Source organism: Massilia sp. ZL223 (genome assembly GCF_018119395.1).
Taxonomy (GTDB): Bacteria; Pseudomonadota; Gammaproteobacteria; order Burkholderiales; family Burkholderiaceae_D; genus Telluria.
This window is the reverse complement of the sequence record NZ_JAGPWD010000030.1, coordinates 1-57,671: the sequence shown is the minus strand read 5'-3', so window position 1 is coordinate 57,671 and position 57,671 is coordinate 1. Positions and strand designations below refer to the sequence as shown.

Below are 57,671 nucleotides of genomic sequence, written 5' to 3'. Positions count from 1 at the left end.
CCAGACCGGCTGGCTGAAGGGCGCAAGCCTGTATGTCCAGGCGCAGAACTGGAACAACGCGCCGTTCCTGGAGTACACCGACAATCCGGACAAGCCGACCAACCGTGTGGATTACGGCCGTACCTACCACTTCGGCGTGAACTACAAGTTCTAAGCTAAACGCGGTACAGTAACAACCCCTGCCGGGCTTCAGCCTGCCAGGGGTTGTTTTTCTTGAATCCCGGGACATTCACATGCAACAGCAACCAATCAAGGACATCGTCATCGTCGGCGGCGGCACCGCCGGCTGGATGACCGCGGCGGCCCTTTCCACGGTCCTGAATGGCCGCTACAACATCCGCCTGGTCGAGTCGGACGAGATCGGCATCGTCGGCGTCGGCGAAGCGACCATTCCGATGATCCAGCGCTTCAACCGCGTGGTCGGGATCGACGAGAACGAATTCATGCGCGAGACGATGGGCAGCTTCAAGCTGGGCATCGAGTTCGTCAACTGGGGCAAGCTGGGCGACCGTTACATGCACGGCTTCGGGCGCCTGGGGCAGGACCTGGCGACGGTGCCTTTCGACCAGTACTGGCACAAGATGCGCCGCCTCGGCAAGGCCGCGCCGCTAGGGGAATACTCGATCACGCGCATGGCTGCCAACGCCAACCGCTTCATGCCGGCGCGCTTCGACGTGCCGAATTCGCCGCTGCGCGACATCACCTACGCCTACCACTTCGACGCCAGCCTGTACGCGAAGTACCTGCGCAAGCTGTCGGAAGCGCGCGGCGTGATCCGCATCGAAGGCAAGATCCGGCGCGCCACCGTGCGCGAGCCGGACGGCCACATCGACGCGGTGGAGCTGGAGAACGGCGCGCGGGTGGAAGGGGAGCTGTTCATCGACTGCTCGGGCTTCCGTGGCCTGCTGATCGAGCAGACCCTGGAGACCGGCTACGAGGACTGGACCCGCTGGCTGCCGGCCGACCGCGCGCTGGCCGTGCCGTGCGAATCGGCGCCGCAGATTACGCCCTACACGCGCTCGACCGCGCACACGGCCGGCTGGCAGTGGCGCATTCCGCTGCAGCACCGCACCGGCAATGGGCACGTGTACTGCAGCCGCTTCATCAGCGACGACGAGGCCGCGGCGACCCTGCTGGCCAACCTGGACGGCAAGGCGCTGGCCGACCCGCGCCTGATCAAGTTCCAGACCGGGATGCGCAAGCTCGCCTGGAACCGCAACGTGGTGGCGCTGGGCCTGGCCAGCGGTTTCCTGGAGCCGCTCGAATCGACCAGCATCCACCTGATCCAGTCGGGCATCCAGCGCCTGATCGACTTCTTCCCGGACCGCGGCTGGAGCGCCGTCGACCGCGACGAGTACAACCGCCAGTCGCGCTTCGACTACGAGCGCATCCGCGACTTCATCATCCTGCACTACCACCTGAACCAACGCACCGATGCGCCGTACTGGATCGAGTGCGCGAACATGGCCATCCCGGACACGCTGCGCCACAAGATGGACATGTACCGTTCGCATGGGCGCGTGGTGCGGGTCGATAACGAGCTGTTCTCGGAAGTGGGCTGGGTGCAGGTGTTCGAAGGGCAGAACATGCCGCTCGACCGCTATCATCCGCTGGTCGACACGCAATCGGAGGAGGATATCGCCGAGTATCTCGAGAGCGTGCGCGATGTGATCGCCAAGTGCGTGGGGGTAATGCCGACGCATGACGAGTACATCAGGAAGATGTGTGCGGCGAAGAAGATGTAAGCGGTTTATACGCTGATCCTTGAACGGCCGCCTGAGGGCGGCCGTTCTTTTTGCCTTCATGGTTTGCGTGCAAACTCGGCCGGAACCCGAGTTTCTCAGCGCACCGCGACCATTTCACTTAGTGTTGCCGCAGAGCATATCCCAAATATCCCGGCGTCCCACCCCCGGACCTAGTAAACTACCGCTTTAGCAAAAAGTTCAAGAAAGACCCCCATGTCCGACACCCCCCTCCCGACGTTTTCCGATCTCAACATCTCCGCGCCCGTCCTGAAAGCGCTGAAGGAGGTCGGCTACGAGACGCCGTCGCCGATCCAGGCCGCCACGATCCCGCTGCTGCTGGCCAATCGCGACGTGCTCGGGCAGGCCCAGACCGGCACCGGCAAGACCGCGGCCTTCGCGCTGCCTATCCTGTCGCGCATCGACATCAAGCAGGCCACGCCGCAGGCGCTGGTGCTGGCGCCCACGCGCGAGCTGGCGATCCAGGTCGCCGAAGCCTTCCAGAGCTATGCCGCCCACATCAAGGGCTTCCACGTGCTGCCGATCTACGGCGGCCAGAGCTATGGCCCGCAGCTGTCGGCACTGCGCCGCGGCGTGCACGTCGTCGTGGCCACCCCGGGCCGCGTGATCGACCACATCGAAAAAGGCTCGCTCGACCTCAGCCAGCTCAAGACCCTGGTGCTGGACGAGGCCGACGAGATGCTGCGCATGGGCTTCATCGACGACGTCGAGCACATCCTGCAGCAGACCCCGCCGGAGCGCCAGACCACGCTGTTCTCGGCCACCATGCCGCCGGCGATCAAGCGCATCGCCAAGACCTACCTGCGCGAGCCGGCGGAAGTGACCGTGGCCGCCAAGACCGGCACCGCCGAGAACATCACCCAGCGCTACTGGCTGGTGGCCGGCATGCACAAGCTCGACGCGCTGACCCGCATCCTGGAAGCCGAACCCTTCGACGGCATGATCATCTTCGCGCGCACCAAGCTGGGCACCGAGGAACTGGCTTCCAAGCTGCAGGCGCGCGGCTTCGCCGCCACCGCCATCAACGGCGACATGGCGCAGCAGCAGCGCGAGCGCACCATCGAGCAGCTCAAGAACGGCAAGATCGACATCCTGGTCGCCACCGACGTGGCCGCGCGCGGCCTCGACGTGGAGCGCATCAGCCACGTGATCAACTACGACGTGCCGTCCGACCCGGAAAGCTACACCCACCGCATCGGCCGCACCGGCCGCGCGGGCCGCAGCGGCGACGCGATCCTGTTCATCACCCCGCGCGAGCGCGGCCTGCTCAAGGCCATCGAGCGCGCCACCCGCCAGCCGGTGGCCCCGCTGGCCCTGCCGACCGTGAAGCAGGTGAACGAGGTGCGCATCGCCAGGTTCAAGGACCAGATCCGCACCACGCTGGCCGAAGGCGGCCTGGATGTGTTCCGTTCGCTGATCGAGGAAATCGAGCGCGAGGACAACGTGCCGGCGGTCGATGTCGCCGCCGCGCTGGCCAAGCTGGCGCGCGGCGACGAGCCGCTGCTGCTGGAAAAGCCGGACCGCGAAGCGCGTCCGCAGCAGGCCGAGCGCTTTGAGCGCACTGAGCGCACCGAGCGCGAGTGGGAAGAGCGTCCCGCGCGTCCCGCGCGCGAGCCGGGCTTCAAGAAGGAGCGCGTGGCGCGCGAGGCGGAGCCGGGCATGGCGACCTACCGCATCGAGGTGGGTTACGCGCATGGCGCGAAGCCGGGCAACATCGTCGGCGCGATCGCCAACGAGGCGGGCATTCCGTCCAAGCTGATCGGGCGCATCGAGATCTATGACGATTACTCGACCCTGGACCTGCCGGACGACATGACGCCGGAACTGGTGCAGCACCTGAAGGGCGTGTGGGTGGCGGGACGCCAGCTCCAGATCACCCGCGACGGCGAGGAAGCGCCGGCGCAGGCGCCGAAGAAGAGCTTTGCGAAGAAGGGTGTGGAGCGCCGCTTGTCCGAGAAGCCGGCGGGGAAGAAGCCTCACCGTAAAGGCAACAGCCAGCAGTAATCAACACTGTTAGCCCGTCGTTCCGGCCGCCGCCGGAACGACGTTTACGGGGTGCGGGCCGGAATGGGCGTTATTTGCTCTTCGCGACCTTGCTGCCCGCGACCTTCGTATCCCCCGGCGCAAACATCCACAGCAGCGCCTCGCGCAGTTCCCCCGCCCAGAACTTCTCGTTGTGCTCCGCCTCCGGCACGATCTTCAGCACCGTGTTCGCCGCCGGATGCCCGCTCTTGCGCACCACCTCGGCCATGCGCTGGACGTCGGTCACCATCTCCGGTCCTTCCCTCTCGCCCATCAGCATGAACACGCGCGCATCCTTCGGCACCGGATTCTTCGCCACGAAGTCGAAGGACGGCTGGGCGGTCCAGTATGCCGGCGAGAACACGCCCGCCTTGCTGAATACCTTCGGATACTGCACCAGCGCGTAGTGCGAGGCCAGCCCGCCCATCGAGCTGCCCATGATCGCCGTGTTCGCGCGGTCCGGCAGCGTGCGGTAGTTCTTGTCGATCAGCGGCTTGAGCGTCTTGACCACGAAGTCCGTGTACTCCTTGCCTTCCGCCGCGCCGAAACGCGGGTTGGTCCAGGCATTCAGCTCGGTCATGCGCTTGTCCTGGCCATTGTCGATGCCGACCACGATCAGTTCCAGCTTGCCTTCCTTCGCCAGCGCGTCCAGGGTCTCGTCCACCTTCCATTCGCCCGCGTAGGCGGTCGCGTCGTCGAACAGGTTCTGGCCGTCATGCATGTAGAGGACGGGATAGCGCTTGCTTGACGCCGCATAGCCCGGCGGCAGGTACATGCGGATCTGGCGCTTGCGGTTCAGGCCGGGCATCTCGAGCTGGTCGGCCAGCAGGCTGACGCCGGGCAGGGCGGTCGAGACCTTGGCCGGTTCGGGCTTGTCGGCGGCCAGGACGGCAGAGGAGGCGGCCAGGATGGCCAGGCTCAGCGGAACAGCAAGGGTACGGACGGATCGCATGCGTTGTCTCCTAGATGGGATTTCTTTTCTTGCTTAGTGTGTTGTTTAACTACACAGATGTGCATAATTACATCAGTGTGGTGTCAATTCTACTATGATGGCTCTTCGATTGACACCTAGAAATCACCATGTTATTTTGCTACAGATTCAATAGCCGGACTGTAGTTTGAGCACCGGCCCCACCATACACCGCACCACCTAGAGGAGAGCCCGCAAGCTTGCGGGCCAGATTGGGGACACACATGGACATGCAAACCAGCGTGCTCAAGCCGCGCCTGTCGTTCTGGCAGTTGTGGAACATGAGCTTCGGCTTCTTCGGCATCCAGTTCGGCTTCGCACTGCAGAACGCCAATACCAGCCGCATCTTCGCCACGCTCGGCGCCAACCCCGACGACCTCGCCCTGTTCTGGCTTGCCGCGCCGGTCACCGGCTTGCTGGTGCAGCCCATCATCGGCTACCTGAGCGACAACACCTGGCACCCGAAGTGGGGCCGCCGCCGTCCCTTCTTCTTCATCGGCGCCGTGCTGGCCGCGATCGCGCTGTTCCTGATGCCGAACTCCGCCACCCTGTGGATGGCCGTGGCCGTGCTGTGGCTGATGGACGCCGCCATCAACGTGTCGATGGAACCCTTCCGCGCCTTCGTCGGCGACAAGCTGGACGCCTCGCAGCAGACCGCGGGCTATGCGATGCAGACCTTCTTCATCGGCTGCGGCGCGGTGATCGCCTCGCTGCTGCCGACCATCTTCGAATCCATGGGCGTCTCGAACGCCGCCGTGGGCGGCATGATCCCGGACACCGTGCGCTACTCGTTCTACGCCGGCGGCGCGGTGTTCTTCCTGGCCGTCACCTGGACCGTGCTGACCGCCGACGAACTGCCGCCGGCCGACCTGGACAGCTTCCACAAAGAGCGCCAGCAGTCGCGCGGCCTCGGCCACGCGTTCACCGAAATCATCGGCGGCTTCGGCAAGATGCCGCGCACCATGGTGCAGCTGGCCTTCGTGCAGTTCTTCACCTGGATCGCGCTGTTCGCGATGTGGATCTACACCGGCAGCGCCATCGCCGACAACGTCTACGGCACCACCGACGCCCAGTCGACCGCCTACCAGGACGCCGGCAGCTGGGTCGGCATCATGTTCGCCGTCTACAGCGGCGTGTCGGCCCTGGCCGCCTTCATCCTGCCGGTGTTCGCCCGCGCCACCAGCCGCAAGACCGTGCACGCCGTCTGCCTGGCGGTCGGCGGCCTGAGCCTGGCCAGCGTCTTCCTGATCCACGACAAGCACGCGCTGATGATCCCGATGATCGGCGTCGGCCTGGCCTGGGCCTCGATCCTGACCATGCCCTATGCGATCCTGGCGGGCTCGCTGCCGGCCAAGCGCATGGGCTACTTCATGGGCTTGTTTAACTTCTTCGTCGTGATCCCGCAGATCGTCAGCGGCCTGCTGCTGGGCTTCGTCACCAAGCACTTCTTCGCCGGCCATACCGTCAAGACCCTGATGCTGGGCGGCGCCAGCATGCTGCTGGCGGCCGTGCTGACCCTGTTCGTGACCGACAAGGCCGCACCGGTCAAGAGCACCCCTTAAGCCTGCGCCATCCATTTTGCTCCTGTCGTATCGTAACGTTTTATCAACATCTTCATGTTGCAACGTATGATAGACAGGAGCACAGCATGACTATCCAGACCGTCGCGACCACGCCGTTTGCCGGGCAGCGCCCGGGCACGTCTGGCCTGCGCAAGAAGGTGACCGAGTTCCAGCAGCCCGGCTACCTCGAAAATTTCGTTGAAGCTATTTTCCTGACACTCGGCGAAGGCGCCGAGCGTAGCCTGGTGGTGGGCGGCGACGGCCGCTACTTCAACCGCCAGGCGGTCCAGACCATCCTGCGCATGGCGGCCGCCCACGGAATCGAGCGGGTGCTGGTCGGCCGCGGCGGCATCCTTTCCACGCCGGCCGTGAGCTGCGTGATCCGCAAGCACGCCGCCTTCGGCGGCATCGTGCTGTCCGCCAGCCACAATCCGGGCGGCCCGGACGGCGACTTCGGCATCAAGTACAACATCGAGAACGGCGGACCCGCGCCGGAAAAAATCACCGAAGCGATCTTCGCCAACACGCAAACCCTCACCGCCTACCGCATCAGCGACGCGCCGCCCGTCGACCTCGACGTACTCGGGACGACGCGCATCGAGAACATGGTGGTCGAGGTGATCGACCCGGTCGCCGACTACGCCGGGCTGATGGCGCGCCTGTTCGACTTCGACGCCATCCGCGCCCTGTTCGCGCGCGGCTTCAGCATGCGCTTCGACGCCATGCACGCGGTCTCGGGACCCTACGCCCACGCCATCCTCGAGGGCATGCTGGGTGCGCCCTCCGGCACCGTCATCAACGGCGTGCCGCGCGAGGACTTCGGCGGCGGCCACCCGGACCCGAACCCGGTCAACGCGGCCGAGCTGATCGCCCTGATGAACGGCCCCGGCGCGCCTGACTTCGGCGCCGCCTCGGACGGCGACGGCGACCGCAACATGATCGTCGGCCGCCGCCTGGCCGTGACGCCATCGGACAGCCTCGCCATCATCGCCGCCAACGCCACCGTGGCCCCCGGCTACAAGCACGGCATCAGCGGCATCGCGCGCTCCATGCCCACCTCCACCGCCGCCGACCGGGTGGCCGATGCGCTCGGCATTTCCTGCTTCGAGACGCCGACCGGCTGGAAGTACTTCGGCAACCTGATGGACGCCAACCTCGTCACCCTGTGCGGCGAGGAGAGCTACGGCACCGGCTCGCACCACATCCGCGAGAAGGACGGCCTGTGGGCCGTGCTGTTCTGGCTCAACCTGCTGGCCGCGAGCGGCAAGGGCGTGGAGCAGATCGTGCGCGAGCACTGGGCCCGTTTCGGCCGCAACTACTATTCGCGCCATGACTACGAAGCGGTCGACGCCGGCGCCGCCGACCAGATGATGCAGGCGCTGCGCGAGCAGCTGCCCGAGCTGGCCGGCCGCAGGCTCGACGGCCACCACGTGGCCGAGGCCGACGACTTCGTCTACAACGACCCGGTCGACGGCTCGGTCGCCACGCGCCAGGGCATCCGCATCATCATGAGCGACGGGTCGCGCATCGTGTTCCGCCTGTCCGGCACCGGCACCGAAGGCGCCACCATCCGTCTTTACCTGGAACGCTACGAACCCGATCCCGCGCGCCACGACCTCGACACCCAGGAAGCCTTGCGCCGCCTGGCCGAGATCGCGGACGACATTTCCGGCCTGCGCCGGCGCACCGGCCGGGAGAGCCCGACCGTGATCACCTGACCATCCACCCACCACACAGGAAACCCGCATGAAACTTCCCGTCCTTGCCGCCTCCCTGCTGCTGGCCTTCGGCGCCGCCCACGCGCCCATGGCCGCTGCCCAGACCGCGCCCGCGCCAGCCAATGCGCAGGCCAAGCCTTTCGTCTGGGAGAACGCGACCGTCTACTTCCTGCTGACGGACCGCTTCAACAACGGCAACCCGGCAAACGACGGCGCCTACGGCCGCAAGCAGGACGCGGCCAAGCTGCGCGGTTTCATGGGCGGCGACCTGGCCGGCGTCACGGCCAAGATCCGCGAGGGCTACTTCAAGAACCTGGGCGTGGACGCGATCTGGATCACGCCGCCGGTGGAGCAGATCCACGCCGGCACCGATGAAGGCACGGGCAAGAGCTACGGCTTCCACGGCTACTGGGCCAAGGACTTCACGGCGGTCGACGCTGCCCTCGGCACCGAGGACGACATGCGCACCCTGGTCGACACCGCCCACGCCAACGGCATCCGCGTGATCCTGGACGTGGTGATGAACCACACCGGCCCGGTCACGGCGCAGGACCCGGCCTGGCCGAAGTCCTGGGTGCGCACCGGCCCCAAGTGCACGTTCAAGGATGCGCGCACCACCCAGGACTGCACCCTGGTCGACAACCTGCCGGACTTCCTCACCCACAGCAACGCCGCCGTCGAGCTGCCGCCGATGCTGGCGGCGAAGTGGAAGAAGGAAGGGCGCTACGAGCGCGAAGTGAAGGAGCTCGACGCCTTCTTCAAGCGCACCGGCTATCCGCGTGCGCCGCGCTTCTACCTGGTCAAGTGGCACGCCGACTGGGTGCGCAAGTACGGCTTCGACGGCTTCCGCGCCGACACCGTCAAGCACACCGAAGCCGGCGTGTGGAAGGAGCTGAAGAAGGAAGCCAGCCTGGCCTATGAAGACTGGAAGAAGGCCAATCCTGCGAAAAAGCTCGGCGATACGCCGTTCTGGATGGTGTCCGAAGTCTACGGCTACGCGATCGGCCACGGCCACAAGTACGACCTGGGCGGCGGCGACTTCGTCGACTACCTGGCCAACGGCTTCGACAGCATGATCAACTTCGCCATGAAGTCGGACGCGGCCCAGGGCTACGAAAAGCTGTTCTCCAGCTACTCGAGCATCCTGCACGGCGACATGAAGGGCTATTCGGTGCTGAACTACATCAGCTCGCACGACGACGGCGGCCCCTTCGACGCCATGCGCGTGCGTCCTTTCGAGTCCGCCAACAAGCTGTTGCTGGCGCCGGGCGCGGCCCAGATCTACTACGGCGACGAGACCGCGCGCCTGCTCAAGATCGAGGGCGCGGTGGGCGACGCCACGCTGCGCTCGTTCATGAACTGGGACGAACTGGCGGCCAACGCCCAGCGCGGCACCACCCGGGTGGGCGAGGTGCACGAGCACTGGGCGCGCCTGGGCCGCTTCCGCGCGGCGCACCCGGCGGTGGGGGCGGGCGTGCACCAGATGATCCATCACAGCCCTTATACCTTCAAGCGTACCTGGAGCCAGGGTGGCCACAGCGACCGTGTGGTGGTGGCGCTCGAGCTGCCGGCCGACAAGGCGGTGGCGATTCCGGTGGGCGGCGTGTTCAACGACGGGCAAACCGTGCGCGACTGGTACTCGGGCAAGACCGCCGTGGTCAAGGACGGCAAGGTGCAGTTCGACAGCCGCAGCCCGGTGGCGCTGATCGCGCAGGACTGATCTGTCGTAAAACCGCCCCTGGTGGGGTAGGGGCGGGTGCGTGCGGGGCAGGTGGTGTGCGCAGAAACTTGGGTTCCGGCCTTCGCCGGAACGACGTTCTTAAGTCGCCGGTTGAGATTGTTTGCCTTAGTCCGCACCCCTTGCACGTCGTTCCGGCGAAGGCCGGAACCCAAGTTTGCGTGCACAGCCACGGCACTACCTAGCAACCCCACCGGTTTTTCTGTCCAACGATCAATGGTATCCTACCGCGATGACCGTCGATCCCACCCCCGAACTGAAACCCACCCGCGCGGCCTTCGCCGACGGCCCGCGCCTGCTGGCCGACATCGGCGCGACCCATGCGCGCTTTGGCCTGGAAACCGCACCCGGCGTGCTGAGCAAGGTCGCCGTGCTGCGCTGCGACGAGTATTCCGGCATCGTGCCGCTGCTGGACGCCTACCTGGCGCAGATCCAGGGCACCCGCATCCTGCACGCCGCGTTCGCGCTGGCCAACCCGATCAGCGGCGACACCATCCGCATGACCAACCGCGACTGGCAGTTCTCGACCGACGAGGTGCGCCGCACGCTCGGCCTGTCGACGCTGCTGATCGTGAACGACTTCACCGCGCTGGCGATGGCGCTGCCGGGCTTCCAGCCCAAGGACCTGCTGCAGGTCGGCGGCGGCGCGCCGCAGAGCCATGCGGTGGCCGGCCTGCTCGGCCCCGGCACTGGCCTGGGCGTGTCGGGCGTGATCCCGACCATGGACGGCTTCGTCACGCTCGGCTCGGAGGGCGGCCACGTCAACTTCGCCCCGGCCGACGAGCGCGAGTTCGCCATCCTGCAGTACGCCTGGCGCGAGTGGCAGCACGTCTCGAACGAACGCCTGATCTCCGGCCCCGGCATGGAGATCATCTACCGCGCCCTGGCCCAGCGCAACGGCGTCAATGCGCCGCCGCGCGACGCGGCCGCCATCGTGGCCGGCGCGCTTGAGGCGGAAGACCCGCTGTGCCTGGAAGTGCTGGAATGCTTCTGCGGCATGCTGGGCGGCGCGGCCGCCAACCTGGCGGTGACCCTGGGCGCCTTCGGCGGCATCTTCATCGGCGGCGGCATCGTCCCGCGCATCGCCGAATGGTTCGCCACGTCGCCCTTCCGCGCCCGTTTCGAGGCCAAGGGCCGCTTCACCGACTACCTGGCGCAGATCCCGACCTACGTGATCATGACGCCCAACCCGGCCCTGTACGGCGTGTCGACGATCCTGTCCGAGCACCTGCGCGGCCGCAGCGGCGCCAACACCCTGATGGACCGCGTGCAGCAGCTGCGCCACGAACTCTCGCCGGCCGAGCAGCGCGTCGCGGCGCTCGTCATCGAGCATCCGCGCAAGGTCCTGTCCGAACCGATCGCCGAGATCGCGCGCCTGGCCGACGTCAGCCAGCCGACCGTGATCCGCTTCTGCCGCTCGCTGGGCTTCCAGGGCCTGGCCGAGTTCAAGCTCAAGTTCGCCGGCAGCCTGACCGGCACCATCCCGGTGCGCCACAGCCAGGTGCGCATGAGCGACAGCACCCACGACCTGTCGGCCAAGGTGATCGACAACACCGTGTCGGCGATCCTGAAGTTCCGCGACCAGCTCGACGTGCACGCCATCGACCGCGCCATCGAGATCCTGCGCCGTGCGCGTCGGGTCGAGTTCTACGCGATGGGCAATTCGCGCGCGGTGGCGCTGGACGCCCAGCACAAGTTCTTCCGCTTCCGCATTCCGGCCGCGCTGTACGGCGACTCGCACCTGCTCAACCTGGCCGCCGGCCTGCTCGGGCCGGGCGACGTGGCGATCGCGATCTCCACCGCCGGCCAGCTGCCCGAGCTGCTGGAGGCGGTCGACACCGCGCGCGCCGCGGGCGCCGAGGTCATCGCCATCACCAGCAGCAAGTCGGCGCTGGCCAAGAAGGCCAACGTCTGCCTGGCGGTCGACCATACCGAGGACAGCACGACCTTCTTGTCGATGATCTCGCGCATCCTGCAGCTGCTGCTGGTCGACATCATGTCGGTCGGGATCTCGCTGGGCGCGCAAGGTGAGGGCAGCCAGGCCGACATCGAAGAGCGCAGGCTGCTGATCTCGCACCTCGACATCTGAGCGCGCACGGGAGCGTGCCGGTCATCGACGCGTCACATCCCGTCATTACATTTGCTGCACGATCAACTCGATGGAGTGCAACGTGCAGCAACGCTTCTTGCCGTCTTTTTCTCGCCTGATTCCTCTCCTGGCCACCGCCGCGGTCCTCGCCGCTTGCGGCGGCAGCGACAGTCCGGACCTGCAGAATCCCGGCGCCGCCTGGCCGCCCATGCCGACCGTGACCGGCCACCGCGGCGCCTCCGCGCTGCGTCCGGAGCACACGCTGGCGGCCTACCAGAAGGCCATCGAGGACGGCGCCGACGTGGTCGAGCCGGACCTCGTTTCCACTAAAGACGGCGTGCTGGTGGCGCGCCACGAGAACGAGATCTCGGGCACGACCAACGTGGCGACCCTGTCCCAGTTTGCTGCGCGCAAGACCACCAAGACCATCGACGGCGTCGCGGTGACCGGCTGGTTCACCGAAGACTTCACCCTGGCGGAACTGAAGACCCTGCGTGCCCGCGAGCGCATTCCGGCCAACCGTCCGGCCAACGTGAGCTACAACGACCAGTTCGAGATCCCGACCCTGCAGGAAGTGATCGACCTGGTGCGGCGCGAAGGCGAGGTGCGCGGCAAGGTGATCGGCATCTATCCCGAGACCAAGCACCCGACCTACTTCAAGTCGATCGGCCTGCCGATGGAGCGGCGGCTGGTCGACACCTTGCTGGCCAACGGCTATCGCGGCAAGCAGGCGGCGGTGTTCATCCAGTCCTTCGAGACGGCCAACCTCAAGGAACTGCGGACGATGACGGACATGCGGCTGGTGCAGCTGATCGATAGTCCGGCGAATGCGCCTTACGATTTCGTCGCGGCGAAGACCGGGCGTACCTATGCCGACCTGATCACGCCGGCCGGGCTGAAGGAGATCGCGGCCTACGCGGACGTGGTGTCGCCCTACAAGGAGATCATCATACCGCGCACGGCGGCGAACGAGCTGGGGACGCCGACGTCGTTTGTCGCCGACGCGCATGCGGCGGGGCTGAAGGTGCACACCTGGACGCTGAGGCCGGAGAATCCCTTCCTGCCGCTGAGCCTGCGGGCGGCGCCGGTAACGTCGCCGAGCCAGCGGGGTAATGCGGTTGCCGAGATCCTGGCGTATCTGAATGCGGGGATCGATGGGTTCTTTACCGATGATCCGGCGGTGGGAAGGGCGGCGGTGAACGCGTTCGTCAAAAAATAAAGTAAGTGGTTTGCACTGAAACTTGGATTCCGGCCAAGGCCGGAACCCAAGTTCAACCTCAGCGCAGATACGGAGCGACATTGGTCGCCACGCGCTCGATCTCTTCCTTCGTCAACGGCAGCGCCTTGAACGCAGCCCACGCTTCGCGCGGATGCATGTTGGTCGGCGTGACCGCATCCGACCCATACAGCACCTTGTCGACCCCCACCATCCGGATCCGCTGCACCATCTCGCGCGCGTGCTCCGGCGTGATATCGGGCGTGGCGATCGACGCCACGTCGAAGTAGAGCTGGCGCGTATTCGGATCGCGCCGCGCCGCCGCCTCGGCGAACACGCGCATCACCTCGTTCGCCGGCGGGTCTTCGTAGCCCGGACCGGCGCCGGCGAAGTGCGCCACCTGCACAGTGATGTCGGTCGCCAGCGGCATCAGCTGTTCGAGGAAGGCGCGGGCCTGGGCCTCGCCATACGAGCGCTTGAGCGAGATCGAGGCGCGCAGGTGGATGGCGATCGCCATGCGGTGGCGGTTGGCCGCGCGGAAGACCTCTTTCAGCCTGGCGATGTGTTCCGGCTTGTCGAGCTGCACATCAGAATTCCCGAAGTGCATCTTGATCCCGTGCCGCAGGTGCTTGTGCGCGGCGCAGCGTTCCAGCTCGGCCAGCGCGTAGTCCTTGAGCGGATTGAAACCGCAGAAGGCGCGCAGGCGGTCCGGGTACCTGGCCACCTGGGCGGCGGTCCAGTCGTTCTCCGCCTTGACCTTGCCGTACTCGTCCTCGATCACGCGCGAGGGCCGCCCGAACATGTAGGCCACCGACATGACCGCCGCGCGGCGGATGCCGGCCTTGTCCAGGTGGCCGACCAGGTCGTCGGCCGACAGCAGCTGCGGTCCGGTCGGGCCGGGCTTGATCAGGTCGATGATGGGCGGGCTGAACAGGTGCTGGTGATGGTCGGCGGACGGCTGGGCGGCGACGGCCAGCGGAAGGGCGAAGGCAAGGCCGGCTGCAAGGCGGCGGAACAGCGAAGGCATGGCGGGTCCTGGGCAAGATTGGATGATCCAGCCTAGCGCCGGATTGCCGGACTGTCCATTACAAATGGATACATACGGTGCCTGCCGGCAGCGCGGCGTCGCAGCGGTGCGTCACCGGCCGGGGGCTTCTGTTATGGTTTTGGCATCCAGACATCGATAGCGAAGGAGGCGGCATGGAACGATACCTGATCGTTTACCGAGGATCGACCGTCGACGAGGCGGAAGGCCCGCAACACGACCCCGCACGCTGGGACGCGTGGTTCAGCGCGCTCGGTTCCGCCCTGGTCGAGCGCGGCGGCCTGGCGCACAGCAGCGTCGAGGTGCCGAGCCGCCTGCGCGGCCCGAAGCTCAACAGCGCTTCGCTCTCGGGCTATTCGGTGATCATGGCGGCGGATTTCAACGACGCCGTGCGGCTGGCGGAGGAATGCCCGATCTTCGACGAGAAAGGCTCGGTCGAGATCGCGCGGCTGACGAGCCAGCAGTAATCAGACGAAAGGGGTGAGGGTGATGCGCAGCAGCTGGGAATATTCGCTGACCCCCATCGCCTTGGCCATGTAGCTGGCCGCCCCCAGCAGGGAGGCGCGCATGCGGTCGGCCTCGACCGGCACCTCGGTCATCACCACGGCCGGGACGTCCTGCAGGTGCGGGACCGAGCGGATGAACTTCAGCACTTCGAAGCCGTCGATCTTCGGCATGCGCACGTCGAGCAGGATCAGGCCGAAATCGCGGGATGTCGGCGCGCTCGAGGACGCGCCCAGCATTTCGATCGCTTGCTCCGCATCCGGGATGTGCACGACGGGATTCGTGATCCCGCATTGACCGAGAGCCAGGATGGTGAGGTCGGCATCGAGCTGGCTATCCTCGATTAATAGAATCGTATCGCACATCCGAACGATTGTATTCCGCACAACAGAAGCGGCGCGCACGATTGCGGATCGTTCGGCGCGCCGGCTGCTTTGCGCTTATTCGGCCACGAACACCACCGCCGTACGCGGCGGCACCGTGAAGCTGCCGCTGGCGCTGTCGAAGCGCGCCTGTTTCGCACGCTGGTCGGCCGCTCCCTGGGCCAGGTGGACCGGATGCAGCACCAGGCGCTTGCCGCGCAGGGTTTCGTCCGTCACGACATGCTCCACCTTGTCCACGTTCACCAGGTAGCTCAAGCCCGCGAAGCGCGCGCCCGGGTAGCCCTTGCCGTCCAGCCAGGCCGCCAGCACGGTCGCTTCCTGCTGCGGGCCGGTGTTGAAGAAGCGCAGGCGCTGGACGATGTCCTGGCTGGTACGCAGGCGGAACAGGGTCGAGCTGGCGCGGATGCGCAGCAGGTCGCGGAAGGCGTCGCGCGCGAAGGCGATGTCGGCGGGCGCCGGCTTGATCGCGGTATTCGCCAGGTAGGGCTTGAGCAGCGCCCAGTCCTTGCCGTTGTCGTCCTGCGGCGGCAGGCCGGTGCCGAAGTAGTTGTCCTGGTAGCTCCAGTCGATGCGGTTGAACCAGTCGCCCGAATTGAAGCTGTTGCGGTCCAGGGACTTGGAGCGCAGGGTGTCGATGCCCGCGTGATAGTAGGCCACGCCCTGGCTGAAGGCATTGATCGCCATGCCCAGCACCTGCACGCGCGCGCGCTCGGCGGCCGGCGTGTCCAGCGGGAGCTTGAGCACGTTGGCGTCGAACAGGGTCTGGTTGTCGTGGTTCTCGACGTAGTTCACCACTTCGCCCGGCTGGCTGGCGTAGCCGGCCGGCTGGTTGCCGTAGGCGATCTCCTGCAGCGGACGCACGCGGTCGTCGAAGCTGCGCAGCGGGTAGGGACGTACCGAACCGGCCAGGCCGACGCGGATCAGGTCCGCGGCGCGCAGCAGGTCGGCCTTCTGGTGCATGCCGCCCTGGGCGTTCGGATCGTAGACCAGGCCGTTGATGTAGCCCTGGCGGCTGACCATCGCTTCGCCCGAGTCGCCGGCCGAACCGCCGCGCACGGCGTCGCGCGCGCGGTCGCTGAAGGTGCCGATGCCGGAGCCGTTCAGCGACAGCTGCGAGGCCTGCACGAAGCGCGCGCCGTCCGCCACTTCGCCGAAGTTCCAGCCTTCGCCGATCAGCTGCACCTGGCGGCCCGCGGCCTTGTTCACGCGCTGCTGCAGGCGCTCCATCGCCGCACGCGGCTGGTGGCCCATCAGGTCGAAGCGGAAGGAGTCGATCTTGTAGTGGCGAGTCCAGAGCTCGGCCGAGTCGATCATGAGCTTGGCCATCATCGTGTTCTCGGTGGCCGTGTTGTCGCAGCAGGTCGAGCGCTCGATCGCGCCGAGCGCGTTGAGGCGGTGGTAGTAGCCGGGCACGATGCGGTCCAGCACCGACTTCTCGTTCTGGCCCGCGATGAAGGTGTGGTTGTAGACAACGTCGGTGCCGACGCGCAGGCCGGCCTTGTGCAGGTCCATCACCATCTGGCGGAACTCGAGCACGCGGCGCGCGCCGTCTGCCGGGTCGCTGGAATAGCTGCCTTCCGGGGCGTTGTAGTGGTAGGGATCGTAGCCCCAGTTGAAACAGTCAGTATCGGCGGTCTTGCGCACCAGGGCCTGCTGGCTTTCGCCGTCCGGCGCACCGGACGGCTGCGGCACCGCGCAGTTCTGCTCCGGCACGCTGCCCAGGTCGTAGACCGGCAGCAGGTGGATGTCGGTCAGTCCGGCCTTGGCCAGCGCCGCCAGGTGCTTCATGCCGTTCGAACCGGTCTCGCCGAAGGCCGTGTACTTGCCGCGCTTCGCTTCCGGCACGCTCGGGTCGTTGATCGAGAAGTCGCGCACGTGCAGCTCGTAGATGACCATGTCGGTCTGGGCCTTGACCGTGTTCGGGGCGCGCGTCTTGTCCCAGCCTTTCGGCTTGAGCTTGGGCGAATTCAGGTCGGCGATGTAGCTGCGCTTGGAGTCGGTGGTGAGGCTGACGGAATAAGGATCGGTGACGAGGTTGCGCACCACGCCCATGCCGTCGACCACGACGTCGACCGCGTATTTGTAGTAGCTGCCCGACAGGTCGCGCGCGACCCGGGCGCTCCAGGCGCCGGTGCGCGGGTCCAGCTTCATGTCCTGCACGGCGCTGGCGCGGCCGGTGGCGCTGTCGTAGGTGCAGACGGCGACCTGTTGCGCGGTCGGGGCCCACAGCTTGAAGGAGGTGGCCTTCGCCGTGGGCGTGGCGCCGAGGTCGCCGATCTTCCCGGCGGCGGCGTACAGGTCGTCGAGGGCGCCCGCCACCTGCAGGCGGGTAGCGGCGCGCACCGTGCCGTCCGGCGCTTCGTGCACCAGCACCAGCTGTTCGCGGTGCAGGGCGGGCAGCCTGGACAGGTCGGCGTCGCGCACGGTCAGCACGGGGCCGCTGGTCACGTATTTGAAGCGCTCGGCGGCGGCCCTGGATGCGGGGATGGCCGCCACCTCGAGCGCCACGAAACCGGCCGCACCCTCGACCTTGGCGCCCGGCTTCGCAAGGATGCCGGCGGTGGGCGAGTGGTAGAGGCGGTAGCTGCCGTTGAGCGGGCTGCCGGGCCAGCGGATCATGTGGCGGTCGAGCCAGACGGCGCGGGCTTCCAGGGTGGCGCCGGAGGCGTGCAGGACTTGCTGGAAGCCGGGATTGTCGCAGGCGTCGAGCGGGACGGCGGCGTAGGCTGGCGAAGCCAGGGCGAGCGCGCCCAGGAGAGTGTAGCGAAGTTGTTGGCTCATCGTGTAGGGTGGACGGGTTCCCCGTCCACGCGTTCAAGCGGCCCGGGTACTGCCGTCACAGGAAATGAAATTGGAGCTGGTTGGACGCGTGGACGGCAAAGCCGTCCACCCTACGGATTACGCGCCGGTCGGGCGATAGTTGTCGACCATCTTGTAGCGCGTCGCGTACCAGCCGAAGACGATCGCTGCCAGCAGCGCGAAGCCCGCGAAGAAGTACATCTGGAAGGCCATCACGCCCACGCCCGAAGTCTCGATGTGGGCGATCACGGCCTCGTTCTTGACGCCCGCGTTCACGATCAGCACCCACAGGTTGCCGACGGTGACGGCCAGGTACCACAGCGCCATGATCACGCCCTTCATCGAGGCCGGAGCCTGGCTGTACGCGAATTCCAGGCCGGTGGCCGAGACCAGCACCTCGCCCAGGGTCAGCAGGGCGTAGGGCAGGATCTGCCAGGCGATCGAGACCGGGTCGCCCGCATCGAGCTGCACCTGCAGGTTGCCGACCACGACCCAGGCCGCCGCCGACAGGGCGATGCCGGTCGTCATGCGGCGCAGCGGGGTCGGCTCCAGGCCGATGGCGCGCAGCAGCGGGAACAGGGCGAAGTTGTTGAAGGGGATGAGGATCATCACCAGCAGCGGATTCAGGGCCTGCATCTGGGCCGGGATGATGGTGAAGGTCGAGCCGAACAGGCTGACTTCGTTGCTCATGGCGTTGGCCTGCACGATCCAGGTCGAGGCCTTCTGGTCGAACAGCGACCAGAACGGGGTGACCAGGCCGAACACGATCAGGATGCGCAGCACGGCGCGCACGCCGTCCACCGCTTCGGCGGGATGCTGGGCGCGGGCGCGCTCCAGCTGCATCGAGGCGCCGATGCCCACGAACGCCAGCAGCAGCACCAGCGCGGTGCAGGCGGCGATCACGAAGCCCCACTTGGGCGTCATGGCGAGCGAGACCACGGCGGCGATGGCGCCGACGGCGGCCACGATCAAACCGGGGCGGCCCTGGCCGGGCGCCTGGGCCAGCAGGGCGGTGCGCACCACGCGCAGGAAGGAATGCGGATTGCTCGGCGCCGGCGGCACGTGCACGTACTTGCGCTTGCCGCTCCACAGGACCATGGTGGCGATGAACATCAGGATGCCCGGGATGCCGAAGGCCACCGAGGGACCGTAGTCGCGCAGGAAGATCGGCATCAGCAGCGAAGCGAAGAAGGAGCCGAAGTTGATGATCCAGTAGAAGGCGTCGAACACCACCTTGGCCTTGTCCTTGTTGGTCTTGTCGAACTGGTCGCCCACGAACGAGGCCACCAGCGGCTTGATGCCGCCCGAGCCGAAGGCGATCAGGAACAGGCCGAAGTAGAAACCGTTGACGCTGTCCTCGAACAGGGCCAGGCAGGCGTGGCCGGCGCAGTAGATCAGGCTGAACCAGAAGATGGTGTTGTACTTGCCGTAGTAGCGGTCGGCCAGCCAGCCGCCCAGCAGCGGGAAGAAGTACACGCCCATCATGAAGGTGTGGAAGACGTGCTTGGCCTCGCCGGCGCGCTCGGACTCGGCCACGAACAGCAGCAGGGTCGAGATCAGGAAGGGCGTCAGGATGTTGCGCATCCCGTAGAAGCTGAAGCGTTCGCAGCCCTCGTTGGCGATGATATAGGGGATCTGCCGCGGCATGCGCCCGGCGCTGTCCGTGGAGACGGTGGTAGTGGCGGTGGCTGGTGAAGTCATGGCTTCGTTTTCCCGTTTTTGCGAAACAAACGCGATCCTATGCCGAGGCTGAGCTACTTTGCAATAAAAATATCTTGCCGACACCTCAGGTAGCGTAGGTGTTACGTAGTTTAGTTACTTGGCATGTGTTGCGCCGATGCAAATAATATTTGCAAGTTGTTGAAATTAAACGAATAAGTGTAATTTAAGGTCGTAGGGATTGAATTGTAAAGTTTTCATACCTCATGTATATTCGCTAGAAATTCCAACCGGACCTCAGCCATGACCCAGACCAATCCGAACTGGTGGCGCGAAGCCATCATCTACCAGGTTTATCCGCGCAGCTACCTCGACACCAACGGCGACGGCGTGGGCGACCTGGCCGGCATCACCGAAAAACTCGACTACATTGCCAGCCTGGGCGTGGACATCGTCTGGCTGTCTCCTTTCTTCAAGTCGCCCATGAAGGACTTCGGCTACGACATCGCCGACTACTGCGACGTCGACCCGCTGTTCGGCACCCTGGCCGACTTCGACCGCCTGGTCGCCAGGGCCCACAGCCTGGGCCTGAAGATCATGATCGACCAGGTGATGTCGCACACCGCCGACACCCATCCCTGGTTCGTCGAGAGCCGCTCCAGCCGCGAGAACCCGAAGTCGGACTGGTATGTCTGGGCCGATCCGCTCCCGGATGGCAACCCGCCCAATAACTGGCTGTCGGTCTTCGGCGGCTCGGCATGGCAGTGGGACACCCGCCGCAAGCAGTACTACATGCACAACTTCCTGGTGAGCCAGCCGCAACTGAACTTCCACAACCCGGAAGTGCAGCAAGCCCACCTGGACGCCCAGCGTTTCTGGCTCGAGCGCGGCGTCGACGGCGTGCGCATGGACGCCTGCGTATTCCACTTCCACGACCGCCAGCTGCGCAGCAATCCGCCGGCCCTGGTGCGCGACACTTCGACCGTCACGGACGTGAACCCCTACGGCATGCAGGCGCACATCTACGACAAGACCCAGCCCGAGAACATCGCCTTCCTGCAGAGGGTGCGCGCCCAGCTGAACGAATTCGGCGCGGTCTCGATCGGCGAAGTCAGCTCGGACGACGCGCTGGAACAGATGGCCGAGTACACCGAAGGCGGCGACAAGCTGCACATGGCCTACAGCTTCAACCTGCTCACGCCGGTGTTCACGGCGGCGCATATCCGCAAGCAGGTCGAGGAATTCAACGAGCGCGTCAAGGACGGCTGGGCCTCCTGGTCGGTCGGCAACCACGACGCCATCCGCGTCATGACCCGCTGGGGCGGTTCCAACCCGACGCCTGCGCTGGGCAAGCTGGTGCTGGCGATGCAGCTCTCGCTCAAGGGCACGCCTTGCCTGTACCAGGGCGACGAACTGGCGCTGGTGGAAGCGGACGTGCCTTACGAACTGCTGCAGGATCCTTATGGCATCACCTTCTGGCCCGAGTTCAAGGGCCGCGACGGCTGCCGCACCCCGATGCCCTGGACCGGCGAGGCGCCGAACGGCGGCTTCACGACCGGCAAGCCATGGCTGCCGGTGGCCGAGCCTCATCTGGCCGCCAACGTCGAGCAGCAGGACAAGGATCCGCAGTCGATGCTGAACTTCCAGCGCCGCTTCATCGCCTGGCGCCGCAGCATGCCGCAGCTGACCCGCGGCGAGATCGACTTCTTCGACGCGCCGGAACCGGTGCTGGCCCTGCGCCGTCACGCCGAGGGCATGGACAGCGTGCTGGCCGCCTTCAATCTGTCGGACCGCGAAGTCAGCTTCGACTGGCCGGAGACTGCCGGTGCTTCGGTGCTGGATACGCACGGCCTGCAGGGTGATGCGAAAGGGGGCAAGGTAACCTTGCCGCCTTACGGCGCCTGGTTCGGCAGCGTAGCGAGCCGCTGATGGGCAGCCAGCAAGAGCAGGATAAATTTGCCCGTGCGGCGTTTGCCGACGGTCCGCGCTTGCTGGCAGATATCGGGGCGACCCACGCGCGCTTCGCGCTGCAGACCGCACCGGGCCAGTTCCGCTCGGTGAGCGTGCTGCGCTGCGACGACTTCCCGGGCATCGTCCCGCTGCTGCGCCACTACCTGCAGGACCACGCGGACGTCACCCTGCACCACGCCGCCTTCGCGGTGGCCAACCCGATCAGCGGCGACTACGTGCGCATGACCAACCGCGCCTGGGAGTTCTCCACCGACGCGGTGCGGCGCGAGCTGGGCCTGTCGACCCTCCTGATCGTCAACGACTTCACTGCGCTCGCCATGGCGATCCCGGGCTTCGCCCAGGAAGACCTGATGCAGGTGGGGCAGGGCAAGCCGGCTTCGAACGCCGTGATCGGCGTGCTGGGGCCGGGCACGGGCCTCGGCGTGTCGGGTGTGATTCCGACGGCGGACGGCTTCGTCACCCTCGGTTCGGAGGGCGGTCACGTGAACTTCGCGCCGGCCGACGAGCGCGAATTCGCGATCCTGCAGTACGCCTGGCGCGAGTGGCAGCACGTCTCGAACGAGCGCCTGATCTCCGGGCCGGGGATGGAAATCATCTACCGCGCGCTCGCGCAACGCAATGGCGTGCAGGCGCCGCCGCGCACGGCGGCCGCCATCGTGGCCGGCGCGCTGGAGGCGGACGATCCGCTGTGCCTGGAAGTGCTGGAATGCTTCTGCGGCATGCTGGGCGGCGCGGCCGCCAACCTGGCGGTGACCCTGGGCGCCTTCGGCGGCATCTTCATCGGCGGCGGCATCGTGCCGCGCATGGGCGAGTGGTTCGCCCGTTCGCCGTTCCGTGCGCGCTTCGAGGCCAAGGGGCGCTTCTCGACCTATTTGCAGGACATCCCGACCTACGTCATCACGACGCCGAACCCGGCCTTCCATGGCGTCGCGACCATCCTGGCCGAGCACCTGCGCGGCAGGAGCGGCGCCAACACGCTGATGGACCGCGTCCAGCAGCTGCGCCACGAACTCTCGCCGGCCGAACAGCGAGTGGCCACCCTGGTCATCGAGCAGCCGCGCCTGGTGCTCAACGAACCGATCGCCGAGATCGCCCGTCTGGCGGATGTCAGCCAGCCGACCGTGATCCGCTTCTGCCGCTCGCTGGGCTTCCAGGGGCTGGCCGAGTTCAAGCTCAAGTTCGCGTCCAGCCTGACCGGCTCGATTCCGGTGCGGCACAGCCAGGTGCGCACCAGCGACAGTACGCACGATTTATCGGCCAAGGTGATCGACAACACGGTGTCGGCGATCCTGCGTTTCCGCGACCAGCTGGACGTGCGCTCGCTGGACCGCGCCATCGAGCTGGTGAGCAAGGCAAGACGGGTCGAGTTCTACGCGATGGGCAATGCGCGCGCGGTGGCGCTGGATGGCCAGCACAAGTTCTTCCGCTTCCGGATTCCTACGGCGCTGTATGGCGATGCGCATCTGTTCAAGCTGGCCGCCGAGCTGCTGGGGCCCGGGGATGTGGTGATCGCGGTGTCGAATTCGGGGAATCTGCAGGAACTGCTGGACGCGGCGGATGCGGCGCGTGCGGTGGGCGCGGACGTGATCGCGATCAGCAACAGCCAGTCGCCGCTGGCGCGCAAGGCCACGGTCTGCCTGGCGGTGGATCATGCGGAGGACAGCACCAGCTTCCTGTCGATGATTTCGCGCATCCTGCAACTGCTGCTCATCGACATCATGGCGGTGGGGATTTCAGTGGATGGCCAGCATGGGCAGGGCGAGGAGCCGCATCGGCTCTTGATCTCGCACCTCGATAGCTGACAACACGACAGTTAGCCCATAAACCGTCGTTCCGGCGAAGGCCGGAACCCAAGTTCTGCATGCGCTATCGAGACGCTAAACTTGGACCCCGGCCTTCGCCGGGGAGACGGTTTTTCGGCTAACTGGAAAGGTTCAATCCGCGCTCTTGAGCTCCACGCGCTTGATCTTGCGCCGCCACTCCTGCACGCTCAGGAGCGTATCCGTCTCCGCATCCTCGACCAAAATCTCATCCCCCGTCTGCGACACCAGGAAGCTCTCGCGCCGGCGCACGTCCTCGGCGCGGTTCTCGACAAAAGTCAGCTGGTAGTACTTCTTGCCGTTGATCTCACGCGGAATAGGATCGTCCTCGATCACCGCGCCATGCGCCTTGCCGCCCGAGCGCTTTTCGATCTGCGCCGACCAGGCCTTCAGTTCCGGCAGTTCGAGCAGCGAGTTCATGGCCTGCTCTTTCGTGCGCACTGCCGGCGCAGCCGGTTTCTCGGCGGCCGGTTGCGGCGGCGCCTCGCGCTCGGCGCGCTTGCAGCCGGCAAAGGCACAGGCGAGCGCCAGCGATACGGCCAGCAGGCGCAGGGAAGAGGGAAGAGCGGCGCGATTGGACATGAGAAGCCTCGTAAGGTGAGGCGGTCATACTAAACGATGACTGTCCGCGCGGCAACAGATGAGCTGGCTTGGTCTAGCGGAAGTAAAAGCTGCCGTGGACCGAGACACCGGGCTCGACGTAGACCGGACGCGGCCGCACGTACACCGGTCGCGGCTCCACGTAATAGACCACCGGTTCCTCGTAGCGGTAGCGGTCGTGATAGGCATGACGCGGCGCGCGGCACTTGCGCTTTTCCTTGTAGTCGCCATTGCGCTTGAACTTGCGCTCGACCTTGCAGTGGCCGTCCCAATAGGTTTCCTTGTATTCGCGCTGGTAGTGGCCGTGGCCGCGCTCGTGCTTCCACGAATCGGCGCTGGCCGGGGCGTGGACGGCGAGCAGCAGGGCGGGCAGCACGAACATCGAGAGAGGTTTCATAAATCGTCCCGGTTTGATGGATGTCTTTTCGCCAATGTAGCCCTTGAAGGCGAACCTTGCCGTCACTGCGACGAAACAGATGTAAGCAAATGTGTCGACCAGGTCAGGCCGGCAGCGCGATCTCGCTGCGCAGGAAATCGAACATCGCCTTCATGCGCCCAAGGTAGCGGGTATCCGGATGGGCCAGCGCCCACAAGCCGATGTCCAGTTCGGGCAGCGGCCCGTCGACAATGACGGCCTGCGGATGCTCGCGCAGCACCGCGAGCGGCACGATGCCCACGCCCATCCCGTTGACGACCGCGCCGCCGACCGCCAGCAGGTTGCTGAGCCGGTGCCGCGGCGCCAGCTTGGGATAGCGCTGGCGGCGCCAGTACTGGGACGGATGGTCGGGCAGGCTGTCGTCGAGCGCGATCCAGTCCATCTCGCTGTAATGGCGGCCTTCGGGCTGGGCGGCCAGGTAATCCTTGCCGGCGTAGACCGCCGAACGCATGGTGCCGAGCCGGATACCGACCAGGTGCTCGGGCGGCGCGGAAGTCACGCGGATGGCGATGTCCGCGTCGCGCTGGCTCAGGTTGGCGAGCACGTTGGTGGTGACCAGCTCCAGCTTGATACGCGGATAAGCGGCGCTGAAGCGCGGCAGCACCGGCAGCAGGACGCTGTGCAGCAGGGTGTCGGTCATGGTGAGGCGCAGCGCGCCGGAGGGCTCGGCGGCCTGGTCGAACGCCGCTTCGCGCGCTTCCTCGAGCTGGGCTTCGATCCGCTCCGCGTGGCTGGCCAGGGTGCGCCCGAGTTCCGTCGCGAGATAGCCCTGGCGGCCGCGCTCGAATAGCAGCTCGCCGATGTCCTTCTCGATGCGCTTGATCGAGCGGAACACCGTCGACGTATCGACCTTCAGGCGCTCGGCCGCCCCGGCCAGGGTGCGGCCGCGCTGCAGAGCCAGGATGATTTCCAGGTCGGGCAAGCCAAGCTTCGATTGCATCTTTGCATATGGCGATTTCATGGATGCCTATTTTACTTGCATTCATGCATAGCTATGCTCATCCCATCCCAACCACCGAACCCAAGGAGCCATCATGACCGACCCTCGTACCTTGTCGACCGCCGCACTGCTGCTGCGTCTCTTCCTCGGCGCCGTGTGGCTGTCCCACGCCTGCCTGACCCTGGCGGCCGTCCACGTTCCCGGCATCGCCGGCTTCCTGGCGGAGCAGGGAATGCCCACGCCCTTGAGCTGGCCGGCGGGGCTGCTGGAGATGGCCGGCGGTCTGCTGCTGCTGTTCGGCTTCCACGGACGCGCGGCATCCTTCGCCATGCTGGCCCTGCTGGCGGGCGCGCTCCCCGGCCCCGCCGGCAATGGCTACGCGCTGTTCCTGGCGGCCGTCTCGATCATCCATCTCCTGGCCGGCGACGGCGAGCACCTGGTCCGCACAATGCAAAAAGCCCGCAAGGCGTGAACCTTGCGGGCTTTCCGTGGGGTCGGCGCGGTTGCCCGCGCCGGGCTCCAGAGGCAATTACATCATGCCGTCCATGCCGCCCATGCCACCCATACCGCCCATGCCGCCCATGCCGCCGGCCGGCTTGTCTTCAACGACTTCCGAGACCATGCAGTCGGTGGTCAGCATCAGGCCGGCGATCGAGGCTGCGTTCTGCAGCGCCGAGCGGGTGACCTTGGCCGGATCCAGCACGCCCATTTCGACCATGTCGCCGTAGGTGCCGTTGGCGGCGTTGTAGCCGTAGTTGCCCGAGCCGTTCAGGACGGCGGCGACCACGACCGACGGCTCTTCGCCGGCGTTCTGGACGATCATGCGCAGCGGCTCTTCCATGGCGCGCAGGACGATCTTGATGCCTGCGTCCTGGTCCGGGTTGTCGCCCTTGATGTCCAGCGAAGCGCGTGCGCGCAGCAGTGCCACGCCGCCGCCCGGGACGATGCCTTCTTCAACGGCGGCGCGGGTTGCGTGCAGCGCGTCTTCCACGCGTGCCTTCTTCTCTTTCATCTCGACTTCGGTGGCTGCACCGACGCGGATCACGGCAACGCCGCCGGCCAGCTTGGCCACGCGCTCTTGCAGCTTTTCACGGTCGTAGTCCGAGGTCGCTTCTTCGATCTGGACGCGGACCATCTTGACGCGCGCTTCGATCGCTTCAGCCGAACCGGCGCCGTCGATGATGATGGTGTTTTCCTTGCCCACTTCGATGCGCTTGGCCTGGCCCAGTTCCTGCAGGGTCACCTTTTCCAGGGTCAGGCCGACTTCTTCGGCGATCACCTGGCCACCGGTCAGGATGGCGATGTCTTCCAGCATGGCCTTGCGGCGGTCGCCGAAGCCCGGAGCCTTGACGGCGACGGTCTTCAGGATGCCACGGATGTTGTTGACCACCAGGGTCGCCAGGGCTTCGCCTTCGATGTCTTCAGCGATGATCACCAGCGGACGGCCGGCCTTGGCCACTTGCTCCAGCACCGGCAGCAGGTCGCGGATGTTCGAGATCTTCTTGTCGCACAGCAGGACGAACGGATTCTCGTGGACGGCGACTTGCTTGTCCGGGTTGTTGATGAAGTACGGCGACAGGTAGCCGCGGTCGAACTGCATGCCTTCCACGATGTCCAGTTCGTCGTTCAGCGACTTGCCGTCTTCGACGGTGATGACGCCTTCCTTACCGACTTTTTCCATCGCCTCGGCGATGCGCTCGCCGATCGAGGTTTCCGAGTTGGCCGAGATGGCGCCAACCTGGGCGATTTCCTTCGAGGTGGTGGTCGGCTTGGCGATCTTCTTCAGCTCTTCGACGGTCGCTGCGACGGCCTTGTCGATGCCGCGCTTCAGGTCCATCGGGTTCATGCCGGCGGCAACGAACTTCATGCCTTCGCGGACGATGGCTTGTGCCAGCACGGTCGCGGTGGTGGTGCCGTCACCGGCGTTGTCGCTGGTCTTCGAAGCGACTTCCTTGACCATCTGCGCGCCCATGTTCTGGAGCTTGTCTTTCAGTTCGATCTCTTTGGCGACCGAGACGCCGTCCTTGGTCACGGTCGGGGCGCCGAACGAGCGCTCCAGCACGACGTTGCGGCCTTTCGGGCCCAGGGTGACCTTGACCGCGTTGGCCAGGACGTTGACGCCTTCAACCATCTTGGCGCGTGCGATATCGCCAAACACTACTTCTTTAGCTGCCATGTTCTGTATCTCCGAATGATTCGTGAATGTGTGTCAGGGAGGGGATTACTGTGCCACGACGGCCATGATGTCTTCTTCGCGCATCACCAGCAGTTCTTCGCCGTTGACCTTGACGGCCTGGCCGGAGTACTTGCCGAACAGGACGCGGTCGCCGACCTTCACTTCCAGCGGACGAACCTGGCCGTTATCCTGCACTTTGCCGTTGCCGACGGCGAGCACCTCACCCTGGTCCGGCTTCTCGGCGGCTGCATCAGGGATGATCAGGCCGGATGCGGTCTTGGTTTCCTGGTCGAGACGCTTCACGATAACGCGATCGTGCAGAGGACGAAGGTTCATGCAAAACTCCTTATCTTTCAATGGTTTGACTAGCTATCAATTGCCCCCGCATCAGGTTTTGTCGCCTGACTGCGTCGGCTGCAAAGAGTTGTTAGCACTCTCTACTAACGAGTGCTAATTATAGGGACGATAATTTGTCATTTCAAGCCACAGTGTGGCTTGTTTAACTGATCTTTTTGCGATGGCACAATCTAATGGAGGGATGTGCCCGCTCCTGGCACTTGTCTGAGTGCCAAGCCGGGCAGGGTACACCCTGCGGCGCTTTCATGCCGCACGCATGTGCCGCACGGTTCGCCGCACCGGCTGGTATTGACATTTGTGCAGCGATTCGGTTGACGGAAAAACCATCTCAGTCCTATAGTGTCGAATGATTTCCGAATTCCAAGACCTCTCAGACAAAATCGACCGGCTCGCCCAGCTGACCCAGTCGCTGCGTGCCGAGAATTACCTGCTGCGCCAGGCCAACCACTTGCTGAGCGTCGAGAACGTCGCCTTCAAGGAGCGGCTGCAGGAAGCCCAGCGCCGCGTGGAAGCGCTGCTCGGGCAGCTGCCGCCGGCCCCTGAGGCGGACGAGGGCGGTGCGGACGAAAGCGAGGCCACCCAATGATCCATCTCGACGTCACCATCATGGGCCAGCCCTACCGCCTGGCCTGCCGCGAGGGCGAGGAGCGCACCCTGCGCGAAGCCGTCCATTACCTCGACGGCAAGATGTGCGCGCTGCGCGATTCGGGCAAGGTCAAGGGCACGGACCGCATCGCTGTCATGGCCGCGCTGTCGGTCGCGGCCGAATTCCTGTCGGTGAAATCGCCACAGGGCCCGCTGTCGGACATGTCCATCCTCGAAGTCAAGCAGAAGCTGGAAGCCATGCACACGGTGCTGGATAAGGCCCTCGCTCCGCAGGAAAATCTGTCCTGACGGTCAAAACCGTTTGACATGCCGGGCCAAGGGAGTAAACTGCGCACTACCCTGCGGTGTTCGAGATTTGCCATATATTCCTTGAACCATTCTTACGCATAGGTTGTGGAACACGTTCGATGGGCGTGAGCGTCGCTAGTCCGACGAACCCGAAATTGATCTGACCGCGACCACCTTGAACCGTTCTGGTTCGGGATGCCGGCAGAAACGGCACAGGCGGGGCAATAATACACAGGCGGTTGCGCACTCGGTACGCAACCGCTTTTCTTTTGCGCGCTGCCACCGGCGCGTTTGTTTTTGTCAGGAGGCGCCATGCGCTATTGGCTGCTCAAATCCGAGCCGGACGACATCAGCATCGACGACATCGCCGCGGAACCAGCGCGCAGCTTCGCATGGACCGGCATCCGGAATTACCAGGCAAGGAACTTCCTGCGCGAGATGCAGGTGGGCGATCTGGCCTTCTTCTACCACTCCAGCTGCGCCGAGATCGGCATCGCCGGCGTCGTCGAGATCGTCGGCACCACGTATCCGGACCCGACCCAGTTCGACGAAAGCAGCCGCTATTTCGACCCCAAGGCCACGCCGGAAAACCCCAGGTGGCTCTCGGTCGAGATCCGCTACGTAAGGAAGACCCGCCTGCTGCCCCTGGGCGAGCTGAAAAGCCACCACGAGCTGGAGGGGATGAAGCTGCTGGCCAAAGGCAGCCGCCTGTCGGTCTCGCCGGTGGAAGCCGCCGAGTGGCGCTTCATCGAAGGCTTGTTCCGGGCTTAAACCGGTCAAGCGGCCTGCTTGTCCTCGGGCACGGGCTTGGTCACGTCCTGGAGCACCTGGCCGTTCTGCAGCACGATCACGCGCTGCGCCATGTTGATCGTCTCCGGGCGGTGGGCCACGATGATGCGGGTCAGCGGGATCCTGGCGATCGCCTGGTTCACGGCCTGCTCGTTCCACACATCCAGGTGGCTGGTCGCTTCGTCCAGCACCAGGATCTTCGGATTCTTGTACAGCGCGCGCGCCAGCAGGATGCGCTGCTTCTGGCCGCCCGACAGGCCGGTGCCGATGTCGCCGACCAGGGTGTTGAAGGCCATCGGCATGGCGGCGATCTCGGGCGCGATGGCGGCCAGTTCGGCGCAGCCGTAGACGCGCTGCATGTCGACCAGGGGATCGAAGAAGCTGATGTTGTCGGCGATCGAACCGGCGAACAGGGTGTCGTCCTGCATCACCGTCCCCAGCATGTGGCGGTAATTCCCCAGCCCGAGCGAACCGAGGGGCACGCCGCCCACGCGGATCTCGCCGCCGGTCGGCGTGAGCAGGCCAAGCAGCAGCTTCATCAGGGTCGTCTTGCCGCAGCCCGAAGGGCCGGTGATCGCCACGCACTGCCCGGCGGGGATGCTCAGGTTGAGGCCGCGCACGACTTCGGGCTCGCTGTCGGAATAGCGGAAGCTCAGGTTCTTGATCTCGATCGCCGGCATGATGTGGCTGGCGTCGACTTCGGCGACCTCGTCGTCGCGTTCCGCTTCGGCCAGCACGATGTCGGCCACGCGCTCGCCGTGCAGGCGCATCATCCGCAGTTCGAACAGCTTGTCGATCAGGCTCGCCATGCGCTGGCTGAACTGGTCCTTGTAGCTGATGAAGGCGAACACCATCCCGATCGAGAACTCGTTACTGAGCACGGCCAGGGCCGCGAGCCAGATCACGATCACGCGTTCGCCGCTGAACAGCAGGGTGTTGGCGGTCTGGTAGGAGACCGACAGCTTGGCGATGCGCAGCTGGGCGTTGAACTCATCGGTCAGCGAATTCATCCAGCCCGAGCGGCGCTCTTCGCTGCGGCCGAACAGGCGGATGCTCTGCATGCCGCGCACCGTCTCCATGAAATGGCTTTGCTGCTTGGCGGCGTGGATGATCTGTTCCGAGTTGGCGTCGCGCAGCGGGCGGTACATCGACCAGCGCAGCAGCGCGTACAGGACCACCGCCACGCAGGCCACGGCCGCCAGGGTGGTGCTATACAGGAGCATCATGATCAGGGTGCCCAGCACCAGCGCGCCGTCGATGACGCCTTCGACGAACTGGGTCGTGAGGCTGGTCTGGATGCGCTGGATCGAACTGAAGCGCGACACGATGTCGCCGGTGTGGCGCTTCTCGAAATAGGGCAGGGGCAGCTTGAGCAGGTGGGCGAAGGCGTTGCCCAGCCATTGCAGGTTCAGGCTGGTGGACAGCACCGTGGTGACCCAGGAGCGGACCGCCCCGATCGCGGTCTGCAGCAGCACCAGCAGCAGGAAGCCGCAGCCCAGCACCGTGATCAGGTCGCGGTCCGAGGCCAGCAGGGCTTCGTCGACGATCCACTGCATGTAGAAGGGCGCGATCAGGGCGCACACCTGCAGGGCCAGCCCGAGCGCCAGGATCTGCAGCAGGCCGCGGCGCAGGCCGACCACCCGACCCATCAGCGAGATCAGCGAGAACTGCTGGCGTTCTTCCCTGGCTTCGAACTGCGCGGTCGGCGTCAGCTCGAGCGCGATGCCGGTGAAATGCTTGGCGAATTCCGCCATCGGCATGCGCCGTTCGCCCACGGCCGGATCGTGGACCACGACATGGCTGGCCGACACCGACTTGAGGACCACGAAGTGGTTCAGGTCCCAGTGCAGGATGCAGGGCAGCTTCAGTTCCGGCAGGTGCTGCAGGTCCAGCTTGAGCGGGCGCGTTTGCAGCGACAGGCCGGTGGCCATGGCCATCAGGCCCTTCAGGTTGACGCCCTTCATCGACACCGCGAAACGGCGGCGCATGCTCGGGATGTCGATCTGGTGGCCCCAGTAGCTGGCGACCATGGCGACGCAGGCGAGGCCGCATTCGGCGCCCTCGGTCTGCAGCAGCACCGGCAGGCGGCGGGTGTTCCAGAAGGCTAGCTGGGAAAGAAGAGGAAATTGCATACTCGATGGCGATCAAGCTGGGCTGGACGCGGCGCACTCGCCGCGGCCAGCGGATGATTGAGAAAAGCTTGTGTGATTACAGGCGGCCTGAAATGCTGAACAGCGGCTCCAGCACCCATTCGTAGAGCTTGCGGCGCTCGAGCAGCACGCTGGCGTCGACCAGCATGCCCGAGCGCAGCGGCATCGGCGCGCCGTAGGCCTGGACAGTTTGCTTGTCGAGCTCGAGGCGGATGCGGTACACCGGCTCGGACTGGGATGCGCCCGGCAGCGCCGCCGCCGAGGTGGGCAGCTCGTCCGGACGCACCGAGGTGGTGGCCACTTCGCGCACGCGGGCCGGATGCTGGCCGAACTTCTGGTAGGGGAAGGCCTGGTAGCGCAGCAGGGCCGTCATGCCCGGCTTGATGAAGCCGACCGCGTGCGAGGGCACGTACATTTCCGCTTCCAGCTTGCTGCCATCCGGGAGGATCGAGGCCAGCGAGGTCGCGCCGCCCACGGTCTGGCCGAGGTTCGCCGTGATCGCGGTGATGGTGCCGCTCAGGTGCGCGCGGATCGGGATCTCGCGCCGCGCTTCGTTCTCGGTCAGGTCTTGTTCGAGCGTGGTCGCGTTGCGGCGCAAGGCGTTCTCGTCGCGCAGCGCCTGCACCGCGATGTCCTGTTCCTCGGCCCGGGTGGCCGTCAGGTCGCGCCGGGTGGCGGAGCGCACGCGGTCGATCTCGAGCAGGCGCTGGCGCTGGTCGAGCAGCTCGGCTTCGCGCTCCTGCAACTGCGCCGCCGAGATGTAGTTGGTCGCCTTCAGCTGGGCGAAGCGCGCCACGGTCTGTTCGGACAGGGAGATGCGCTGCTTCTGCATCAGGGCCTGGTTGTCGAGGCGCTGGATCTCGCCTTCGAGGTCCTTGGCGCGCTGCTGCAAGGCGGTGCGGCGATGCCCGGCCTGCACTTTCGCCTGCTGCAATTCGGTACGGAAGCTGTCGCGGCGGCGCACCAGCAATTCGGAGATCAGGGCTTCCGTGGAGCGCGGATCGGCGCTGCCGCGCTCGCTGGACACGACGAACAGGATATCGCCTTCGCGTACCTGCTGGCCTTCCTTGATGCGGACTTCGCGGATGACGCCGGCCTGGTTCGAGTAGACCCGGGTGACGCCCGCGGCCGGGGCCAGCATGCCCTGGATGTGGGCCTTGCGGGTGGTCTCGAAAAAGGCGAAGAAGGCGATCAAGAGCAAGGCCAGGGTGACGAACACGCCGGTCAGGACCGCATGGCTGACCGGGCGGGTCAGGATGACGGTGCCGTACTGGCGCACCATCACATGCTCGACGGCCTGCTGGCGGAACAGCGTTTTGGCTACAGGCTCGGAAGGCTGCTTGGCAGTTTCGGAAGGCTGCTTCTCTGGTGAGTCTTTCGCATCATCATGCGAGGTGCTGACGGTGTCGCGCAAAGCAATGTCTCTCAAAAACTCGCATCCAACGAATCCGATCAGGACCGCCGCTGCGTATTAGCGTTATGTCCCGAGTATGGCATTCGCTAATAAAACATCGCAAGGAAGAAAAGCCAGATACAACAGTTTTAGCCTCAGGTTATGCGGAGGGGATCGGAATGAAGGAATGCGATGCGTGCCGGGATGGCGAAATGAACCGTCATGCATATTTCAGCGCATTTACGCTGGCGCCTGTGAATACAAGGGGAATTGCAATTGGCATGGTTGCAATAGAACCTGGCAGTCTTGGCGCGGATCGGCCGATGCACCGGGTGGTACACTGTGCCTCGGGCATATTCAGCTTGTCTCGCCGATGCCGGTCCTTATGCATCATCATTTCCCCCGCCGGATAAACCGCTTATCCGCCTGGCGCTTTCTTCATATTTCAATTTTATTGGTGTATTAATGCTTGCAAGTCTATTTGTCGAATCATCGCCTGCGGATCACGCTCCGGCAGCAAAGGGAATGTGATGGACGTCTGGTTGATTCTGGCCCTGCTGGCGATGGGCACGTTCGGCGGCTTCGCGGCCGGCCTGCTTGGCATCGGCGGCGGCATGATCCTGGTGCCCTTCATTACCATGATCTTCACGGCGCGCGGTTTCTCTCCCGACCTGGTGGTGCACATGGCGATCGCGACCTCGCTGGCCACCATCCTGTTTACCTCGCTGTCCTCGATGCGCGCGCACCATGCGCATGGGGCGATCCTGTGGCGGGTGGTGAAGCTGCTGGCGCCGGGCATCCTGGTCGGTTCCTGGATCGGGCCGTGGATCGGCAAGCAGATGAATTCCTCGGTGCTGGCGATCTTCTTTGGCGTGTTCGTGGCCTTCTCGGCGACCCAGATGCTGGTCGGGAAAAAGCCGGCAGGGACGCGCGAGCTGCCCAAGGCGCCGGGAATGTTCGCGGTGGGTGGCGGGATCGGCGTGCTGTCCGGGATCGTGGGGGCGGGCGGGGGCTTCATGTCCGTGCCCTTTATGACCTGGTGTAACGTGCGCATTCACAATGCGGTGGCCACCAGCGCGGCGCTCGGGTTTCCGATTGCGCTGTCGGGGACGCTGTCGAATATCTATTGGGGGTGGGGAGAGCCGGGGCTGCCGGCGTATTCGCTGGGCTTCATCTACCTGCCGGCGCTAGCGATCATCGTGCTGGCCAGCGTGACCATGGCGCCGCTGGGGGCGAGGACGGCGCACAAGATGCCGGTGCGGCAGCTGCAGAAGGTGTTTGCGGTGATTCTGTATGCGCTGGCGGCTTACATGTTTTGGAAGGCGGTGAACTGAGAGCGGGACAGTTCAACGAACATGGGTCCCCGCCTTCGCGGGGACCCAAGTTGTTTTTAGGCGTGAACAGCTCGATTCCCCGGCTGCTTGTATGCCCAGGCCAGCATCACCAGCGCCGCGATAATCATCGGCAGCGACAGCATCTGCCCCGAGGTGATCGGCAGCCCCGCCACGCTGATCTCCCAATCCGGCACCCGGAAATACTCGGTAAAGAAGCGCGCGCACCCATACAGCAGCGTGAACAGCGCACCCACCGCGAGACGCGGGCGCGCCTTGCGCGCGAACGGCCACAGGATCAGGAACACCAGCACGCCATCGACCAGGCACTGGTAGATCGGCGACGGGTGGCGCGGGCCTTCCACGCCCGGCCACAGCATGGCCCAGGGCAGCGAAGGATCGGCCAGGCGCCCCGGCAGCTCCGCATTGATGAAGTTGCCGATGCGGCCAGCCGCGTACCCCAGCGGCACCATCGGCGCGATGAAGTCGTACACGTCCAGCAGGTTGCGCTTGCGCCGGTGCGCCCACAGCGCCATGGCGATCAAGACGCCCAGGAAGCCGCCATGGAAGGACATGCCGCCTTTCCAGACCATGAAGATCTCGAGCGGATGCTCGAGGAAGTAGAGCGGCTGGTAGAACAGCACTTCGCCCAGGCGCCCGCCCAGGATCACGCCCAGCATGCCATAGAACAGCATGTCGTCCAGGTCGTCCTTGGTCCAGCCTTGCGCCGCGATGTGCGGCTGGCGGATGCGCAGGCGGCCCAGCAACAGGAACTGGGCGAAGGCCACCACGTACATCAGGCCGTACCAGTGGATGTCGACCGGGCCGACGGAAAACGCGATCGGGTTCGGCTGCGGGTGAACAAGCATAGTCAGTCTTTCGATTCAGTCTCAAACAAGAGGTTCAAAAAGCCCTTGAGCACCGGGGACGCATTGTCGCGCCGCCAAGCCAGGCCGGTCTCGGCCAGCGGAGTGGCGTCCAGCAGGGCACGGTATTCTACGCCGGGACGCATGAGGTTCGACACGGATTGTGGCACAAGTGCCAAGCCCATGCCGCCGGAGACCAGGCTGACGATGGTCTGCATCTGGATCGCTTCCTGCCCGATCACCGGCGTCACCCCGGCCGCCCGGAAGCAAGCGAGGATGGCGTCGTGCAGGGCCGGGGCCACCGCGCGCGGGAAGATCACCAGCGGCAGCGGCGGCAGGTCGCGCAGGCGCACCGGTCCTTCCCCGCGCAGCGCTTCCAGCCCGCTGGGGGCGCACAGGATCAGCGGCTCCTCGACGATGCGGCGGTACTCCAGCAAGTCGTCGGGCGGCAGCGGCGGAATCACGAAGCCGGCGTCGATGCGGCCCTGCAGCAGCTCCTCGAACTGGACGTCCGAAGTCGCTTCCTGCAGCACCATGCGCACCGCCGGGTAGGCGGCGCTGTAGCGGCGCAGGACGGCCGGCAGCACCGACAGGCCAGCGGTGGTGACGAAGGACAAGCCAAGGCGTCCCGCCTCGCCCGAGGCGACCCGGCGCACCAGCTCGGGCAGGGCGCCGGCTTCCTCCAGGATGCGGCGCGCCTCCGGCAGCAGGGCGCTGCCGGCCGGCGTGAGCGTGACCTGGCGCCGGTTGCGCAGGAACAGGGGCGCGCCCAGCAGCTCTTCCAGGCCGGCGATGCTCTGCGACAGCGGCGGCTGGGTCATGTGCAGGCGCGCGGCGGCGCGGCCGAAGTGCAGCTCTTCGGCGACGGTGACGAAATGGCGCAGCTGGCGCAGTTCCGGAGTCATCGATACGTACAGTGTATGGATTGAGGGCGGTGATTTGATCAGCATATTACACGCACGCAGCCCGGTTTGACCTGTCATCCAGGCCAAGGCATGCTGGCAGCCTGTCCTTGAAGGAGTCCGCCATGGCCGATCAAGCGCGCTACAACCGCCGTTCCCGCCACGTCACCGAAGGCGTGGCCCGCAGCCCGAACCGCTCGATGTACTACGCGATGGGTTATCGCGAGGAAGACTTCGAGAAGCCGATGATCGGCGTCGCCAACGGCCACTCGACCATCACGCCCTGCAATTCCGGCCTGCAGAAACTGGCCGACGTGGCCATCGCCGCGGTCAGGGAAGCCGGTGCGAATCCGCAGGTGTTCGGCACCCCGACCATTTCGGACGGCATGTCGATGGGGACCGAGGGCATGAAGTTCTCGCTGATCTCGCGCGAGGTGATCGCCGACTGCATCGAGACCTGCGTCAACGGCCAGTGGATGGACGGCGTGGTCGTGATCGGCGGCTGCGACAAGAACATGCCCGGTGGGATGATCGCGCTGGCGCGCCTGAACGTGCCCGGCATCTACGTCTACGGCGGCACGATCAAGCCGGGCCATTGGAAGGGCAAGGACCTGACCATCGTCTCGGCCTTCGAGGCGGTGGGCGAATTCACGGCCGGGCGCATGACGCGCGAGGACTTCGAGGGCATCGAGCGCAACGCCTGTCCTTCATCCGGCTCCTGCGGCGGCATGTACACGGCCAACACCATGTCGTCGTCGTTCGAGGCGCTGGGCATGTCGCTGCTGTATTCATCGACCATGGCCAATCCGGACGACGAGAAGGTCGGCTCGGCGGCGCAATCGGCGCGCGTGCTGGTCGAGGCGGTCAAGCGCGACCTCAAGCCGCGCGACATCATCACCCGTGAATCCATCGAGAACGCGGTGGCGGTGATCATGGCCACCGGCGGGTCCACCAACGCGGTGCTGCACTACCTGGCCATCGCCCATGCCGCCGAGGTGGAATGGTCGCTCGACGACTTCGAGCGCGTGCGGCGCAAGGTCCCGGTGATCTGCAATCTCAAGCCCTCGGGCGAGTACGTGGCCACCGACCTGCACCGCGCGGGCGGGATTCCCCAGGTGATGAAGCTGCTGCTCGATGCCGGGCTGCTGCATGGCGGCTGCATGACGATCACGGGGCGCACGCTGGCCGAGGAGCTGGCCGATGTGCCATCCGAACCGCCTGCGGGGCAGGACGTGATCCGTCCGCTGTCGCGGGCGCTGTACGACGAGGGCCACCTGGCGATCCTGAAGGGCAACCTGGCGCCCGACGGGGCGGTGGCCAAGATCACGGGCCTCAAGAACCCGGCCATCACGGGGCCGGCGCGGGTGTTCGACGACGAGCAGTCGGCCATGGACGTGATCCTGGCGAACGGGATCCAGCCGGGCGATGTGCTGGTGCTGCGCTACCTGGGACCCAAGGGCGGACCGGGGATGCCGGAGATGCTGGCGCCGACGTCGGCGCTGATCGGCAAGGGGCTGGGCGAGTCGGTGGGCCTGATCACCGACGGGCGCTTTTCCGGGGGGACCTGGGGCATGGTGGTGGGGCACGTGTCGCCCGAAGCCTTCGACGGCGGGACGATCGCGCTTGTGCGGGAAGGGGATTCGGTGACGATCGATGCGCACCAGTTGCTGATCCAGCTGAACGTGCCCGAGGACGAGCTGGCGCGGAGGAGGGCGGCGTGGACCAAGCCGGCGGCGAAGTACACGCGCGGGGTGCTGGCGAAGTTTGCGAAGCTGACGTCGAGTGCGAGTAAGGGGGCGGTGACGGATTAGCGCAGCGGATCTGCACGCAAACTTGGGCGGAACAATGCCAGTGGCATTGTTCCGGCCTTCGCCGGAACGACGGTCTTGAGGGTACAGGTGAAATAAAACAACATCGTCCCGGCGAAGGCCGGGACCCAAGTTTGCATGAGCAGACCGGCAAAAAAACAAACGGCGGTTCAACCCGCCGTTTCCGTTATTTGCGCTTCAAGAACGCCTGCTTCACCCGATCCTGCCGGTTCTTGTCCTGCACATCATGCGCTTTCTTCTTGTCCAGCCCCAGCATCTTCTCGATGAACTCGAACCAGATAAAGGCGAACACCATCAACCCGACGATATACCACCAGGACAACTCGGCAAAACGCCACACTTCCAGCCCACGCAGGGTCACGAGAGCGGCAATCAGGATGATCAAGGGCATGACAAAACTCCTTCCATCCATACATCTTACAGAAAAATAATGCCACACGGAAATTCTTTGTAATTCCTTGTTGCTAAGTCAACCATTCCCGTTGCTTCATCGTTACAGAGTGTATCGGTTGATGTAGGACAGAGCGAAACCCTGTACTATCCTCATCGTGTTAAACCTGGAGAAACAAATGAAACGCTCCCTGATGTTGTGTGTTGTGTTGTCGGCCCTCGCGTCCACCAGCGCGTTCGCACAAGCCGACCTGGCGAAAGCCAAGAACTGCATGGCTTGCCATGCCGTGGCGAACAAGCTGGTCGGTCCTGCCTATAAAGACGTTGCAGCCAAGTACGCCGGCCAGAAAGCCGCGGAAGACAAGCTGGTGCAAAAGGTCATGAAGGGTGGCGCAGGTGTCTGGGGTCCGGTGCCGATGCCGGCCAACCCGCAGGTGAGCGAAGCGGAAGCACGCAGCCTGGTCAAGTGGGTCCTGGCTACCAAGTAAGCCTGTCCCATCGCGAGAAAAGCGCGCCTGCGTGAGCAGAGCGCGCTTTTTTGTTGGGGAAATGCTCAGCGGATCACGTCGATGCGGCTCCGCTTGCCGCCCTTGTAGGTGAACAGGGTCAGGGCGCCGTTCTGGATGTCGCCGAACTGGTCGAACTGGATGGTGCCGGTTACACCCTCGTACCTGATCTTCTTCAGCTCCGGCAGGTATTTCGCCGGCTCCGCCGACTTCGCATTCTGCATGGCGGTCGCCATCACCATCACCGAGTCGTACACATAGGGCGCGTAGAGCTGCACGTCCAGCCCCGTCTTTTGCTTGAAGCGCGTGCGGAAGTCCGTCATGACCTGCTCCTGCGCGCCTTTCACGCCACCGGCCTCGGCGCAGATCACCTGGCGGTCGTCCAGGGCATTGCCCGCCAGCCGGCCCAGCGCCTCGGTGCACATGCCGTCGCCGCCCATGAAAATGGCCTTGATGCCGAGCGACTTCATCTGCTTGAGCATGGGCCCGGCCACCGAATCCATGCCGCCGAAGAACACCATGTCGGGCTTCTTGGCGCGGATCGAGGTCAGGATGGCGGCGTAGTCGGTGGCCGTGGCGCTGGTGAACTCCTTGCCGACGATGCGCACGCCCGGACCCTTGGCGCCCTTGACGAACTCGGTCGCCACGCCCTGGCCATAGGTGGTGCGGTCGTCGATGACGGCGATGTTTTTCACCTTCAGCGTCTCGACCGCATACTTGCCCAGGGTGCCGCCCAGCTTGGCATCGTTGGCCACCACCCGGAAGGCGCCAGGGAAGCCCTGCTTCGTGTACTGGGGCGCGGTGGTGGCCGGCGAAATCTGCACCAGGCCGGCGTCGTGGTAGATCTTCGAGGCCGGCACCGTGGTGCCGGAATTCAGGTGGCCGACGATCCCGTTGACCCTGGCGTCGACCAGTTTCTGGGCCACCGCCGTGCCTTGTTTCGGATCGCTGCCGTCGTCCTCGGCCAGCAGCTGGAACTTCACCTTCTGGCCGTTGATCGTGAAGCCCTTGGCATTGAGCTCGTCGATCGCCATGCGGGCGGCGTTTTCGTTGTCCTTGCCGAGGTGGGCGTTGGGACCGGAGACCGGGCCGACGTGGCCGATCTTGACGACCTGCTGGGCCAGCGCGCTGCCGGCAACCGTCATGGCGAGCGCAAGCGGGAGGAGCTTGAGGCTGGGGTGCATGTGTGTCTCCTTCAGGAGAATGGCCGACATTCTTCAACCAAAGTACCGCAGTTTCCCGGGCCAGAAAAGAAAAAAGCACATGTTCGCGGCCCATCACGATTCATCGCACAAAGCATTTTCGACGGAAACGCAACAGCCCGATGGCCTGCGAAAGAAAGTTTAACATCAGGGGCTCCCATGTTTTGCCTAAAATTGATATGATTTTCATATCAATTCCGTTGGGAAAGAATCTGAAATGGGACGTCACAGAAATTCCGGAAAGTCGGCCGATTACTTGGCCGTTGTCGAACTGTTTGGAGAACACGCGGACGGCAGCACGGGCGAGGACACCAAGCTCGTGTTGGACGCCGTTCCGATCACCGCACTCGATCGCTTGGCGGCGGAGCAGAACCAGGAAACGAAGCGCCTCCAATTCTTCCTCTTGACGCTGCAGGAAGAGCGCGGGATCACCCAGCGGCTGCGCAACCATGAGGGCTACCTGCTCATCACTGTTTCGGATCGCAGCACCGGCAGCGACGACGAAATTCGCGCCTTCGCCACCGGATTAAATCGAATCGACAACAATAATATTCCCTATTTCGTACGTATCAGTGAGAGCAAGCCGCAGCGACGGCACATCAGGACACTTGAGCGGATTTCCCTTTTTCAGGAGCACCCCGACACGGACAAGCTGGAGGCATTCGCATCCGGGAGCGATGAGGCGGTGGCGGTAGCCGTGTACGACGTGGGACAAGGAAGTATGTCGGCAGTAGTGGATCAATACGAACATCCTGTGATGTTTTTCGACCTGGGTTGGCCTTTGTCCTTTTTCCCGAAATCTATTCCGCCCACCGCCGAGCACTTCGATCCGTTTCCGGCTGGGCTGGAAACACGGGGTTTCCCGGTACCTGTCGTGCTTTCCCATCTCGATCGGGATCATTGGGGCTATGCCATTGAAAAAGGGATGGCGAAATGGGACAGCAAGCTACTTGCATGGATCAGCGTTCCGACCTATCGGCGCAAAGCCTTGAGGCGGCCCTGGCTGTTGCGCCGCCCGCACCATAGGCACCAACTGAGGCCGAGCCATATTCATTTCGTGCAGACGCTCGGCGCAACCAGGATCAGGGGCGGCGTTGCCTTGCGCTTCTGGCCGGCGAACCAGCAAGACATTACCCTTGGTCGCGTAACGCTATTTCTGAGTAATCCGATGAGTGGCACGCCCACCACGCCTGCTTTCCTTCGGAATAACGAAGCCATCGGCATGCTGGTGCAGGACGATATAAGCGCGGCGCGGATATTGCTCACCGGCGATGCCGATTTCCCGTCCATCCCCGCATTTGCGAAACGCGACCTCACCGGTTTGGTGGCGCCTCACCACGGAGGAAAGGTGACCCGAGGCTCGGTGCCCAACGCGGTAGGACATGGACGCATGATCATGTCAGTCTATCCCGGGAGTTATTCAGGCATTCCGCATCCCGACGTCGAAGCGGAAGCGAAGGAGCAGGGTTGGCGGATCAGCTGCACGTCCGAACGCAAGCCGTGCTTCCGCTCGAACAAGGAAACACAATGCGGTAACCGCTTGATACGCCTGAGCAAGACGCCGCTGTGCGGGTGCAGCGAAGTTCCCGATGCCTGTTTGTGCGTCACCGATCTGAGCTGACCGGCCCGTATCTGTTCCGCTGTCTTCGTCGTGCGCCCGTTACCGCTGGCGCGTGATCCGCAGTTTCACCAGACGCTTGAGCGGCTTGGCCAGCTCCTGCCCACCGGATTCGCCGACAGCGGCGAGGTAGCCCCGCACCCAGGACGCCTGGCGCGGCACCTGGCCGTGGCCGGCCGCGAGGCCGTCGAGGAGCCGGTCCGCCACCGCGAAGTCGTTGAGGGTGCCCAGGCGGTCCTGCAGGTCGGACAGCCGGCTCGTGTAGCGCCTGGTGCGCTTGCCCGGCAGCAGATCGTGGAAGAACTCGGCCGCATAGCGCGCCTTCTTGGCGGCGATGCGCACCTTGTGGCGCGCCGGAGCGTCTTGCGGATCGAGTGCCTTGATCCGCCGCGCCAGGCGCTTCTCGGCCTTGCACAGCAGCGGCAGCAGGCCGCGCGTGGCGCGCCCGGCCAGCGGGGACTTCCCCGGCAGGGCGCCGTCGGCACGCCACTGGCGGCCGCGTAGCCATCCATTGAGCTGGAGCATCAGCACCGTATAGCGCGGCGCATGCAAGGTGTGCAGTAACTGCTTGTGCAGGGCGTTCGCCTTGTCCTGCGCCGCCGTGCGCAGCGCCGCAGGGTCGATCCCCTTGACGTGATCGAGCGTCCCCCCGGCCAGCACGTCCCAGTCGCGCGCGGCGCCCAGTTCGCCGGACAGCCAGTCCAGTCCTTCGCGTATCGCTTCCGGCGGCGCGGCCAGCTTCTCGAACATGTCGACCAGCGCCCGCAAACGGCGCAGGCCGACCCGCATCTGGTGCAGGCTCTCGACGTCCTTGCGCAGCACGCCGGGCAGGTTGGCCTCGATCTGGCGCAGGCAGCTCAGGCCGATGCACCGGTAGGCGTCTTCCAGCGTCATGTGCTTGCCCAGCCTGATCCTCTCGGCCTTGACCGCCGGCGCCGGCTCGTCCGTCAGCATGGCGTAGCCGCGCGCGGCCAGGCTGGCGCCGCCCAGCTCGAGCGGGATGTCTTCGTGCAGGGCCAGCGCCAGTTCGAACAGTTCGGCCGGATCGCCGCGCTCGAGTTCCAGCTCCAGCTCGGAAAACTGGGCGTGGCGGTCGCCACAGGCGATATCGCCGGCGTCGAGCGCGCAGCCGAGCTGGCGGCCGTCGGGCAAGGCGATGTCCCAGGTGGTGCGGCGCGTGCTGCTCAGGAAGACCGGCTCCAGCCTGCCGGCCAGGCCGGGGTCGGCGAGCAGCCTGGCCAGCTCGGCCGGCTTGACCTGGCGCGCCAGCAGCTCGGGCTGGGGCTGGCCACCGGGCAGGGCCGATTCCCACTCGCCGCGGCGGTGCAGGCTGGACGCGGTGCGGGCGATCTGCAGCCAGCTGTCGTTGTCGTTGCGCACCCGCAAGCTGAGGCCGTGTTTCCACAGGTCGCGCTCGGGCGTGTCGTACCAGGTGTCGGTCAGATGGTGTTCGCGCGGATCGTCCTTGGCACGCTCGGCCAGCATCGGATGGCTGCGCACGCGCTCCAGGGCGGAGGGCGGAACCTTGAGTGTCAGTTCGGTTTCCATGCGTCGTCCTTTCCCGGCTAGTGGAGCACAAGCGCAGCCAGGACGGCGCATGGATGGGGTGTTAGGAATAGCGCCGGAACTCCCGGTCCGCGAAGTAGCCGGCAATCGCATCACAGGAAGCGGTCGGGTCGCTCAGCCCCACGTAGTAGTCGGGCCGCACCAGGTAAACCGCATTGCGCTCGAAGCCGGCGTCCTCGTGCACCTTGCCCCACCGGAAAACCTGTACCTGCAAGCCGTGGCGCAGGCACCACTCGCGCAGCGCCTCGCGCGCCTCGCCATAGACGTGGACTTGCCAGTCGATGCGCGCCGGCGTCGCGTAATTGTCCTGGCCATCGTGCACGGCCCAGGGCAGCCGGTCGCCGCCCTTGATGGCGCCGGCGATGCCGTCGGACAGCGGGCTGTCGTGGTACTGGATGGTCGTCTGGGAGATCATCCGGAACACGAATTCGCGCACCGCATCCAGGCTGTAGGCGGCGCTGGCGACCGTGGGCGCGATGTGCATGCGCACGAAGTCGGCGACACCGCCCTCGGCCGTGATGAAGGTGAAGGCGCGGTCGGTGGTGTCCACCAGCCTGCGCGCGAAGGCCAGGCGTTCGGCCTTGTAGGTGTCGAGCAGGGCGTCGCTGGCATCGCCGCGCAGCACGCCGCCCAGCTTCCAGGCAAGGTTGATGGCGTCGCCGATGCCGGTGTTCATGCCCTGGCCGCCCGCCGGGCTGTGCACGTGGGCGGCGTCGCCCAGCAGGAAGGCGCGGCCGTGCCGGTACTGGTCGGTCACGCGGTGGTGCACGCGGTAGGTCGAGAACCAGTACACCTGCCCGACTTTCACGCCCAGCCTTTCCATGGCCTTGTGGCTGACGTCGTCGAAGCTCTGGGTGCCGGGCTGGTCGTCGCGGTCGCCGCGGATGGTGCCGATCAGGCGCGCGCGGCCTTCGCTTCCGTAGGGGAAGAGCAGCAGGAAGTCCGAGGTATCGAGGGAGGCGTGGACTTCCTTGCCGGGGTCCATGCCATGGATCTGCACGTCGGCCACGTAGAACAGGTGGGCGTAAGTCCCGCCAGGAAAACCGGCGCCCAGCTTGTGCCTCACGAAGGAATGGGCGCCGTCACAGCCGGCCAGGAAGCGGGCCGTGCATTCGCGCTCGCCCTGGGGCGTGCGCAGGCGCGCCACGACCTTGTCACCCTGATCGTCGAACTCGACGAGTTCGGTCTGGCGCTGGACCTCCACGCCCGCCAGCTGAAGGCGCCGTTCCAGCAGGCGCTCGTGCCGGTCCTGCGGATAGATCAGCACGAAGGGATAGGGCGTGACGCGGCTCCCGGCGGAGAGGAAGTTCAGGTGGGCCTTGCGCTTGCCCTTGACCCACAGGTTGATCGCCTCGGCCGGTGCGCCTTCGGCGACGACCTCGTCGGCGATGCCGACCTGGCGGTACAGTTCCAGGATGCGCGCCTGGACCGCCATGGCGCGCGAGGTGGTGCCGGGCTCGGCCGCCTTGTCCACGATGCCGACCCGGATGCCCTGGTGCGCCAGCCACAAGCCCAGGACCAAGCCGGTCGGACCGGCACCTGCGATGAGTACGTCGTAGTCTTCCATGGCGGTCTCCCCGGCTGTTCCCGTTCAGAGCGCCAAGTTGGGCAAATGTTCCCCGCCCGGTGCGGCGCCTACTCCACGATCAAGGCGAGGTCGCGTCCCTGCAAGGCCACCTGGCCGGCGTAGTCGGCCGCGTAGATGCGCAAGGTGTAATTTCCTGGAGTCAGCGAGCCCACCTTCCAGCTGCCTGCCTCGACCTCACCGTTGTGCAGGCGGTTGTTTACAGCATAGTCGAACTGCGTGGATTTGCTGCCGTAGACCGTGATCCCGCTGGTCGGCGCGTAGACCAGTTTGACCGCGTCCGGATTGCGCGGCAGGCGGTCGTAGACCTGGGTCACCAGGGGCTGCTCGAAGCCGGCTACCGGCGTGCCGTCGGCCTGAAGCAGCTGGTAGCCCAGCTTGTAGAGGCCGAGCTTGCGGCGCGCCAGGTTGCCGTCCACCTGGTCGTAGGCGTTCACGACGATGTGCACCTCGCCCAGGCTGCGCGGCACGCGGAGCAGCTGGCCCTTCCTGGCGGTGATGCGCTTGTTGGCGCTGTCGTAGAGGGCAATGCGCTGGATGGTGGGGGAGACGCTGTCCGAGAAACCGACGAAGGGCAGGGTCAGCGGATTGACCACCATGCCGCCCTGGTAGTAGTCGAGGTGGACGTGGGACATGGCGTTGATGGTGCCGAGCGGGTCGCCCACCTGGAAGCGGGTGCCGCGCGGCACCCGCACGCGCTCGGGCTTGCCCTTGGCGTCCAGCAGCAGCTGGAAGCGCGGGTCGAGGGCCTTGCCGCGCGTGTCGCGGCCGACCCGCATGTGGATATAGGACAGCGGACCGACGCTCAGGCCTTCGCCGAGCGCGCCGAAGGCCCAGTTGGCGTAAGGGTCGGTGACTTTGCCCGGGAATACGGCCAGCACCTTCTCGCCGACATCGGCGCGCACGTCCAGGCCGGCGTGGAAGTGGTCGCGGCTGTCGCCGTTGTAGCTGCCGCGCACCTCGCCCATCACGCCCACGACTTCATGCACCATGTCCTGCGGGCCGATCGGCCAGGGCATGGGCTGGGTGCGCCGCACCAGCGGCGGATGCGCGCGCGCCGGGGACGCTTCGCCAGGCTTCGGCTGGGCCAGGCGGTGCACGCGCGGCGCGGCGGCGTCCGTCACCACCAGGCTGCCGTCGCGGTCGACCGCGATCGCGCGCGGTCCGAATAGCTGGACCGTGCCGTCGCTGCCGAAGCCGTTCGGGTCGGGGGCGAGGTCGGCATCGAGCAGGGCGCGGTATTCGCCGTCCGGCTTGCGCTGCAGGATGCGCCCGCCCGAGCCGGCGGCGATGTAGAGGTAGCCGTCGCGGGTCACCGTGACGCCGACCGGGCGGCGCAGTATCGGACGGCGGTCGTCCTCGGCCGGCACGGCGACGGTCGAGACCAGGCCATCCGGGCCGATCACGCGGACCGCGTGGTTGCCGGTGTCGGCGACGTACAGGGTCCCGTCCAGGCTGACTGCGATCCCGCTCGGGGTGTCGAAGCCGGCGTCCATGGCCGGGCCGTCCAGCTTGCCGGGCTTGCCGTTGCCGGCGACCGTCGTCACGCTGCCATCGAGCGCGATGCGGCGGATGCGGTCGTTGTAGGTGTCGGCCACGTAGACGATGCCGGCGGCGTCCACGGCGATGCCGACCGGGCCGTTGAACTGGGCCGCGCGGCCGAGGCCATCTGCATAGCCGGGCGCGCCGCTGCCGGCCAGGGTGGTGACCGTGCCGTCCTTCGCAATCTTGCGGATCGCGTGGTTGCCGGTGTCGGCCACGTACAGGTTGCCCTGGTGGTCGAGGGCGAGGCCGGAGGGCGTGTGGAAGGCCGCGGCTTCGCCCTTCCCGTCGGCAAAGCCTTCGCGGCCGCCGGCCAGGGTGGAGACCGTGCCGTCACGGTCGATGATGCGGATGCGGTTGCTGTCGCCGCCGTCGCTCACAAAGATGCGCCCGCGCGGATCGATGGCCACGCCGTAGGGATCGCTGAAGCGGCTGGCGGCGGCCGCGCCGTCGGCGAAGCCGGGCAGGCCATTGCCGGCCAGGGTGGTGACGCGGGCGGGCCAGAAGGGCGTGGTCGAGGTGACGGCGGGCGTGAGCACGGCCACGCCGCCGGGCTCGCGCCCGATGAAGTCGGTGAAGTACAGGGCCGTCCCGGCGGCCAGGATGGCGGCGCCTGCGAGCGCCGCGATGAGGGTGGTTCGTTTCACTGGTGCGGCTTGTTGAATGGCTCAGGCCGCAATCTTAGCCGATGGGGAGCGAACGTGCCGCCAGCCTGGGCTTATTTGCCCAGTGTCTGGAGGTGCGAGATTTCCTGGGCCACGGCCTGGGTGACGACTTCGCCGATGGTCTGTTCCAGGTTGGCGCGCAGCTGGCCGGTGAAGCCTTGCAGCGCCCCGTTGACCGCTTCGGCGATGCCGTCGCGCAGGCGCTGCTCGATCACGAAATCGATCCGGCCCTGCAGCTGCTGCAGGATGCGTTCGGTTACGCGCCGTTCCAGGACGCTCCATTCCTCGCCGGTCCAGCGTTCGACGGCGCGCCGCTCCAGCTGTTCGGCGGGGGCGGCCTGCTCGGGCGCAGGGGAAGACGTAACCGGCTCGACGACGACTTCCGTCAGCACCGGAATGCTCGGATCGAATGAAGAGTTCTGGCTCATGACTGTCCTGCGACGAAGTGGGTCAGGGGATAGGACTGCTTCTTGTACGCGACGTAGCGCTTGCGCCCTTCGGCGGCATCGAGTTCGTCGGTGGAGATGATCTCGAACACGCGCGCGAACTGGTCGACGATCGCAGGCGTGCGCCGGGTCAGGTTGACCAGCATCTCGTGGTGCGGCAGCGGCGCGGCTTCGTCGGCGGTGATGATCACCGGCGTTTGCGGCGCCAGCGGGTCGCCCGCCGGCACGTGCGGGATGAAGTCGGTGTCGCCGACCATCCACAGCGCCTCGTTCAGGGCCGCCGCCTGTTCCTCGCTCTCGGCCAGCACCACGACCTTGGCGCGCGAGGCATAGGCCTTGCGCGCCAGGCGGCAGGCGTAGGTCAGCTTGTCGGGGATGTTGGTGTGGAAGTCGATCCGGGTCATGTCGTATGTCAAAAAAAAAGGGGAGGGCCAGCCTCCCCGGTGCATCAGGCGTTCATGCCGCTGTGGCGCAGCAGGGCGTCGATGCTGGGTTCGCGGCCGCGGAAGGCCTTGAACGATTCCAGCGCCGGGCGCGAACCGCCCACCGCCAGGATCTCGCGCTGGAAGCGGCGCCCGGTCTCGATGATCTGGTCGCCGCCGTGCTCCAGCGCTTCCTCGAAGGCCGCGTAGGCGTCGGCGGACAGCACCTCGGCCCACTTGTAGCTGTAGTAGCCGGCCGCGTAGCCGCCCGCGAAGATGTGGCTGAACGAATGCTGGAAGCGGTTGAAGCTCGGCGGAATGATGACCGAGAACTGCTTGCGGATGCCGTCGATCAGCTCCTGCACGGTGCGCTCGCTGGTCGGGTCGAAATCGTAGTGCAGGTGCATGTCGATCAGCGAGAACTCGACCTGGCGCAGGGTCTGCATGCCGGCCTGGAAGTTCTTCGCCGCCGTCATCTTGTCGAACAGCGCGCGCGGCAGCGGCTCACCCGTCTTCACGTGGGCGGTCATCTGCTGCAGCTTGTCCCACTCCCAGCAGAAGTTCTCCATGAACTGGGAAGGCAGCTCCACCGCATCCCATTCGACGCCGGAGATGCCGGACACCGACAGCTCCTCGACTTCGGTCAGCATGTGGTGCAGGCCGTGGCCGAACTCGTGGAACAGGGTGATGACCTCGTCGTGCGTGAACAGCGAAGGCTGCAGCTTGCCATCCACCGTTGCAGGCGGGGTGAAGTTGCAGGTCAGGTAGGCGATCGGGGTCTGGACGATGCCGCCGGTGGCCAGGCGGCGGCCGCGCGCGTCGTCCATCCAGGCGCCCTGCGCCTTGCCGGCGCGTGCGTACAGGTCCAGGTAGAACTGGCCGACCAGCTGGCCATCGCGCTCGATGCGGAAGAAGCGCACGTCCGGGTGCCACACGGGCGCGTCGTCAGGCTTGATCTGGACCGAGAACAGGTTCTGGATCACGCTGAACAGGCCCTCGACCACTTTCGGCTCGGGGAAGTATTCCTTCACTTCCTGGGCCGAGAAGGCGTAGCGCTTCTCGCGCAGCTTTTCCGAGGCATAGGTGACGTCCCAGGACTGCATGTCCGGCAGGGCCAGTTCGTCGCGGGCGAAGGCGCGCAGTTCTTCCAGGTCCTTCTCGGCGAAGGGGCGGGCGCGGCGCGCCAGGTCTTCGAGGAACTCGACCACGTGCTTCGGGCTCTCGGCCATCTTCGGCACCAGCGAGACCTCGGCGAAGTTGGCGTATTCCAGCAGCTGGGCTTCTTCGTGGCGCAGCTTGAGCAGGTCGACGATGACGCCCGAGTTGTCCCACTTCTCGCGCTCGCTGAACACCACGCCTTCCTCGGAAGCCTTGGTGGCGCTGGCGCGGTAGATCTTCTCGCGCAGCGCGCGGTGGTGGGCCATCTGCAGGACCGGGAAATAGGACGGGAAATGCAGGGTGAACATCCAGCCGGCCTTGCCGTCCTTTTCGGCCGCGGCGCGGGCGGCCTGCTTGACGTCCTCGGGCAGGCCGGACAGCTCGGCTTCGTGCTCGACCAGCAGCTTGTAGTCGTTGGTCGCGTCCAGCACGTTCTGCGAGAAGCGGGTCGACAGCGCGGCCTGCTGCTCCTGGATCTCGGCGAAGCGCTGCTTCTTATCCTCGGGCAGCTCGGCGCCGCCCAGGCGGAAGTCGCGCAGCGCGTTCTCGACGATGCGCTTGCGCGCGGCGCTGAAGCTCGCGAAGTCCGGACTGTTGCGCAGCGCCTTGTACTTGGCGAACAGCGCCTCGTTCTGGCCCACGGCGGTCCAGAACTCGGTCACCTTGGGCTGGTTCTCGTTGTAGGCGGCGCGCAGCTCGGGCGTGTCGGCCACGTGGTTGAGGTGGTTGACCACGCCCCAGGCGCGGCCCAGGCGCTCGGTGGCTTCCTCGAGCGGGACCACGAAGCTGTCCCAGGTCACCGTGTCGGCTGGCGCTTCCAGCCGGGTCACGACGTCGGCGGCTTCCTTGATCAGCTGCTCGATGGCCGGCGTGACGTGTTCCGGGCGGAACTGGTCGAAGCGCGGCAGGCCGGAAAAATCGAGGAGGGGATTGCTGGTCTCGAGGCTCATGGTCTTCCTTCCTGAAAGGTTATGCCAGGCCGGGCTTCGGTTCCATTCCTTTTGCCTGGCCGGTTGCTTGGCTGCTGGAGTGCACACGTTCTGCGGACTCCACGGTGTTCATCAACAGCATGGTAATCGTCATCGGGCCGACGCCGCCCGGCACCGGGGTAATGTGCGCGGCGACTTCGCTCACGCCGGCAAAGTCCACGTCGCCGCACAGCTTGCCGGCGTCGTCGCGGTTCATGCCGACGTCGATCACGATCGCGCCCGGCTTGACCATGTCGGCGGTCAGGGTGTTGCGGCGGCCGACGGCGGCCACGACCACGTCGGCCTGGCGGGTGTGGTAGCCCAGGTCCGGCGTTGCGCTATGGCAGATGGTGACGGTCGCGTTGGCTTGCAAGAGCAGCAGGGCCATCGGCTTGCCGACGGTGTTGCTGCGGCCGATCACCACGGCGTGCTTGCCGCGCAGGTCGATGCCGGTGGTCTCGATCAGCTTCATGCAGCCGTACGGGGTGCAGGGGCGGAAGCCCGGCAGGTTGGCGACCAGTTCGCCGGCCGACAGCACCGAATAGCCGTCCACGTCCTTGCTGGTGGCGATGGCTTCGATGACCTTGCTCGGGTTGATGTGCTTGGGCAGGGGCATCTGGACCAGGATGCCGTGGATCGCCGGGTCGGCGTTCAGGGCGGCGATGCGGTCGAGCAGGGCCTGCTCGGTGAGGTCGGCGTCGTACTTCTCCAGCACCGAGTGGAAGCCCACGTCGCCGCAGGCCTTGACCTTGTTGCGCACGTAGACGTGGCTGGCCGGGTCTTCGCCGACCAGGATCACGGCCAGGCCGGGCTGCTTGCCGGCGGCGGTGAGTTTGGCGGCGCGTTCCTTGATGTCGGCGCGCAGTTGTTGGGAAAGGAGGACTCCGTCGATCAGTTGGGCAGGCATGGGTAGGCTCGGGCTGGGCAAAAATGAAATTATAAAGCCCGCGCCCGTATCGCGCGCCGCGTGGGGACAAGCATTGTCATATTCATAGTTAAAGTTCGCATACCCCATCCGTCGCTCCCGCCACTGGCGGCAGCGACTCCCGGCGAAGGCCGGGACCCAAGTTAAGCAGCGTTGACGCGAACAAACTTGGGTCCCGGCCTTCGCCGGGACGACGGGTGTATTTATGCCATAGGTGAGAGGACAGTTAGCAGCTTCTGCCAATGCACTTCGTTATAGGATTGGCAAGTTAAGCAAACCGCACGAGCGACCGAAAAATGTGCGGTTGCAGCATATGATTTCACATAATGAAACTACATATCGCAATTTGAAAAAGAAAAATACCGCTGTTAGAATCCATGGGTTTATTAATCGATATTTGAAATTTCACCACTTCGCCGCCAGCCATGTTTAGGGATCGGGTGGGGCGCATACTCAAGGAGACGCATTAATGTCAGCTCAACTCGACCAGTTGACGGCACAAGCTGCCAACGACCCGGACACCCTCGAGACCCAGGAATGGCTCGACGCCCTGGAAGCGGTGATCGAACATGAGGGTACCGAACGCGCCCACTACCTGATGGAGCGCATGGTCGACCTGGCGCGCCGCCGCGGCGCCCACATCCCGTTCTCGAGCAACACCGCCTACGTGAACACCATCCCGGCCCACCTCAACGTGAACTGCCCGGGCAACCTCGAATACGAAGAGCGCCTGCGCTCGTGGATGCGCTGGAACGCGATGGCGATGGTGGTCAAGGCCAACCGCGCCGACGGCGACCTGGGCGGCCACATCTCGTCCTTCGCCTCGCTGGCCAACATGCTGGGCATCGGCTTCAACCACTTCTGGCACGCCCCGACCGAAGAGCACGGCGGCGACCTGCTGTACATCCAGGGCCACAGCTCGCCCGGCATCTACGCGCGCGCCTACCTCGAAGGCCGCATCAGCGAAGAGCAGATGCTGAACTTCCGCCGCGAAGTCGACGGCAAGGGCCTGTCGTCCTACCCGCACCCGAAACTGATGCCGGACTTCTGGCAGTTCCCGACCGTCTCGATGGGCCTGGGCCCGCTGATGGCGATCTACCAGGCGCGCTTCCTGAAGTACCTGCACGCGCGCGGCATCGCCAACACCGAAGCCCGCAAGGTCTGGGTCTTCTGCGGCGACGGCGAGATGGACGAGCCGGAATCGATGGGCGCGATCGGCATGGCCGCGCGCGAGCGCCTCGACAACCTGGTCATGGTCGTCAACTGCAACCTGCAGCGCCTGGACGGCCCGGTGCGCGGCAACGGCAAGATCATCCAGGAACTGGAAGCGGACTTCCGCGGCGCCGGCTGGAACGTGGTCAAGGTCATCTGGGGCTCGCAGTGGGACGCCCTGCTGTCGAAGGACAAGGACGGCATCCTGCAGCGCGTGATGATGGAAACCGTCGACGGCGAATACCAGAACTACAAGGCCAAGGACGGCGCCTACGTGCGCAAGCACTTCTTCGGCAAGCATCCGAAGCTGCTCGAAATGGTCGCCAACATGAGCGACGACGACATCTGGCGCCTGACCCGCGGCGGCCACGACCCGCACAAGATCTACGCCGCGTTCAAGAACGCCCAGGAGAACAAGGGTTCGCCGACCGTGCTGCTGGTGAAGACCGTCAAGGGCTTCGGCATGGGCAAGTCGGGCGAGGCGCGCAACACCGCGCACCAGACCAAGAAGCTGGACGACGAGGCGATCCGCGAAATGCGCGACCGCTTCAACATCCCTATCCCGGACGACAAGCTGTGCGACATCCCGTTCTTCAAGCCGTCCGACGACGCGCCTGAAATGAAATACCTGCACGAGCGCCGCAAGGCCCTCGGCGGCTACCTGCCGCAGCGCCGCGCCAAGGCCGACGAAGCCCTGGTGGTGCCGAAGCTGGAAACCTTCAAGGCCGTGCTCGAGCCGACCGCGGAAGGCCGCGAGATCTCGACCACCCAGTCCTACGTGCGCGTGATCACCAGCCTGCTGAAGGACCCGAGCATCGGCCAGCGCATCGTCCCGATCCTGGTCGACGAATCGCGTACCTTCGGCATGGAAGGCCTGTTCCGCCAGATCGGTATCTTCAACCAGCAGGGCCAGCTGTACGAGCCGGTCGACCGCGACCAGGTGATGTACTACCGCGAAGACAAGGCCGGCCAGATCCTGCAAGAAGGTATCAACGAAGCGGGCGGCATGAGCTCGTGGATCGCCGCGGCGACCTCGTACTCGTCGAACAACCGCACGATGATCCCGTTCTACACGTTCTACTCGATGTTCGGCATGCAGCGCGTGGGCGACCTGGTCTGGCTGGCGGGCGACATCCGCGCGCGCGGCTTCCTGATGGGCGGCACCGCCGGCCGCACCACGCTGAACGGCGAAGGCCTGCAGCACGAGGACGGCCACAGCCACATCATCGCCGCCACGGTCCCGAACTGCCTGCCGTACGACCCGACCTTCGGCCACGAAGTGGCGGTGATCATCCAGGACGGCCTGCGCCGCATGGTGGAAGAACAGGAAGACGTGTTCTACTACATCACCATCATGAACGAGAACTACCAGCATCCGGGCCTGAAGCCAGGCCAGGAAGAGGGCATCCTGAAGGGCATGTACCTGCTGCAGGAAGGCGCGAAGGAAGCGCAGAACCGCGTCCAGCTGATCGGCTGCGGCACCATCCTGCGCGAGTCTATCTTCGCCGCCGAGCTGCTGAAGAACGACTGGGGCGTCGCCGCCGACGTGTGGTCGGCTCCTTCCTTGACGCTGCTGGCCCGCGACGGCCAGGACGCCGAGCGCTGGAACATGGTGAACCCGGACGCCGAGCAGCGCGTGCCTTACGTGACCTCGCTGATGCAGAACACCACCGGCCCGATCGTCGCGACCACCGACTACATGCGCATGTTCGCCGAGCAGATCCGCGCCTTCATGCCGAAGGACCGCACCTACAAGGTGCTGGGCACCGACGGCTTCGGCCGCTCGGATTCGCGCGTCAAGCTGCGCGAGTTCTTCGAGGTGAACCGCTACTACGTGACCGTGGCTGCACTGCGCGCGCTGGCCGACGAAGGCAAGATCGAGCGCTCGGTCGTGGCGCAGGCGATTGCGAAGTACGGTATCGATCCGAACAAGCCGAATCCTGTGACCCAGTAAATGCTCACCGCTCGTCGTCCCGGCCTGCGCCGGGATGACGGGTTGAAGCTAACTCGAAAAATAATTTGGAGCTAACACTATGAGCATTGTGGAAGTCAAAGTCCCCGACATCGGCGACTTCAAGGAAGTCGAAGTGATCGAGTTGATGGTCAAGCCGGGCGACACCATCAAGGTCGACCAGTCGCTGATCACGGTCGAATCCGACAAGGCCAGCATGGAAATCCCGTCGAGCCATGCCGGCGTCGTCAAAGAAATCAAAGTGAAAGTCGGCGACAAGGTCGCCGAAGGCTCGCTCGTGCTGATGCTCGAGGAGTCCGCCGGCGCCGCTGCGCCTGCACCGGCCGCTGCCGCACCGGCGCCAGCCGCTGAAGCAGCGCCTGCTCCGAGCGCGGCACCGGCAGCCCCGGCCGCATCGGGCGGCATCGTCGAAGTCAGGGTCCCGGACATCGGCGACTTCAAGGAAGTCGAAGTCATTGAACTGATGGTCAAGCCGGGCGACACCGTCAAGGTCGACCAGTCGCTGATCACGGTCGAATCGGACAAGGCCAGCATGGAGATCCCGTCGAGCCATGCCGGCGTCGTGAAGGAAATCAAGGTCAAGGTTGGCGACAAGGTTGCCGAAGGCTCGCTCGTGCTGATGCTCGAAGCCACCGGCGGCGCACCTGCCGCAGCTGCACCGGCTGCAGCACCTGCACCGGCAGCCGCTCCGGCAGCAGCAGCTGCAGCAGCCCCGGCGCCGGCACCAGCTCCGGCACCGGCCGCAGCCCCTGCGCAAGGCGTCACCGGCTCGAAAGCCCACGCCTCGCCGTCGATCCGCAAGTTCGCGCGCGAACTGGGCGTCGATCTGGGCCGCGTGCCGGGCACCGGCCCGAAAGGCCGCATCACCCAGCAGGACGTGCAGAACTTCGTCAAGGGCGTGATGGCCGCAGGCCCGACCGCTGCAGCCCCGGCCAAGGCCGGCGGTGGCGGCGGCATGGATGTGCTGCCGTGGCCGTCGCTGGACTTCTCGAAGTTCGGCCCGACCGAAACCGTGGCCCTGCCGCGGATCAAGAAGATCTCGGGTCCGAATCTGCACCGCAACTGGGTCATGATCCCGCACGTCACGCACTTCGAAGACGCCGACGTGACCGACCTGGAACAGTTCCGCGTCGATTCGAACGCCGCGCTGGCCAAGCAGAAGTCGACGGTCAAGCTGACCATGCTGGCCTTCGTGATCAAGGCATCGGTCGCGGCGCTGAAGAAGTTCCCGCAATTTAACTCGTCGCTGTCGGAAGACGGCGGCAGCCTGATCGTCAAGCAGTACTTCAACATCGGCTTCGCGGCCGACACCCCGAACGGCCTGGTGGTCCCGGTCGTGAAGGATGCCGACAAGAAGACGATTTCGCAGATCGCCGTCGAGATGGGCGAACTGTCGGCGCAGGCGCGCGACGGCAAGCTCTCGCCGGCAGCGATGCAGGGCGCGACCTTCACCATCTCGTCGCTGGGCGGTATCGGCGGCACCGCGTTCACCCCGATCATCAACGCACCGGAAGTGGCCATCCTGGGCCTGTCTAAGTCCGCGATGAAGCCGGTGTGGGACGGCTCGGCCTTCCAGCCGCGCCTGATGCTGCCGCTGTCGCTGTCCTACGACCACCGCGTGATCGACGGCGCCGGCGCCGCACGCTTCGCCGCGTACCTGGCCGAGGTGCTGGCCGACCTGCGCAAGACCCTTCTGTGATTGGAGCGGACCGATGAGCACTGTTGAAGTGAAAGTCCCGAACATCGGCGACTTCAAGGATGTGGAAGTGATCGAGCTGCTGGTCAAGGCGGGCGACACCATCAAGGTCGACCAGTCGCTGGTCACTGTCGAATCCGACAAGGCCAGCATGGAAATCCCGTCGACCCACGCGGGCGTCGTGAAGGAGCTGAAGGTCAAGGTTGGCGACAAGGTCAACGAAGGCTCGCTGCTGCTGATGCTGGACGAATCCGGCGCAGGCGCCGCACCGGCTGCTGCTCCTGCCGCAGCTCCGGCAGCCGCGCCTGCGCAGGCCCCGGCGAACAAGCCGGCAGATTCGTACGCCCCGGCCCACCCGACCCCGTCCGCCCCTGCGGCCCCGGCGCCGGGCGCCGCCAGCTACAGCGGCCAGGTCGACGTCGAGTGCGAGATGATGGTCCTGGGCGCGGGCCCGGGCGGCTACTCGGCTGCCTTCCGCGCCGCCGACCTCGGCATGAACACCGTGCTGGTCGAGCGCTACGCCACCCTGGGCGGTGTCTGCCTGAACGTGGGCTGCATCCCGTCGAAGGCGCTGCTGCACGTGGCGCACGTGATCGACGAGACCGCCCACATGGGCGACGTCGGCGTCACCTTCGCCAAGCCGGAAGTCGATATCGACAAGCTGCGCGGCTTCAAGGACGGCGTGGTCAAGAAGATGACCGGCGGCCTGAATTTCATGGCCAAGGCGCGCAAGGTCAATGTGGTGCAGGGCGTGGGCCAGTTCCTGAGCCCGAACCACATCGAAGTGACCGGCCCGGACGGCGCCAGGAAGGTCATCAAGTTCCAGAAGGCGATCATCGCCGCCGGTTCCTCGGTGGTGAAGCTGCCTTTCGTGCCGGAAGATCCGCGCATCGTCGATTCGACCGGAGCGCTGGAGCTGCGCCAGGTGCCGAAGCGCATGCTGGTGATCGGCGGCGGCATCATTGGCCTGGAGATGGCGACTGTGTACTCGACCCTGGGTGCGCGCATCGACGTGGTCGAGATGATGGACGGCCTGATGCAGGGCGCGGACCGCGACGCGGTGCGTGTCTGGCAGAAGCACAATGCCCACCGCTTCGACAACATCATGCTGAAGACCAAGACCGTCGGCGTGGAAGCGCTGCCGGAAGGGATCAAGGTGTCCTTCGAAGCGGCGGAAGCCGGCGTCACCGCGCCCGAGCCGCAGCTCTACGACCTGGTGCTGGTGGCCGTGGGCCGCAGCCCGAACGGCAAGAAGGTCGGCGCGGACAAGGCCGGTGTCGCGGTGAGCGACCGTGGCTTCATCCCGGTCGACAGCCAGATGCGCACCAATGTGCCGCACATCTTCGCGATCGGCGACCTGGTCGGCCAGCCGATGCTGGCCCACAAGGCGGTGCACGAGGCGCACGTGGCGGCGGAAGCGGCCCACGGCGAGAAGGCGCACTTCGACGTCAAGGTGATTCCGTCGGTGGCCTACACCGATCCGGAAGTGGCATGGGTCGGCATCACGGAAGAGGAAGCCAAGGCCAAGGGCATCAAGGTCGAGAAGGGCCACTTCCCGTGGTCCGCGAGCGGCCGCGCCGTGGCCAACGGCCGCGACGAAGGCTTCACCAAGCTGCTGTTCGATGCCGAGACGCACCGCATCATCGGCGGCACCATCGTGGGCACCAGCGCGGGCGACATGATCGGCGAAGTGGCGCTGGCGATCGAGATGGGCGCGGATGGCGTGGATATCGGCAAGACCATTCACCCGCACCCGACCCTGGGTGAGTCGATCGGCATGGCTGCCGAGGCTTATGAAGGCACTTGCACGGACTTGCCGCCGCCGCGCAAGCGTTGATCGGTTTCTGAGCGTATGAAAACGGGGCCTCTTTGGTCC

Annotated in this window: 45 protein-coding genes and 1 other RNA gene (1 of these 46 running past the window's edge); 23 read left to right on the top strand and 23 right to left on the bottom strand. The window is 65.6% G+C overall.

Going from position 1 to position 57,671, the window contains the following annotated elements; all coding sequences use genetic code 11:
- From KBW95_RS17790 to KBW95_RS17780, 3 genes are all read left to right on the top strand, one after another.
- A protein-coding gene (locus tag KBW95_RS17790; RefSeq protein WP_211528919.1) for a TonB-dependent receptor crosses the window boundary here: on the top strand, positions 1-154 show its 3' portion. The gene continues 2,735 nt to the left of window position 1, outside the view; 154 of the gene's 2,889 nt are visible here — the last part of the coding sequence; the start codon falls outside the window, past its left edge; its stop codon occupies positions 152-154.
- 79 nt (positions 155-233) lie between these two features.
- Positions 234-1,745 carry a tryptophan halogenase family protein gene (locus tag KBW95_RS17785; protein WP_211528918.1) on the top strand — a complete coding sequence of 504 codons (1,512 nt, stop codon included), beginning with the start codon at positions 234-236 and terminating at the stop codon, positions 1,743-1,745.
- Positions 1,746-1,958: 213 nt separating this feature from the next.
- Complete coding sequence (locus KBW95_RS17780; RefSeq protein ID WP_211528917.1) at positions 1,959-3,767, top strand: DEAD/DEAH box helicase; 1,809 nt, start codon at positions 1,959-1,961, stop codon at positions 3,765-3,767.
- Positions 3,768-3,837: 70 nt separating this feature from the next.
- Here KBW95_RS17780 and KBW95_RS17775 read toward each other — a convergent pair whose 3' ends face one another.
- The gene (locus KBW95_RS17775) at positions 3,838-4,737 is read right to left on the bottom strand and encodes an alpha/beta hydrolase (RefSeq protein ID WP_211528916.1); all 900 of its coding nucleotides are present in this window, start codon (positions 4,735-4,737) and stop codon (positions 3,838-3,840) included.
- Positions 4,738-4,979: 242 nt separating this feature from the next.
- Between KBW95_RS17775 and KBW95_RS17770 the strand changes: the two genes are divergently transcribed.
- From KBW95_RS17770 to KBW95_RS17750, 5 genes are all read left to right on the top strand, one after another.
- A complete protein-coding gene (locus tag KBW95_RS17770; protein WP_211525491.1) occupies positions 4,980-6,317 on the top strand; it encodes an MFS transporter in 1,338 nt (445 codons plus the stop codon).
- Positions 6,318-6,403: 86 nt separating this feature from the next.
- Positions 6,404-8,035: an alpha-D-glucose phosphate-specific phosphoglucomutase gene (locus KBW95_RS17765; RefSeq protein ID WP_211528915.1), complete on the top strand. Its 1,632-nt coding sequence runs from the start codon at positions 6,404-6,406 to the stop codon at positions 8,033-8,035.
- Between the two features lie 28 nt (positions 8,036-8,063).
- A complete protein-coding gene (locus tag KBW95_RS17760; protein ID WP_211528914.1) occupies positions 8,064-9,755 on the top strand; it encodes an alpha-amylase family glycosyl hydrolase in 1,692 nt (563 codons plus the stop codon).
- 250 nt (positions 9,756-10,005) lie between these two features.
- Entirely contained in the window at positions 10,006-11,862 is a 1,857-nt protein-coding gene (locus KBW95_RS17755) for a glucokinase (protein WP_211528913.1), read from the top strand.
- A gap of 70 nt (positions 11,863-11,932) precedes the next feature.
- Positions 11,933-13,081, top strand: a complete 1,149-nt coding sequence (locus KBW95_RS17750) for a glycerophosphodiester phosphodiesterase (RefSeq protein ID WP_211528912.1) — start codon at positions 11,933-11,935, stop codon at positions 13,079-13,081.
- A gap of 58 nt (positions 13,082-13,139) precedes the next feature.
- On the opposite strand, the gene KBW95_RS17745 is transcribed toward KBW95_RS17750, so the two are convergent.
- Positions 13,140-14,105, bottom strand: a complete 966-nt coding sequence (locus tag KBW95_RS17745) for an amidohydrolase family protein (RefSeq protein ID WP_229429847.1) — start codon at positions 14,103-14,105, stop codon at positions 13,140-13,142.
- 173 nt (positions 14,106-14,278) lie between these two features.
- Here KBW95_RS17745 and KBW95_RS17740 point away from each other — a divergent pair, with 173 nt between their 5' ends.
- The gene (locus KBW95_RS17740) at positions 14,279-14,590 is read left to right on the top strand and encodes a hypothetical protein (RefSeq protein ID WP_211525496.1); all 312 of its coding nucleotides are present in this window, start codon (positions 14,279-14,281) and stop codon (positions 14,588-14,590) included.
- Here the strand turns inward: KBW95_RS17740 and KBW95_RS17735 are convergent, their stop codons facing one another.
- The 3 genes from KBW95_RS17735 to KBW95_RS17725 all read right to left on the bottom strand — a co-directional run bounded on the left by KBW95_RS17735 (position 14,591) and on the right by KBW95_RS17725 (position 19,510).
- The gene (locus KBW95_RS17735; RefSeq protein WP_211528911.1) at positions 14,591-14,992 is read right to left on the bottom strand and encodes a response regulator; all 402 of its coding nucleotides are present in this window, start codon (positions 14,990-14,992) and stop codon (positions 14,591-14,593) included.
- A gap of 75 nt (positions 14,993-15,067) precedes the next feature.
- Entirely contained in the window at positions 15,068-17,791 is a 2,724-nt protein-coding gene (locus KBW95_RS17730) for an alpha-1,6-glucosidase domain-containing protein (RefSeq protein WP_211528910.1), read from the bottom strand.
- 117 nt (positions 17,792-17,908) lie between these two features.
- On the bottom strand, positions 17,909-19,510 hold the full coding sequence (locus KBW95_RS17725) for an oligopeptide:H+ symporter (protein WP_373888819.1): 1,602 nt from the start codon (positions 19,508-19,510) through the stop codon (positions 17,909-17,911).
- Positions 19,511-19,771: 261 nt separating this feature from the next.
- On the opposite strand from KBW95_RS17725, the gene KBW95_RS17720 reads away from it, so the two are divergent.
- Positions 19,772-21,397 carry an alpha-glucosidase gene (locus tag KBW95_RS17720; protein ID WP_211525499.1) on the top strand — a complete coding sequence of 542 codons (1,626 nt, stop codon included), beginning with the start codon at positions 19,772-19,774 and terminating at the stop codon, positions 21,395-21,397.
- Positions 21,397-23,241 carry a glucokinase gene (locus KBW95_RS17715; protein ID WP_211525500.1) on the top strand — a complete coding sequence of 615 codons (1,845 nt, stop codon included), beginning with the start codon at positions 21,397-21,399 and terminating at the stop codon, positions 23,239-23,241. Before KBW95_RS17720 ends, KBW95_RS17715 begins: the two co-directional genes overlap by 1 nt.
- A gap of 132 nt (positions 23,242-23,373) precedes the next feature.
- Here KBW95_RS17715 and KBW95_RS17710 read toward each other — a convergent pair whose 3' ends face one another.
- The 3 genes from KBW95_RS17710 to KBW95_RS17700 all read right to left on the bottom strand — a co-directional run bounded on the left by KBW95_RS17710 (position 23,374) and on the right by KBW95_RS17700 (position 25,235).
- Positions 23,374-23,841 (bottom strand): hypothetical protein, encoded by a 468-nt coding sequence (locus tag KBW95_RS17710; RefSeq protein ID WP_211528909.1) that lies wholly within the window; start codon positions 23,839-23,841, stop codon positions 23,374-23,376.
- 73 nt (positions 23,842-23,914) lie between these two features.
- Positions 23,915-24,256 carry a hypothetical protein gene (locus KBW95_RS17705; RefSeq protein WP_229429846.1) on the bottom strand — a complete coding sequence of 114 codons (342 nt, stop codon included), beginning with the start codon at positions 24,254-24,256 and terminating at the stop codon, positions 23,915-23,917.
- A gap of 103 nt (positions 24,257-24,359) precedes the next feature.
- A complete protein-coding gene (locus tag KBW95_RS17700) occupies positions 24,360-25,235 on the bottom strand; it encodes a LysR family transcriptional regulator (RefSeq protein WP_229429845.1) in 876 nt (291 codons plus the stop codon).
- Positions 25,236-25,329: 94 nt separating this feature from the next.
- On the opposite strand from KBW95_RS17700, the gene KBW95_RS17695 reads away from it, so the two are divergent.
- Positions 25,330-25,707: a DoxX family protein gene (locus KBW95_RS17695; protein ID WP_211528907.1), complete on the top strand. Its 378-nt coding sequence runs from the start codon at positions 25,330-25,332 to the stop codon at positions 25,705-25,707.
- Positions 25,708-25,764: 57 nt separating this feature from the next.
- Here the strand turns inward: KBW95_RS17695 and groL are convergent, their stop codons facing one another.
- Together groL and groES are read right to left on the bottom strand one after the other, a co-directional pair.
- Positions 25,765-27,411 (bottom strand): chaperonin GroEL, encoded by a 1,647-nt coding sequence (groL, locus tag KBW95_RS17690; RefSeq protein WP_211525504.1) that lies wholly within the window; start codon positions 27,409-27,411, stop codon positions 25,765-25,767.
- Positions 27,412-27,456: 45 nt separating this feature from the next.
- Complete coding sequence (gene groES, locus KBW95_RS17685) at positions 27,457-27,747, bottom strand: co-chaperone GroES (RefSeq protein ID WP_005665652.1); 291 nt, start codon at positions 27,745-27,747, stop codon at positions 27,457-27,459.
- 367 nt (positions 27,748-28,114) lie between these two features.
- Here groES and KBW95_RS17680 point away from each other — a divergent pair, with 367 nt between their 5' ends.
- From KBW95_RS17680 to KBW95_RS17665, 4 genes are all read left to right on the top strand, one after another.
- The gene (locus KBW95_RS17680; RefSeq protein ID WP_211525505.1) at positions 28,115-28,354 is read left to right on the top strand and encodes a hypothetical protein; all 240 of its coding nucleotides are present in this window, start codon (positions 28,115-28,117) and stop codon (positions 28,352-28,354) included.
- Positions 28,351-28,662 carry a cell division protein ZapA gene (locus tag KBW95_RS17675; protein ID WP_211525506.1) on the top strand — a complete coding sequence of 104 codons (312 nt, stop codon included), beginning with the start codon at positions 28,351-28,353 and terminating at the stop codon, positions 28,660-28,662. The genes KBW95_RS17680 and KBW95_RS17675 overlap by 4 nt, the downstream gene beginning before the upstream one ends.
- Positions 28,663-28,707: 45 nt before the next feature.
- Positions 28,708-28,889: non-coding RNA, 6S RNA (gene ssrS, locus KBW95_RS17670), on the top strand.
- Between the two features lie 85 nt (positions 28,890-28,974).
- Positions 28,975-29,433 (top strand): EVE domain-containing protein, encoded by a 459-nt coding sequence (locus KBW95_RS17665; RefSeq protein ID WP_211528906.1) that lies wholly within the window; start codon positions 28,975-28,977, stop codon positions 29,431-29,433.
- Between the two features lie 5 nt (positions 29,434-29,438).
- On the opposite strand, the gene KBW95_RS17660 is transcribed toward KBW95_RS17665, so the two are convergent.
- The gene (locus KBW95_RS17660) at positions 29,439-31,583 is read right to left on the bottom strand and encodes a peptidase domain-containing ABC transporter (RefSeq protein ID WP_211528905.1); all 2,145 of its coding nucleotides are present in this window, start codon (positions 31,581-31,583) and stop codon (positions 29,439-29,441) included.
- A 76-nt stretch (positions 31,584-31,659) separates the two neighbouring features.
- Positions 31,660-33,030: an HlyD family secretion protein gene (locus KBW95_RS17655; RefSeq protein ID WP_229429844.1), complete on the bottom strand. Its 1,371-nt coding sequence runs from the start codon at positions 33,028-33,030 to the stop codon at positions 31,660-31,662.
- A gap of 494 nt (positions 33,031-33,524) precedes the next feature.
- Here KBW95_RS17655 and KBW95_RS17650 point away from each other — a divergent pair, with 494 nt between their 5' ends.
- Positions 33,525-34,328, top strand: coding sequence for a sulfite exporter TauE/SafE family protein (locus KBW95_RS17650; RefSeq protein ID WP_211528904.1), 804 nt, complete (start codon positions 33,525-33,527; stop codon positions 34,326-34,328).
- Between the two features lie 56 nt (positions 34,329-34,384).
- Here the strand turns inward: KBW95_RS17650 and lgt are convergent, their stop codons facing one another.
- Positions 34,385-35,194 carry a prolipoprotein diacylglyceryl transferase gene (gene lgt / locus KBW95_RS17645; protein WP_211525510.1) on the bottom strand — a complete coding sequence of 270 codons (810 nt, stop codon included), beginning with the start codon at positions 35,192-35,194 and terminating at the stop codon, positions 34,385-34,387.
- Positions 35,195-35,196: 2 nt separating this feature from the next.
- Positions 35,197-36,096 carry a LysR family transcriptional regulator gene (locus KBW95_RS17640; RefSeq protein ID WP_211525511.1) on the bottom strand — a complete coding sequence of 300 codons (900 nt, stop codon included), beginning with the start codon at positions 36,094-36,096 and terminating at the stop codon, positions 35,197-35,199.
- Positions 36,097-36,218: 122 nt separating this feature from the next.
- Between KBW95_RS17640 and ilvD the strand changes: the two genes are divergently transcribed.
- Positions 36,219-37,904 carry a dihydroxy-acid dehydratase gene (gene ilvD / locus KBW95_RS17635; protein WP_211528903.1) on the top strand — a complete coding sequence of 562 codons (1,686 nt, stop codon included), beginning with the start codon at positions 36,219-36,221 and terminating at the stop codon, positions 37,902-37,904.
- Positions 37,905-38,088: 184 nt separating this feature from the next.
- Here ilvD and KBW95_RS17630 read toward each other — a convergent pair whose 3' ends face one another.
- Positions 38,089-38,313 carry a TIGR04438 family Trp-rich protein gene (locus tag KBW95_RS17630; protein WP_211525513.1) on the bottom strand — a complete coding sequence of 75 codons (225 nt, stop codon included), beginning with the start codon at positions 38,311-38,313 and terminating at the stop codon, positions 38,089-38,091.
- 178 nt (positions 38,314-38,491) lie between these two features.
- Here KBW95_RS17630 and KBW95_RS17625 point away from each other — a divergent pair, with 178 nt between their 5' ends.
- Positions 38,492-38,800: a c-type cytochrome gene (locus KBW95_RS17625; protein WP_211525514.1), complete on the top strand. Its 309-nt coding sequence runs from the start codon at positions 38,492-38,494 to the stop codon at positions 38,798-38,800.
- Between the two features lie 65 nt (positions 38,801-38,865).
- On the opposite strand, the gene KBW95_RS17620 is transcribed toward KBW95_RS17625, so the two are convergent.
- On the bottom strand, positions 38,866-40,002 hold the full coding sequence (locus KBW95_RS17620; RefSeq protein ID WP_211528902.1) for a branched-chain amino acid ABC transporter substrate-binding protein: 1,137 nt from the start codon (positions 40,000-40,002) through the stop codon (positions 38,866-38,868).
- 235 nt (positions 40,003-40,237) lie between these two features.
- Here KBW95_RS17620 and KBW95_RS17615 point away from each other — a divergent pair, with 235 nt between their 5' ends.
- A complete protein-coding gene (locus KBW95_RS17615; protein ID WP_211528901.1) occupies positions 40,238-41,641 on the top strand; it encodes a hypothetical protein in 1,404 nt (467 codons plus the stop codon).
- A 39-nt stretch (positions 41,642-41,680) separates the two neighbouring features.
- On the opposite strand, the gene KBW95_RS17610 is transcribed toward KBW95_RS17615, so the two are convergent.
- From KBW95_RS17610 to folD, 7 genes are all read right to left on the bottom strand, one after another.
- Positions 41,681-43,186 (bottom strand): CYTH and CHAD domain-containing protein, encoded by a 1,506-nt coding sequence (locus tag KBW95_RS17610; RefSeq protein WP_211528900.1) that lies wholly within the window; start codon positions 43,184-43,186, stop codon positions 41,681-41,683.
- 61 nt (positions 43,187-43,247) lie between these two features.
- Positions 43,248-44,771 (bottom strand): FAD-dependent monooxygenase, encoded by a 1,524-nt coding sequence (locus KBW95_RS17605; protein WP_211528899.1) that lies wholly within the window; start codon positions 44,769-44,771, stop codon positions 43,248-43,250.
- 68 nt (positions 44,772-44,839) lie between these two features.
- Positions 44,840-46,978, bottom strand: a complete 2,139-nt coding sequence (locus tag KBW95_RS17600; RefSeq protein WP_211528898.1) for an NHL repeat-containing protein — start codon at positions 46,976-46,978, stop codon at positions 44,840-44,842.
- A 71-nt stretch (positions 46,979-47,049) separates the two neighbouring features.
- Positions 47,050-47,424 carry a hypothetical protein gene (locus tag KBW95_RS17595; protein WP_211528897.1) on the bottom strand — a complete coding sequence of 125 codons (375 nt, stop codon included), beginning with the start codon at positions 47,422-47,424 and terminating at the stop codon, positions 47,050-47,052.
- Positions 47,421-47,846, bottom strand: a complete 426-nt coding sequence (locus KBW95_RS17590) for a DNA polymerase III subunit chi (protein WP_211525521.1) — start codon at positions 47,844-47,846, stop codon at positions 47,421-47,423. The genes KBW95_RS17595 and KBW95_RS17590 overlap by 4 nt, the downstream gene beginning before the upstream one ends.
- 44 nt (positions 47,847-47,890) lie before the next feature.
- Positions 47,891-49,972 carry a M3 family metallopeptidase gene (locus tag KBW95_RS17585; RefSeq protein ID WP_211528896.1) on the bottom strand — a complete coding sequence of 694 codons (2,082 nt, stop codon included), beginning with the start codon at positions 49,970-49,972 and terminating at the stop codon, positions 47,891-47,893.
- Between the two features lie 19 nt (positions 49,973-49,991).
- Positions 49,992-50,897 carry a bifunctional methylenetetrahydrofolate dehydrogenase/methenyltetrahydrofolate cyclohydrolase FolD gene (gene folD / locus KBW95_RS17580; protein WP_211525523.1) on the bottom strand — a complete coding sequence of 302 codons (906 nt, stop codon included), beginning with the start codon at positions 50,895-50,897 and terminating at the stop codon, positions 49,992-49,994.
- Between the two features lie 487 nt (positions 50,898-51,384).
- Here folD and aceE point away from each other — a divergent pair, with 487 nt between their 5' ends.
- The 3 genes from aceE to lpdA all read left to right on the top strand — a co-directional run bounded on the left by aceE (position 51,385) and on the right by lpdA (position 57,632).
- Positions 51,385-54,081 (top strand): pyruvate dehydrogenase (acetyl-transferring), homodimeric type, encoded by a 2,697-nt coding sequence (aceE, locus tag KBW95_RS17575; RefSeq protein WP_211528895.1) that lies wholly within the window; start codon positions 51,385-51,387, stop codon positions 54,079-54,081.
- 79 nt (positions 54,082-54,160) lie between these two features.
- Entirely contained in the window at positions 54,161-55,798 is a 1,638-nt protein-coding gene (aceF, locus tag KBW95_RS17570; RefSeq protein WP_211528894.1) for a dihydrolipoyllysine-residue acetyltransferase, read from the top strand.
- Positions 55,799-55,811: 13 nt separating this feature from the next.
- The gene (gene lpdA, locus KBW95_RS17565) at positions 55,812-57,632 is read left to right on the top strand and encodes a dihydrolipoyl dehydrogenase (RefSeq protein ID WP_211525526.1); all 1,821 of its coding nucleotides are present in this window, start codon (positions 55,812-55,814) and stop codon (positions 57,630-57,632) included.
- Positions 57,633-57,671 lie beyond the last annotated feature (39 nt).

Coding starts and splice junctions, on each gene's coding strand:
- KBW95_RS17785 (WP_211528918.1), top strand. CDS start 234: ATGCAACAGCAACCAATCAAGGACATCGTCATCGTCGGCGGCGGCACC.
- KBW95_RS17780 (WP_211528917.1), top strand. CDS start 1,959: ATGTCCGACACCCCCCTCCCGACGTTTTCCGATCTCAACATCTCCGCG.
- KBW95_RS17775 (WP_211528916.1), bottom strand. CDS start 4,737: ATGCGATCCGTCCGTACCCTTGCTGTTCCGCTGAGCCTGGCCATCCTG.
- KBW95_RS17770 (WP_211525491.1), top strand. CDS start 4,980: ATGGACATGCAAACCAGCGTGCTCAAGCCGCGCCTGTCGTTCTGGCAG.
- KBW95_RS17765 (WP_211528915.1), top strand. CDS start 6,404: ATGACTATCCAGACCGTCGCGACCACGCCGTTTGCCGGGCAGCGCCCG.
- KBW95_RS17760 (WP_211528914.1), top strand. CDS start 8,064: ATGAAACTTCCCGTCCTTGCCGCCTCCCTGCTGCTGGCCTTCGGCGCC.
- KBW95_RS17755 (WP_211528913.1), top strand. CDS start 10,006: ATGACCGTCGATCCCACCCCCGAACTGAAACCCACCCGCGCGGCCTTC.
- KBW95_RS17750 (WP_211528912.1), top strand. CDS start 11,933: ATGGAGTGCAACGTGCAGCAACGCTTCTTGCCGTCTTTTTCTCGCCTG.
- KBW95_RS17745 (WP_229429847.1), bottom strand. CDS start 14,105: ATGCCTTCGCTGTTCCGCCGCCTTGCAGCCGGCCTTGCCTTCGCCCTT.
- KBW95_RS17740 (WP_211525496.1), top strand. CDS start 14,279: ATGGAACGATACCTGATCGTTTACCGAGGATCGACCGTCGACGAGGCG.
- KBW95_RS17735 (WP_211528911.1), bottom strand. CDS start 14,992: ATGTGCGATACGATTCTATTAATCGAGGATAGCCAGCTCGATGCCGAC.
- KBW95_RS17730 (WP_211528910.1), bottom strand. CDS start 17,791: ATGAGCCAACAACTTCGCTACACTCTCCTGGGCGCGCTCGCCCTGGCT.
- KBW95_RS17725 (WP_373888819.1), bottom strand. CDS start 19,510: ATGACTTCACCAGCCACCGCCACTACCACCGTCTCCACGGACAGCGCC.
- KBW95_RS17720 (WP_211525499.1), top strand. CDS start 19,772: ATGACCCAGACCAATCCGAACTGGTGGCGCGAAGCCATCATCTACCAG.
- KBW95_RS17715 (WP_211525500.1), top strand. CDS start 21,397: ATGGGCAGCCAGCAAGAGCAGGATAAATTTGCCCGTGCGGCGTTTGCC.
- KBW95_RS17710 (WP_211528909.1), bottom strand. CDS start 23,841: ATGTCCAATCGCGCCGCTCTTCCCTCTTCCCTGCGCCTGCTGGCCGTA.
- KBW95_RS17705 (WP_229429846.1), bottom strand. CDS start 24,256: ATGAAACCTCTCTCGATGTTCGTGCTGCCCGCCCTGCTGCTCGCCGTC.
- KBW95_RS17700 (WP_229429845.1), bottom strand. CDS start 25,235: ATGCAATCGAAGCTTGGCTTGCCCGACCTGGAAATCATCCTGGCTCTG.
- KBW95_RS17695 (WP_211528907.1), top strand. CDS start 25,330: ATGACCGACCCTCGTACCTTGTCGACCGCCGCACTGCTGCTGCGTCTC.
- groL (WP_211525504.1), bottom strand. CDS start 27,411: ATGGCAGCTAAAGAAGTAGTGTTTGGCGATATCGCACGCGCCAAGATG.
- groES (WP_005665652.1), bottom strand. CDS start 27,747: ATGAACCTTCGTCCTCTGCACGATCGCGTTATCGTGAAGCGTCTCGAC.
- KBW95_RS17680 (WP_211525505.1), top strand. CDS start 28,115: ATGATTTCCGAATTCCAAGACCTCTCAGACAAAATCGACCGGCTCGCC.
- KBW95_RS17675 (WP_211525506.1), top strand. CDS start 28,351: ATGATCCATCTCGACGTCACCATCATGGGCCAGCCCTACCGCCTGGCC.
- KBW95_RS17665 (WP_211528906.1), top strand. CDS start 28,975: ATGCGCTATTGGCTGCTCAAATCCGAGCCGGACGACATCAGCATCGAC.
- KBW95_RS17660 (WP_211528905.1), bottom strand. CDS start 31,583: ATGCAATTTCCTCTTCTTTCCCAGCTAGCCTTCTGGAACACCCGCCGC.
- KBW95_RS17650 (WP_211528904.1), top strand. CDS start 33,525: ATGGACGTCTGGTTGATTCTGGCCCTGCTGGCGATGGGCACGTTCGGC.
- lgt (WP_211525510.1), bottom strand. CDS start 35,194: ATGCTTGTTCACCCGCAGCCGAACCCGATCGCGTTTTCCGTCGGCCCG.
- KBW95_RS17640 (WP_211525511.1), bottom strand. CDS start 36,096: ATGACTCCGGAACTGCGCCAGCTGCGCCATTTCGTCACCGTCGCCGAA.
- ilvD (WP_211528903.1), top strand. CDS start 36,219: ATGGCCGATCAAGCGCGCTACAACCGCCGTTCCCGCCACGTCACCGAA.
- KBW95_RS17630 (WP_211525513.1), bottom strand. CDS start 38,313: ATGCCCTTGATCATCCTGATTGCCGCTCTCGTGACCCTGCGTGGGCTG.
- KBW95_RS17625 (WP_211525514.1), top strand. CDS start 38,492: ATGAAACGCTCCCTGATGTTGTGTGTTGTGTTGTCGGCCCTCGCGTCC.
- KBW95_RS17620 (WP_211528902.1), bottom strand. CDS start 40,002: ATGCACCCCAGCCTCAAGCTCCTCCCGCTTGCGCTCGCCATGACGGTT.
- KBW95_RS17615 (WP_211528901.1), top strand. CDS start 40,238: ATGGGACGTCACAGAAATTCCGGAAAGTCGGCCGATTACTTGGCCGTT.
- KBW95_RS17610 (WP_211528900.1), bottom strand. CDS start 43,186: ATGGAAACCGAACTGACACTCAAGGTTCCGCCCTCCGCCCTGGAGCGC.
- KBW95_RS17605 (WP_211528899.1), bottom strand. CDS start 44,771: ATGGAAGACTACGACGTACTCATCGCAGGTGCCGGTCCGACCGGCTTG.
- KBW95_RS17595 (WP_211528897.1), bottom strand. CDS start 47,424: ATGAGCCAGAACTCTTCATTCGATCCGAGCATTCCGGTGCTGACGGAA.
- KBW95_RS17590 (WP_211525521.1), bottom strand. CDS start 47,846: ATGACCCGGATCGACTTCCACACCAACATCCCCGACAAGCTGACCTAC.
- KBW95_RS17585 (WP_211528896.1), bottom strand. CDS start 49,972: ATGAGCCTCGAGACCAGCAATCCCCTCCTCGATTTTTCCGGCCTGCCG.
- folD (WP_211525523.1), bottom strand. CDS start 50,897: ATGCCTGCCCAACTGATCGACGGAGTCCTCCTTTCCCAACAACTGCGC.
- aceE (WP_211528895.1), top strand. CDS start 51,385: ATGTCAGCTCAACTCGACCAGTTGACGGCACAAGCTGCCAACGACCCG.
- aceF (WP_211528894.1), top strand. CDS start 54,161: ATGAGCATTGTGGAAGTCAAAGTCCCCGACATCGGCGACTTCAAGGAA.
- lpdA (WP_211525526.1), top strand. CDS start 55,812: ATGAGCACTGTTGAAGTGAAAGTCCCGAACATCGGCGACTTCAAGGAT.